Here is a 55165-nt window from a genome sequence, read left to right as displayed (position 1 = left end):
CGCTGGCTTGCTGGCACTCCGTGGCCCGGCGAGGTGTACTTCGCGCTCGACGCCCCCGAGAACGAGCCCAGCCGGTGGAACACGCTGCGAGCGCTCAGGGTGCTCCGCTGGTACGACGAGTCGCTCGTATAGGAGTGTCCACGAAGTCAGAGGTCTCGGAGGCCTGCGGCCGAGAGGGGTCGCTTCCGCGTAGGGTTCCTAGGCTTCGGCCGCGCCGACGTCGATGAGCACCTTGCCGATGATTCCGCCCTCCACCGCGTCATGCGCGGCAGCGGTCTCCTCCAGCCGGTAGCGGTGCAGTGGCAGCCCGGCGCTCTCGCCGACCGCGAGCGCCCCGTCCCGAGCGGCGGAGGTCACGTCTTCGCCGGCGGCGACCCACGCATCCGTTCCCATCGTGTAGATGAGCACGAACTGGTAGCGCAGGTTTGCCGCGATGGCCGGGCCGAAGTCGATGGTGACCGGCTTGTCGCCGTCGTTGCCGTAGCTCGCGATCGTGGAGAGCGGATGCGTGACCGCCTGGTCGAGTGAGGCGTTCGCGCCCAGCGCCACCTCGACGACCTGGTCGACGCCGTCGGGAACGATCGCGTGAATCTGGTCGACGACATCCGCGTCGCGATAGTTGATCACGTGATGGGCGCCGGCCGCCGTGGCGAGCGCCGCCTTGTCGGGACTGCTCACCGTGGCGATGACCGTGGCGCCCGCCCAGCGGGCCAGCTGGATGGCGGCATGGCCCACCGCACCCGCACCCCCCGAGACGAGAACGGTGCGCCCGTTGAGCGCCCCGGGATGCAAGCGTGTGGGGCCGCCTTCCGCGACGGTCAGCGCCCGATGGGCGGTGACGGCGGGGACTCCGAGGCTCGCTCCCACGTCGAAGCTCACGCCGTCGGGAAGGGGGAATGCGCGCTCGGCCAAGGTCACCGTGTACTCCTGCGCGGTGCCGGATGCCGGCCGGTCGCGCGCCGAGATGGCCAGCCACACGCGGTCGCCGACGGCGAACCCATCGACGCCGGGGCCCACGGCGTCGACCACGCCCGCTCCGTCCTGGTTGGGAACACTGGCCTGCGCGGGCTTCCCCGCCCCTGAGCTGCGACGGGCCTTCCAGTCGGTGGGGTTCACTCCCGAGACGACGACCCGAACCCTCAGCTCCCCTGGCCCGGGTTCGGCGACCTCTCGCTCGGTGGGCTCCAGCATTGACGAGTCACCGGGACGGTCGTACACGATCGCTCTCATGTCAGGTGCAACCGACTCCGGGCGCTCGGGATTCCGGATGCCACGCCCGAGTCCCGATTGCCGCCGTCGGCGGGCAGTGGCAGGGTGGCGTCATGGCGATCGAGGTGCGCCCCGCATCCGTCTTCGACGACGTGAAAGCACTGGTCGGTCCGAAGCGACCCGACGCGAACGTGTGCTGGTGCCTGAGTTACCGGCTCACGTCGTCGGCCGAGAGTCAGCGGCTGACCGGAATCGAGCGCGGAGAGCGCGTGCGTGAGCTCTGCGGGCAGACGCCGCCGCCGGGCGTCATCGCCTACGACTCGGGAGAGCCCGTGGGGTGGGCGGCCGTGCATCCCCGCGCGGACACGAGCTTCGCCCGCAACCGCAGGATCCCCCATCTCGACGACCTCGACGTGTGGTCGCTCTGGTGCATCCGGGTGCGGCCCGGACACCGGGGCGAGGGACTCTCGCACCACCTCGTCGAGGGCGCGGTCGCCTTCGCCCGGGATCACGGGGCGCCGGCGATCGAGGGCTACCCCGTCGACAACGGCACCGCGAAGGTCGACGCGACCATGGCCTACGTCGGCACGAGGAGGCTCTTCGAGCGGGCCGGCTTCTCGAAGGCCGCCGACACCACATCGGTCATCAACGGCTTCCCGCGCATCCTGATGCGGCTCCCGCTCAGCTGAAGCGCCCGCCGGCGCGACAGTTCGACACCAGGGGTTCTTCCGCTCGTCACTTCGCACCCCTAGTTTGGGGCACGAAGACCTCTCGCAACGTTGCACGAAGGAGACAGCATGCCCAGGCGTCCGTTCGTATTCGCCCTCGCAAGCGCCATCGTCGGTGTCATGCTGGCCGGGACCATCGGTGCGGCAGGTGCGTCGGCCGCGCCGGCTGCCGCGCCAAGGGATGTTGCGGCAGTGCGCAGCGCCTCCGCGGCCCTCTCTCCCGCCAAGAACATCCGTGTCGCGACCTTCAATCTCTCACTGAACCGCGCGTCGCAGGGCCAGCTCGAGGCAGACCTCGCCACAGGCGCCGACCCCCAGGCGCGCACGGTCGCCGAGATCATCCAACGCGCGAATCCCGACGTCGTGCTGCTGAACGAGTTCGACTACGTTCCCGACGGACGGGCCGCGGATGCCTTCCGCCACAACTACCTCCAGGTCGGTCAGGGCGGAGCCGAGCCGGTCACCTATCCCTACGCCTTCGTGGCACCGTCGAACACCGGCATCCCGAGCGGCTTCGACCTGAACAACGACGGCACGGTCGGCGGACCAGACGACGCGCTGGGCTTCGGCACCTTCGAGGGCCAGTACGGCATGGCGATCCTGTCGAAGTTCCCCATCGTCGCCGACAAGGTGCGCACCTTCCAGAAGTTCCTCTGGAAGGACATGCCGGGTGCGCTGCTGCCCGACGACCCCGCGACGCCCGCCGCGAACGACTGGTTCTCGCCCGAGGAGCTGAAGGTCGTGCGCCTCTCGAGCAAGTCGCACTGGGACGTGCCCGTGAGCGTCGGCAGTTCGACCATCCACATCCTCGCATCCCATCCCACGCCTCCCACGTTCGATGGGCCCGAAGACCGCAATGGGCGGCGCAACCACGACGAGATCCGCTTCTGGGCCGATTACCTCTCGCCGTTCACGAGCCGGTACATCACCGATGATGCCGGCAAGCGCGGCGGCCTCTCACTGCTCACGCCCTTCGTGATCCTCGGCGACCAGAACGCCGATCCGCTCGACGGAGACTCCGTGAAGGCGGCGGTGAACCAACTGCTCGATCACTGGCGCGTGACCGACCCTCGCGCGACCTCCGCCGGCGGTGTCGAGGCATCGGCACTGCAGGGCGGCGCGAACCTCGCCCACCAGGGGGATCCGAAGTACGACACCGCGGACTTCGCCGACACCGCTCCGGGCAACCTGCGAGCCGACTACGTTCTGCCGTCGCGGCTGCTGCTGCAGGTGCGGGATGCCGGGGTCTTCTGGCCGGTGCAGTCCGATCCCCTGTCGCGACTGACCGGCGTCTACCCGTTCCCGAGCAGCGACCACCGCCTCGTGTGGGCAGACCTGACCGTGCCGCGCTGGCTGGGGTGGATCAGTTGGGGGATGCATTCCCGCGCCGGTCTTTCTAGGATGCGGTGACGGGCACTGTCGCTCGCGCGGGGAATCGAAGGAGAACACCGTGTCGTTCCAGGCCTACCTCGACAACATCGAGGCGAAGACGGGCATCACGCCGCGTCAGTTCATCGCACTCGCTCGTGAACGCGGCTTCGACGAGACGACGAAGGCCAAGCCCATCGTCGAGTGGCTGAAGCAGGACTACGGCCTGGGCCAGGGGCACGCCATGGCGCTCGTGCACGTCATCACCAAGGGACCGCAGATCAGCACCAAGCACGTCGGCACCGATGGTGCTCACAGCGACCCGAGCGACACGCTCTGGCTCGACGGCGCCGCGAGCAACCCCAACCCGTGAACTGAACCGCGCCGACTTGCCACTTCTTGCAAGGTCGCGTGCGCCTGAACCCGCAAGAAGTGGAAAGTCGGTGCGAGAGGCTCAGGCTGCGCGGACCCGGCCCGTGTAGACGCCGGCTTCGAGGTCCTCGAGCAGCGTCGGATGCGTCGGCGTCCACTCGAGCAGCTGCTGCGTGATGGCGCTGGACGCCGGCATGTCGACGGAGAAGAACCGGCCGATCCATCCGAAGTGCTCATCGACATCCGCAGGCGAAACGGATGCGACGGGCACCTCGAGCTCGCGCCCGATCGCCTCGGCGATCGCCCGGGCGGTGATGCCCTGTTCCGCGACCCCGTGCACACGGGACCCGGCGGGTGCCTTCTCGAGGGCGAGACGGATCATCGCCGCGACATCGAGACGGTGTGCCGCCGGCCAGCGGTTCACTCCATCGCCGACGTACGCCGAGACCCTCTTCGTACGGGCGATCTCGACGAGCGTCGCGAGGAAGCCGTTGTCCCCTGCCCCATGAACCGTGGGCGCGAATCGAAGGCTCACCGTGCGAACACCGCGCTCGGCGTAGTCGAGGGCCAGCCCTTCCGCTCCGCCGCGCGGTGCATCCGGCCCGGTCAAGGGCGAGAGATCGTCCTCCGTCACGACACGACCCGGAGCCAGCAGAGCGACACCCGACGCGAATAGGAAGGCGCGATCGGATCCTTCCAATTCCCCGAGCATCGTCTCGACGGCGACGCGCTCCGTGCGGCCCGACTCGGCGAAATTGGAGAAGTCGTGCTTGAAGGCCAGGTGCACGACCGCATCGGCGTCGGCGGCTCCGGCTCGCAGACTGTCGAGGTCGTCGAGGCTTCCGTGATGTACCTGGGCGCCTGCTGCGACGACCGCATCCGCCGACTCGGCGTTCCGGGCCAGCCCCACGACCTCATGCCCTGCGGCAATCAGCTCGGGCACGACGGCCGATCCCACCCATCCGGATGCTCCTGTGACGAAAACGCGCATGTCTGGTACTCCTCAACTCCGACGCCGTCGGTAGCCATTGCCTGCCGCATCGCCAACCGCCTTCCGGTCCTGGTCGGTGATGTCAGCACCTGTCATCACTGACGTTACACCTCATGTCAGTATCTGTCATCAGTAGACTAGGCGCATGGGACGGTGGGAGGCGGACGCGCACGGCCGACTGCGCCTCGCCGCCCTCGAGCTGTTCGCTGAACGCGGGTTCGAGGGCACGACGGTTGCGCATATCTCCGAGCGGGCCGGCGTGACGGAGCGCACCTTCTTCCGGTACTTTCCCGACAAACGGGAGGTGCTCTTCGACGGCTCCGAGGCGCTCGTGCACGAAGTCGTCGGGGCGATCCTGGCCGCGCCCGCCGAGCGCAGCCCTTTCGAGTCGGCCTGTGCGGCGCTGGCTCAGGGCGGATCCCTGTTCGCAAGCCGCGAATTCTCTCGAAAGCGTTCCGCCGCCATTGCAGGCAACCCGGGCCTGCTCGAACGCGAGCTGCTGAAGATGGCCGCGCTCTCGACGGCGATCAGCGACGCCCTCCAGCAGCGCGGAGTCTCCGCCGACGAAGCGGCCCTGGCGGCCGAAGCCGCCGTGACCGTCTTCAAGCTCGCCTTCGAACGCTGGATCTCACTCGAGGGCGCGGGCGACTTCGCGCAGTGCTCGGCCGACGTGCTGGCTCGGTTCCGAACGCTGACCGCCCGCCCCTGAAACCTTCGCCGACTTGCCACTTTTTGCGGGTTCCTGCGCCGCTGAACCCGCAGAATGTGGCAAGTCGACCGGAATGGGGAGTCAGCGCAGGAGCGCCGGGCCGTGCCCCGGAAGGATGATGCGCGCATCCCGACGCATCAGGTCGTCGAAGGAGTCCGCGGCGAGATCCCTGTCGTGGTCGAACATTGCCGGCAGCAGCTGCGGCCCGCGTTCGGAGGACGTCGGGTGGCCGGTGACGAGGGCGTCCCCAGTCACGAGGATGCGCTCGGCGGGAAGCCAGTACGCCAGATGCCCCGGAGTGTGACCGGGCGCGAAGATCGGTATCACCTGGTGACCGCTGAACAGAGAGGGCTCATCGGGCCGGATGGCACGCGGCTCGGACACAGCGACCTCCGCGAGCCCGCCCGCCCGGACCGCACGCACCGCCCAGCCGAGAACCGAGGGGCGCCACAGATGTGGAAGCAGCTGACGGATGCCGATCTGGTGCGTGACCTCGCGGCGCACGTTCGGCAGCTCCTCGGCGGCCGCGAGAACCTCGACCCCGTCATCCTCAGCCAGGATGCCGCCCACCGCCCCCAGATGGTCGCTGTGCCCATGCGTGAGAAGGATCGTCGTGAGGTCGCCGCCGATCCTGTTCAGGATGCGCCGTACGCGGGGGAGGTCGCGCGGGTACCCGGCGTCGATGAGCGTGAGCGTGCCGTTGCCGGCGAGAACGGTCCAGTTCGCCAACTCCGTCTCGACGAAGTGCACGCCGGGTGCGACGAGGCGAACCGTTGCGCGCGCTATTCCGGCACCTCCGCTCGGGAGGCCTCGAGGCGGGCGACGCGTCGCCGGGCGTTCTCCTCGCTCGGCGAGACGGCACCGAGCACACGTGCGGCGAGCACGAGCAGCACGCGGGTCACCGTGATGGCCGGCCAGCGCGGACGACGCAGGCGCAGCAGCTCGCGGTACTGCGGAGCGAGCGACGCGACCGCCCCGGCGAACAGGATCGGGTACAGCGCCCCGGTGAGCCCGCGAAGTCCGGGCCGGCGCAGGAATCGCACGGCCTCGGCGACCCGCTCGTCCGGCTTCGCCTCTGCGAGGAACGCAGTCATCTCGGCGTGCAACTCCTCGACGGACGTGGGCGGATGCTGCACTCCCATCAGTCGCCCGGCCTGCGCCCACTCACGCACGTAGGCATCCGGACCGCCGGGGATGGCACCTCCCCACAACGCGTGCGCACCGAGGAACGCCTCTGTGAACGCGTCGTGCACCCAACGGAGCAGTACCTCGTCGTTCGCCGCATACGCGCGCTCGTCACCGCGCGCATCCGTGTACGTTCCACGAACCCGGTCGTGCAGGTGGGACACGAACGCCGACGCCGCGGTGGCGCTACGACGATCACCGAACGTCGTGACGGCGACCCAGCGCACGGTGCCGTCGAGCCGGCGAAGCGGGTCCGCACTGTAGGTCGACCAGTCGTGCACGCCCGCCATGGCGCCGGGGTGCAGCGTCTGAAGAAGCAGGGCACGGATGCCGGCGACGAGCGTCGGGAGCGCCCCGTTCACGGTCCAGACTGCACTGCCCGGTCCGAAGAAGCCCACGTCGTCGCCGTCGGCGAGCGCCTGCGTCCACGCCGGCGGCTGGCGCCGCTGACGCCAGGGTCGCCAGCCGGGGCCGTCGGCGCCCGCACGCTCCTCGGTTGCCATCTGCTCAGCCCTGGAAGTCCTCGGGGTCCACCTGGTCGAGAAAGCGCTTGAACTCGTCGAGCTTCTCCTCCTCGTCGCCGAAGTCGACCATGTCAGCCGGGATGCCGGCCTCGTCGATCACCTCATCCGCCACCCAGATGGGCGCATCCACCCGCACGGCGAGCGCGAGGGAGTCGGAGGGACGCGCGTCGAGCACGAGCGTGCCCGTGGGAGTGACCAGGGTGATCTCGGCGTAGAAGGTGCCGTCTTCGATGCGGGTCACGTCGACGCGCTCGATGCGGGAATGCAAGGTGTCGAGCAGCGTCGTCATCAGGTCGTGGGTGAGCGGCCGCGGGGCCTTCTCTCCCTCGACGGCGAGCAGGATCGACGTGGATTCCTGGGCGCCGATCCAGATGGGCAGCACCCGAGCCCCATCCGTGTCGCTGACGAGCGGCTTCAGCAGCACGATGTGCTGCTGGGCAGGGTCGAGTGCGACGCCGAGAATGCGAACCTGCACCATCTCTGCCTCCCGTGCCGATGGGCCGTGACACTGCCATGCTACGTCCGACTCGGGCACGGATGCGGTCCCCCTCAGCAGGGCCGACTTGCCACTCTTTGCGGGTTCAGACGGCCCTCAACCCACGAAAAGTGGCAGGTCGACGGGATCAGAGCGCGCCCGTTGCCGCCGTCTCGGTCACGTGCGGCGTCCCGTCGAAGACGAGCAGGCGGTCGGCGAGCTTGTCGACGAAGAACCGGTCGTGACTGACGACGAGAACCGCACCCGGGAAGTGGGTGAGGGCGCGTTCCATGACCTGGGTGCTCGTGATGTCGAGGTGGTTAGTCGGCTCGTCGAGCACGATGACCGCGGCACCCGAGAGCAGGCACTGCGCTATCGCGACGCGGGCGCGCTGGCCGCCCGACAGCGTGCCGATCTTCTGCTGCAGGTCGGCCTCTGAGAACTGCAGCATCGCGAGAAAGCGATTCACGCTCTTCTTCGTCGCCGTGAACGCGAGCGAATCGGGGTAGGCGTTGACGGCGTGCCCGACGCTGTCGGTCAGGTCGAGCTCGGCGTAGACCCGGTTGTACGAGACATAGCGCACGCCCTTCGCCCAGCGCACCTGGCCGGAGTCGGCATCCGTCTCTCCGGTGAGCACGTCGAGCAGTGTGGACTTTCCCGATCCGTTCGAACCGAGCACCGCCACGCGGTCGCCGCGGTGCAGGCTGAAGGAGAGCTTCTCGAACAACGGGGTGCCACCGAAGCTTTTGGTGAGGCCGATCACCTCGAGCAGGTCGTTGCTGACGCGCAGGCCGCCGTAGACATCCGTGATGATCTGGTCGATGGGCCGCGGAGCCTGGCGCTTCTTGATGTCGGCGAGCCGACGCGCGATGGCGTTGGCCGGGTTGCGGGCGGCCTCACGACGGGCGGCGCTGGCCGCCTGCTCGTAGGCGAGCAGTTCCTCCTCGTGTGCGAACTGGCGCTCGAGCATCTTCAACCGCGACTGCTTGGCGTGCACGTAGGCGGAGTAGTCGCCGTCGTACTCCTGCAGGCGGTAGTTCTCGATCTCGACGATGCGGGTGACGACCCCGTCGAGGAACTGGCGGTCGTGCGAGACCACGAGAACGGCCCCGGTGTAGCGGGCGAGCCAGTTCTCGATCCAGCGCACGCCGTCGAGGTCGAGGAAGTTCGTCGGCTCATCGAGCAGCAGCACGTCGGGATGCTGGATGAGGATCTGCGCGAGGGCCGCGCGGTTGCGCCATCCGCCCGAGAGGCGGTCGACGGGCAGGTGGCGGCGCTCCTCGTCGAATCCGAGACTCGTGAGCACGGTGTCGATGGCGTTCTCGTACGACCAGCCGTCGATCGCGTCCATGCGCTCGAACAGCTCGCCCTGCTCGGTGAGCAGCGCCGTCATGGCGTCGTGGTCGAGCGGATGCGCGAGCAGTTCGCCGATGGCATCCAGCCGCGCCTGCGTCTCGTGCACCGCCGCGAAGTGGGCGCTGAGGGTCTGCCAGGTGCTGAGCTCGCCGTCGAGTTCGGAGAACTGCGAGAAGTAGCCGACGGTCGTGCCGAGCGTCACGTCGACCGTGCCCGTCGTGGGCTGCAGGCGCCCCAGCATGAGCTCGAGGAAGGTCGTCTTGCCCGTGCCGTTCTTGCCGATGAGGCCGACGCGATCGCCGGCCCGCAACTTGAGGAACGCCTCACGGATGACCGGGCGCCCGTCGAACTCCATGGTGACGTCGTTCAGGCGGATGAGGCTCAGGAGGTGTCCTTCGTTCGGGAGAGGGATGGCCGACGGGCCGGGCCAAGACTACCGGCCGGCGCCCGCCGTTCCCTGAGCAGGCGTTCTCCGAGCCTGCGTTCCCTGAGCCACCGTTCCCTGAGCCACCGTCCCTGAGCCTGTCGAAGGGACGGCACCCGCAGGACTGCCGCACCACGCTTCGACAAGCTCAGCGAACAGCAACCAACGACGCCCGTCGACGCCCGGTCCCTGAACCGACGACGGCTCTACCTCCGCGCGGCCGGCTCTCCTACAGTGAAGCGATGATCCGTCATACCGTCGCCTTCCGCCTGCAGCACACATCCGATTCCGAGCAGGAGCGCTCCTTTCTTCACGACGCGCGCGCCCTCTCCCGCATCCCCGGCGTGCAGGCGTTCGAGCAGTTGCGCCAGGTGAGCGGCAAGAACGCATTCACCTTCGGCTTCTCGATGGAATTCGCCGACCAGGCGGCGTACGAGGCGTACAACACGCATCCCGACCACGTCGCCTTCGTGCGCGATCGATGGGTGCCCGAGGTCGCCGACTTCCTCGAGATCGACTACGTGCCCCTCGATGACTGAACCCTGCGTAACCCCGCGACGGATGTCACAATCCGAGCCTCTGCGGTGTCTTAACGGGTAGAGACACCGAGGAGGTTCCCATGCCGTCCGCCAGGAGTACGCGTCGATCGGCCAGCGATCGCCTGGCCGAACAGCTGGCTGCCACCCGATGGGGTGGCCGAGCCCAGCGCCTGCTGGCCGACCTGCGCCGGCGTACGGTTCCGAACCACTGGACGAGCATCTTCGGCGTCATCAGCGCCGCGAGCGTCGTCGTGCTCTTCGTCACGGGCATCGTGCTCATGTTCTTCTACACGCCATCGAGCCAGACCGTTCCCTATTCCGGCTCGTACGCCCCTCTGCGCAGGGCGGAGGTCTCCGAGGCGTTCGCCTCGACGATGCGGCTGAGCTTCGACATACCCGGCGGGCTGTTGCTGCGCCAGGCGCACCACTGGTCGGCATTGCTGCTGCCGGCATCCGTGGTTCTGCAGATGCTCACCACGTTCTTCACCGGCGGGTTCCGCCGCCCTCGTCGCGGCGCGTGGGTCGTGCTCTTCCTCGTGTTCGTCGCCGTGCTCATCGGCGGCTGGAGCGGCTACGCGCTTCCCGACGACCTGCTCTCGGGCACCGGCCTGCGCATCGTGGAAGGCATCGCCCTCGGCATCCCTTTCATCGGCACACAAGCCGTGCAGGTGCTCTTCGGTGGCGAGTTCCCGGGCAGCGCGCTCGCGACCCTCTATCCCGTGCACCTCGCAGTGTCGGTCACCCTGCTCGGGCTGCTGTTCGTGCGGGCGCGCCTGTGGTACCGCCAGCGAGCACCGCGCTTTCCCGACCCCAGTCGAGACCCGTCGCGGCCGGCCGAGATTCCGTTCCGCGTCGCTGCACGGCGCAACGTGGGCCTCGCATTCGTCGTGAGCGCCGTGCTCGTGCTCATCTCCGCCACGGTCACCGTCGGCCCCATCTGGCTCTACGGTCCATCCTCGCCGTCGGATGCCGGAGCGGGCAGCCAGCCGGACTGGTACACCGGCTTTCTCGACGGCGCCCTGCGACTCGTGCCTCCCGGGTGGGAATTCGAGTGGCTCGATCGCACCGTCACCCTGGCGGTGCTCGTGCCGCTGGCCGCGATCACGCTCGCGCTGGCGATCGTGGCCGTGTATCCGTTCATCGAGGAGTGGATCGCCGATGACCACAGCGACCATCACACGCTCGACCGGCCGCGCGACACCCGCACGCGCACCGGCATCGGCGTTGCCGGCCTCGTCTTCTTCGGCGTGCTCTGGCTCGCGGGCAGCGCCGACCTGGTGGCGGTCACCTTCTCGCTCAGCATCGAGGGCGTGATCGCCGCTCTGCAGGTGGCCATCCTGCTCGGCCCGGTGGGCGCGTTCGAGCTCACGCGTCGCATCTGCTTCGGACTGCAGCGCAAAGACCGCGAACTCGTGCTGCACGGCTACGAGACCGGCCGCATCGTGCGCTTGCCGGGCGGTGAATACGTCGAGGTGCATCCCCCCATCGGCGACGCCGAGCGGGCGCGGCTCACCGCCGTCACCGATCGGCAGCCGGTCGTGTTGCGCCCGGATGCCCGTGGGCGGCTTCCGCTGGCTCGCCGCGCGCGTGCGGCGCTGTCCCGTCTCTTCTTCGAGGATCGCATCGCCCGACCCGAGATCGCAGACCTCGAGGGTCCCGCCACTGCCGTGTCACCGCATCCGCCCGCAGAGGTCGAGGTGTTGCCAGAGAGAGCATCCGTGTAAGTGGGTGGTCGCTGCCAGACTCGGAACATGACGTCGAGCATCGGCACGCCGGGCGGTACGCCGGAGCGGCCCGCGCTGTTCTTCGCGGGTCCGGAGGAGTTCCGCGCCTGGCTCGAGGCGCACCACGACACAGAGACCGAACTGTGGATGGGCCTCTACAAGAAGCACGTGCCCGACCGCGGACTCACCTGGGAGCAGGCAGTGCCCGAGGCCCTCTGCTTCGGCTGGATCGACTCCGTAGGGCAGCGTATCGACGCGCATGCGACACGCCAGCGATGGACGCCGCGCAAGCCCTCGAGCATCTGGTCGCGCGTGAACATCGACCTCGTCGCGAAGCTCAGGGCCGAGGGTCGCATGCATCCCGCCGGGCTCGCGGCCTTCGAGCGTCGCCGTGAGGACCGTTCGGCCGTCTACTCGCACGAGAACCCCAACGTCGAACTGCCGCCGCAGTTCGCCGCGCAGCTCGAGGCGGATGCTGCCGCGACGGCGTTCCTCGCCGCGGCCACCGAGACCTATCGCCATCAGGTCACCCATTGGGTGGTCTCGGCGAAGCAGGAGGCGACCCGCCAACGACGCTTGGCTCAGCTGATCGACGACAGCGCTGCGGGGCGGTTGGTTCCGTTCCAGCGCTACGGTGTGGTGCCGAAGTGGGTCGAGCGCGCGGCCGCTGCCGCGCAGGCTGCGGCAGCATCCGGTTCGGCGGCACTCCCATCGGAGGCTGCACCCGACCCGGAGTGACGCTCGGCTCAGCGGATGCGGTTACCCATGATCAGCGAGGCGGCGCAACAACCGAACGAGCGTGGCCTGTTCCTCTCGGCTGAGCCCCTGCAGCTCGTCGGATTCCCGCTCGGCGAGCCGGCGCATGGCGTCATCGACGTGTGAGGCGCCATCGGCGGTGAGACGCACGAGCACGCTGCGACCGTCACGTGGGTTGGGCCGGCGGTCGATCAGGCCTCGGCGCGAGAGGTTCTCGAGCCGGTTCGTCATCGCCGCGCTGCCGATCATCGTGGCCTCGATGAGCTGAGCCGGGCTGAGCTCGTGTGGCGGCTGCGCGCGGGCGAGAGCGGCGAGAACGTCGAATTCCCAGGTGGCCAGGCCGGCACCGCTGAACGCGTCAGCCCTCAACCGTGCGAGCCTGCTCGACACCCGCCGCAGCCGCGACATCACGTCGAGCGGCGTCAGGTCGACGTCGGGGAGCCGACGTGACCAGGCATCGATGATCAGGTCGACTTCATCATCGCTCTCGCTCACCCCTTTGAGCCTACCGTCGAGGCCGCGGGCCGCGTGGCGGCGTCGCGTCGCGCTACCTATCCAGGGCGCCCGCCGCGAGGAACTCCACCCCGGCCTGTCGAAAGGCGCGCGATCCCGGCGCGTTGAAGTGGTGGCGGCCGGCGAGCTCGACGAACGTGCCCGTCGGCGTGAGGTCGGCGAGGGCGCGCGAACGCTCGAGGATCGCATCCTCGCTGCCCGTCGCGAACAGGATGGGCTGGGTCGGCGGATGCGCCGGGTCGGGGTCTGCGTCGCCGAGCCGCATGCCCTCCGCAAGCGCGATGAGTGCCCGCAGGTCGTTGCCGGCGACGCGCTCGGTGAGGGCGACATAGTTCTGGGTCACCCGGTCTTCGACGGGCGTGCCGGCCTCGACGTAGGCTCGCGCCTGCTCGATCTGCAGTCGGGCGAGCGGACGGCCGTCGGGGATGCCGCCCAGCACCGCTCGCTCGACGGCATCCGGCGCCTGTACCGCGAGCTGCCAGCCCACGCGCGCGCCGAGCGAGTACCCGACGTAGAGAACGGAGTCGAGCAGGTAGGTCTGCAGCACCGTGACGAGATCCTCGACGAGGGCGTCCATGCCGTAGGCGGTTGCGTCGTGCGGCTTGTCGCTGGCCCCGTGACCGCGCTGGTCGACGCCGAGCACACGGAACCCGGCGCGCGTGAGGTCGCGTACCCATCCCGTGTTCGCCCAGTTGTCGCGGCAGCTGGATGCGAAGCCGTGCACGCAGAGCACCGTCGGTGCGTCGTCGTCGCCCCAGAGATAGGTGGCGAGGCGAAGGCCGTCGGCCGACATCACGTACTGCGGCGACGGCATCTCGGTCAGCATCGGAAAGGCGGCGCTCATGGTGCCCATTCTGTCGGTCGAGGCGCCGCTTTCGGCGCCGTTGTCGTCGAGCGGCATCGCAGGCCGATCAGCACGCGGCGTCAGCGGACCGCATCCTCGAGCACCGCGTGCGCGGCGTTGTGGCCGCCGATGCCGCTCACAGCACCGCCGCGCACGGCACCCGACCCGCAGAGCAGGATGCGTTCATGCCGCGTCGCGACACCCCACCGCCGAGCCGGGGTGTCGCGCGGGTGGTCGTCATCGAGGAACGGCCACGAGAGCTCGCCATGGAAGATGTTGCCGCCTGGCATGTTCAGCGCGGCTTCGATGTCGCGAGTGGTCTTGGTCTCGATGCAGGGGCGCCCATTCTCATCGCGCAGGATGAGGTCTTCGATGGGCTCGGCGAGAACGGAATTCAGTGAGGCGAGCACGGCTCGCTGCAGTCGTTCGCGCTGCTGCTCGTTGTTCTCGGGGGTGATCAGGCGGTCGGGAACGTGCAGGCCGAAGACCGTGAGCGTCTGCGCGCCGCTCGCGGCGAGTTCGGCGCCGAGGATCGACGGATCGGTGAGCGAGTGGCAGTAGATCTCGCAGGGCAGAGGCAGCGGAATCTCGCCGGCTTCGGCCTGCCCGTGGGCTGCCTCGAGTTGGGTGTACGTCTCGTTGATGTGGAACGTGCCTCCGAAGGCGGCCTCCGGTGCAACGCTGCTGTCGCGGAGCTTCGGGAGCCGCTTCAGCAGCAGATTGACCTTTACCTGCGCTCCCTCCGGCTGGATCCCCGCGGCACCATCCGTGCCGAGAAGTCGTTCCAGCACGGCGGGCGCGACGTTGGCGAGCACATGCCCTCCGGTCACCGAGCGCTGCATGCCGTCGACGGCATACGTCACCGTTCCATCGGGATCGATCGCGGTGACGTCCGCCCCGGTCAGGATCTTCGCGCCCGCCTCCACCGCTGCTCGCGCGAGTTCGGCGGTCACCGCCCCCATGCCGCCGATCGGCACATCCCAATCGCCCGTGCCTCCGCCGATGACGTGGTAGAGGAAACAGGTGTTCTGCTGCAGGCTCACGTCGTGCGCGCCCGCGAACGTGCCGATGAGCGCATCCGTCAACGCGACGCCCCGCACCACGTCGTTCTCGAGCCGGTCCTCGATGAACGCGCCGAGGGGGCGCTCGAACAACGCCGCCCACAGCTCGTCGTCATTGAGCAGTGCCCGAGCCTGGCTGCGCGTGGGGAGCGGACCCGTCATCGTGGGCCAGAGCGCCTGGGCGACCCGGGTGGTGTCGTCGTAGAAGCGGTCGAAGGCTGCGGCATCGGCCGCGGCGCTGATGCGCGCGAACGACGCTCTCGTGGCATCAGCATCCGCGCGGTCGACCAGCAGACCGGCGCCCTCGGCGGAACCCGGCACCGGCGTGTACGACGAATAGCGGCGGCGAGCGAGCCGGATGTCGAGCCCCAGATCGTCGATGATCGCCTGCGGCAGCAGGCTCACGAGATAGGAGTACCGGGAGAGTCGGGCGTCGACGCCCTCGAAAGCGACGGCGCTGACCGCGGCACCGCCTGTGATGGCGAGCCGTTCGAGCACGAGCACCGTGAGCCCGGCGCGGGCGAGGTAGGCCGCCGCGGTGAGGCCGTTGTGGCCGCCTCCGACGATGACGACATCGTGATGGGGAGTCGGCTCGGGCGACGATGCATCTGACACGCACCCACTCTTCCAGACACGCACTTCTCCGCGAGCTGCACTTGGGATGAGACGACGAGAAGAAGAACGAAAGAAAGTACTTGCATCTATGGCAAGTAGGTCCTACGCTCGCCCCATGACCGATCACCTTTCATCACCCAGCGACGTCGACGGTTCCCGGCCCAGCGCCGAGGAAGCGAGCGCTCAGCTCGCCCGGGCGGCATCGGCGCAGCGCGCCGTCGCCGCGGAGAGTTCCGCACCCGCGGCAGCGTGGCTGTCGGGCTTGGGTGTCGCATCCGCTCTCTATGTCGCAAGCCTCGGCTGGATCTGGCCGGCGGCGGGCGAGGCCGGGGTCGTGGGCATCTCGGTGATCTTCGCGCTCAGCCTCGCCGCCCTCGCGCTCACCCAGCTGCGCGGGCTCAGGGCGAAGAGCACGCACTTCTCCCGGCGTTTCGGCGGCGCGATGGCGGCCTGGGCCGTGCTGTTCGCCGCTGCGCTGGTGATCGGCCTGCTCTTCTTCGAAGGCGCACCCGCATTCTTCGTTGCAGCCGCCGTTCTCGTCGCGGTGCCGCCCTTCTGGGCGTCGAACGTGGAACGGAATCGCGATGGCCGCATCCGCTGAGCGCGCCCACGCGCGGCACCGGCTCGATCCCCTCCTGCAGCGGCCCATCCCGTTCTCCATCGTGGCCGTGTTGGCGGCATCCGAAGAGGCCGAGTTCGCGTTCGTGCGCGACACCGTCGAGATCAGCGACCCCACGCTCAGCAAGCAGGCGGCGGCGCTCGAGGATGCCGGGTACATCCGCATCCGCAAGGGGTACGTCGGCAAGTTCCCGCGTACCTGGCTCTCGGTGACGGAGGCCGGGCGCTCGGCCTTTGCCGCCCACGTGGCGGCCCTGCGGGAGATCGTGCAGTAACTTCCGCCGACCTGTCGCGTAACCCACGGTGAAGCCTGCGTCAAGTGCCGGGCGCAGGGCGACGCGCTCGGGAACAATGGGCGGAATGCAGCCATGTGTTCCTTCCCTGCCCCGGCATCCGTCCCGATCGGGCGCTTCCCGTGGCTGACGCTTCGACGACGGCCGCGACGACCGCAAGCACCGGCGAGTCCGACACGCGCCTGCGCCGCTCCATCACCGGCCCGCTCCTCTTCCTCTTCGTGCTCGGCGACGTTCTCGGCGCCGGCATCTACGCGCTCATGGGCGTGCTATCGAAGCAGGTCGGCGGCGCGTTGTGGCTTCCCTTGCTTCTCGCGCTCGTGATGGCGCTGTTCACCGCTTCGTCCTACGCCGAGTTGGTAACGAAGTACCCGAAGGCCGGCGGCTCGTCCGTCTACGCCGACCGCGCGTTCAAGCGCCCCGTCATCTCGTTCCTCGTCGGATTCTGCATGCTCTCCGCCGGAGTCGTGAGCGCAGCCGGCCTGTCGCTCGCCTTCGCGGGCGACTACCTCGCCACCTTTCTCGACGTGCCGGCCGTGCCTGCGGCGCTCGTCTTCCTCGCCGTGGTCGCGGCGCTGAACGCCCGCGGCATCCGCGAGTCCATGGCGAGCAACGTGGTGATGACCATCATCGAGCTCAGCGGCCTGCTGATCGTGATCGTGGCGGGAGCCGTCGTGCTCGGCTCGGGCAGCGGCGAGCCTGCGCGGGTGCTCGAGTTCCGCGACGGGGTATCGCCCTGGGCCGCCGTACTCGGCGCCACCATCATCGCCTTCTACTCCTTCGTGGGATTCGAGACCTCGGCGAACGTGGCGGAGGAGCTCCGCACCCCGCGCAACTATCCCAAGGCGCTCTTCGGCGCGCTGGCCGTGGCAGGAGCCGTCTATGTGCTCGTGGCGCTGGCCAGCTCGATCACGCTCTCGCCGGGCCAGCTCGGAAAGTCGAGCGGTCCGCTGCTCGCCGTCGTGTCGGCATCCGGTATCGGCGTGCCCGAGTGGCTGTTCAGCGTGATCGCGCTGATAGCCGTGGCCAACGGCGCTCTCCTCACCATGATCATGGCGAGCCGCATGACGTACGGCATGGCGGAGCAGGGGCTCCTCCCCCGCGTGTTCGGCCGCGTGCTGCCGAACCGCCGCACGCCGTGGGTGGCCATCGTCGCCACGACGCTCATCGCCATGGCCCTCACGCTGCTCGGCGACCTGTCGATTCTCGCCGAGACGGTCGTGTTCCTGCTGCTGTTCGTGTTCGGCAGCACCAACATCGCCGTGCTCGTGCTGCGTCGCGACAAGGTGGACCACCCGCACTTCCGCGCATGGACGGTGCTTCCTATCCTGGGCGTCGCGTCGTGCGTGCTGCTGCTCACCCAGCAGCAGCCGAAGGTGTGGCTTTTCGGTGCGATCGTGCTCGTCGTCGGCGCGGTGGTCTTCCTCGTGGCGCGCCGGGTGTCGGGTGTACGCGGTTCGGCCGCCGTCCGTGAGACCGCATCGCCGGATGAGGATTCCGCACCGTCCCGCTAGGTTCCGGGCTGCGGATGCGGGGCTCGCCAGGATCGGCGGCCGTCACCGCGTCGCTTCCTCAGACGGATGCTGGCGGCCAGACGTAGGGCAGGTCGGCCGGCACATCCGGCGCCAACTCGGCGTAGAACTCCGGATCCTTCCGCAGAAGGTTCGACCGGTGCGATCGGTGCAGCTGTTCGTCGCCGAGCCACGGCGGTAGGGGGAAGGTGCTGGCGCGGTAGGCGGTCGCATCCTCGGGCACGAGGTCGAGGTCTGCGAGTGTCTTCGCCCGGCAGGTGTCCGCGTGCCCGCGCGACTCCCACTCGTCGCAGATGGCGTCTTGGTAGGCCATGAGGGCCGGCCGATAGCCGCGCCACATGCGCACGACCGGATGGTGCTGCCATCCGTAGCCCGGCAGGGTGAGGGCGCGCATCACCTGCAGCGTCTCAACGCGCTGCTTTCCGAGCCGGCTCGCGTCGAGCGCCGCGGCGCTTCGCGCAAAATCCGCATAGGGAAGAAAGGTCTGCATCAGGCTCTCGCTGCTGTCGCCGATGTGTCGTCGCCGTGCCCGCTACTGCTAGAGGACGCGGAGTGCGGACCCCTTGTGGGCGGCGCGGGCGCCGGTCTTCTCGCTCTCGACGATGAATGTCGGCTCATCCTCGCTGGCGGTGAAGTGCTGTCCCTCGAAGGTGAAATCCGAGGTGCGCCGCTCCACGACCTGACCGCGCGTGCGGCCTTGCGACGTGTTCCAGCTCACCCGGTCGTTCACGGCTACCATTCGCGTCTCCTCGGTCGGTGACTCATCCGGTCTGCTCAGCAGGCTACGTTCTGCGATGCGGACGCCCAAGGCCTTGACCGCGGGCGGGGCGCGTGCACGTCGCCCCGGGGTTCTTCAAGCAGGACGGCTGCATCGAGGAGGCGGGCTGCTTCGAGCAGGAGGACTCGCCTGGCTCCGAGAGTGGCTCCCCTAGGATGAGCAAATGCCCCTGTTCGATCACCTCGGCATCACCGTCGACGACCTGCCCCGGTCCATCGCGCAGTTCGACCCGGTTCTGCAGGCCCTCGGATTCAGCCGGCACGACGCCGACGGATCGGTCGCGTGGGAGTCGCCCGATGAGGCCGAACTCATCCTCTTCCCCGCCCGCGAGAGGGGAACTGGACCGCATCGGCACGGCGAGGTCGGATGGCAGCACCTCGCCTTCGCCGTCGATTCGCGCGCCGAGGTCGATCGCCTGCACGCGATCGCCATGGATGCAGGCTGGACTGCCGTGCGCGAACCCAAGGTGTACACCCGGTTCTCGGACCGCTATTACGCCTCGTTCGTGGAGGACGACAACGGCATCCGCTTCGAGTTCATGTACAACCCGCCCCGCGAGGCACCTGCAGCAGAGTAGGCGACGGGCCGGCCCGGTCGACGTCGGTGCTGTCAGGATGCCGCACGCACGAGCGGACCACCCACCCACGCCTCCACCTCACGTGGCGAGCGCAGGCGAACGATCGGCAGGTCGGGATGCGCCGACTCGAGCGCCGGAATCTGCTCGGCGAACTTCGCCCTCGTCGTGAACGACCAGCGCACGATGTGCTCGGGGTCGGTGAAGATCGTATGCAGCGGCGGCTCGATGTTGCCGTTCCACAGTCTTTCCCGTCGCAGGCGTCGTCGCAGGGTGCGCCTCACCACGCGCGGCAGTGTGACCGTCGCGAACGGCGGATCGAGCCATACGACAAGGTCGGCCCGCTCGGCCAGAAGCGGCTTCACGGCGTTGTACTGCCACTCCGTCGTCCATGATTCGCCGGCGACCAGCGACCGTACGTCGTCGAGGAACTCCTCCCGGGGAACCCAGCCGGGACCGTGGAACAGGGCGTCGATCTCGACGTGGGGCGCGTCGACGAGCGCAGCAATCCGCTTGGCCAGGCTGGTCTTGCCCGATCCCGAAACCCCGGCGACCAGCACCCGGCGGGGCCGGCCCGGCAGGGGATCGTCGAAGCGCAACACGTCATCATCGTAGGCACTGCTCGCGGGCCGCGGTCGCGCGCGGGCTGCCGCCCACAGGTCGGCTGCGACATCCCTTCCCGTTCACTCCTGCTCGGGAAGCACCGGCGTCGACGGACAGCCGCGGCGATGACGCGGCCGCGATCCGGGTGCATCATCCGGCCGTCGAGTGCGCCTTCGTCTGGACAGAATTGGCGTCGCGGCTCAAGTAACACTCGGCGTACTCGTGCGCATCGTTGATGATGAGCGCCACCCTCTCGGGAGCCGCCTGCAGCGTACCGTTGACCACACCGAGTGTCGGGATGACGCCGCGGCGCACCGGCAGCCGCCAGGCCGCGACATACCCGGCCTCGTGGACGCCGGACGAGTGGAAAGCTGGATCGCCCAGGCACACGTGGCCGAACGACCGGTTGCTTCTTGTGAACAGCTCCTCGTCGGGCAGGTCGTGATACACCGGCACCGTGTCGTGATGCCCGGTCTGCACGAGCGGCGTGATCGACGAGATCGCGTCGTACCAGGCCTCGCCCGCGACCAAGTGCCCCGGCACGGCCTCTCGAAGCTCCCGCGCCAAGCTGCGCAGCCCCTCCGTGCTGTCGCCATTGGGGTCGTTGGAGTACATCGCCGTGATGTCGAGGAACGTGGCGTCGAAGCCGAACCTCTCCTGTAGTCGTGCGATCTGTGCGACGAGATGACGCCGCCACGGCTCATACGCGAGATTTATCAGCGCACCGCCGCCGTAGTCGTAGTGCCGCGAACCGTCCCAGTCAACAGAGCCGGCATCACTGAGGCCGCTCGCTCTCCGCAGGATGCCCGGCTCTGCCCACCGCTCGAAACCTGGCACGTCTCGGGAGGCGATGTTCGCGCCGAACATCGGCATCACGTGCACGCCAAGTTCGTGAGCGCCGTCGACGAGTCGCTGGAAACCAGCATCACCCCCCATCGTCGGCTCAGCCCGGTACGAACCGTAGTTGCGGTAGTACCGTCCTTCCCACCCCGGTAAGTAGGCCAGCACACGACGGCCATCGATCTCACGTGCGATCGTGCGCAGCGCCTCAAGCATCGCCTCATAGTCGAGGAAGGTCTTGCCCGTGAAGTGCTGCCCGTGCAGGGTGGCAACCAAGCTCACCTCCCGCATCCAGTCGGGCACATCGTCCCGGGTCTCCCAGGGATCCGCGGGATGGGAGGAATGCACGTGTGAACGATGCTCGACGGCGCTTTGGAGCTTCGCATCTGCGCCGCGCAGCACGACCCAGGCGGGCGCGGCGAAGTCGGGCGCAGGACGAGAGGCGTCAGCCTCGATGATGAGCTCAATGTCGACGAGTGTCACATCGTCGAAATGGGGGATGACCGCGAACGTCTGCGGGTGCATATGCTCCGCCAGCGAGCGAATGGCGAGCGTCTGTTCAGGGTCGGATCCGACATGAGCGAGACTCGGGCTGGCCAGGTCGAACCAGCCGTTCGGATAGCGGATGATCCGGCCGCCGTCCGGTACGTCGAGTCGACCCTCCCTGACTCCCTCCACGACGCCCCTGGGAACGTCGTGGAGGGTGATGGCAAGTGAGCGAATACCGTCCGCGTGGAAGCCCGATATCTGAATCCGGCTTCCTCCTTTCGTGGGCGACACGACGACATCAACGCTCCCCGCGGCCGCCTGTTCGCCGCCGGCCCATCGCAGCGCGGGCGAGGCGATCCGAACGGAGCCGTCGCCATCCGTGGTCTCGGTCGTGAAGTCGGGGTCCATCCCGTACACGTTGTCGAAGGTGTGCAGTCGGGCGCTGATGACCCCGACTGGGGTGGCGAATCGGGGATGCGGCCAGCGGAAGCTGAGGTCCATCATTCGGTGGGTCTCCTGTAGGTCAGTGGTAGTGGATCACTCGGTCAGTTGCCGAGTCGCTCATCCCATGCGGATTGCGTGGACTTGATCGCATCCGCGCCCTGCCCATCGAAGACCCAGGAACGGATCGTCTGGAGGAACGGTCCCGTGGCGTCGATGAAGAGGGAGTTGTACTTGGCCGTGTTGGGCACCTGAGCCGTCGCGATCAGCTCGTTCGCCGTTTGACGGCGGGAATCCGAAGCTGTGACGGCATTGTCGACGAGGTCGGAGCGCACGACGAGGGATCCCGCCTTCGCGACGATGTCGGTCTGCTGCGGCTCCTCCATGCTCCATTCGATGAAGTCCCACGCCGTCTTCGGGCTCTTGGCCTTCACCGATACTCCGGCAACGTCGCCACCGAGGAACGCACCCGTTCCCCCGTCATCGCCCGGGATAGGTGTGACACCGAAGTCCGGGCCACCATCGGATCCGTAGAGGCCGATTCCAAAGGAACCCAGGGCGAGCATACCGATCTTGCCGGACTGGAAGCTCGTCACCCACGTGGCTCCGGTATCGTCCTTCGCCGACGCTGGGATCAGCTTCTCGTCCCACATCGTCTTGAAGAGATCGAACGTCTTCGCAACCGCGGGGTCATCGAGGGTCGCCTCCGTGCCGGCTGTGTTCATGACATCGCCGCCGTTCGCCCAGATGAAGGGAAGAGTGGCGTAGGCATTGCAGCCAGCGCAGTTGCCCGCGAAGTAGAAGCCGTACGTGTCATCACCCAACGCCGTGATCTTGCGGGCCGCGTCGAGAACGTCAGCCGACGTCTTGGGAGGCGAGGCCGGGTCGAGCCCGGCCTTCTCGAAGAGCGTCGGGTTGTAGTAGAGCAATGAGACGTCGAGCTGGTGGGGAACGCCATAGATCTTGCCGCCATCGCTCGCGATGTCGATAGCTCCCGGGGCTAGCTGGTCGGCATAATCGAGAGCCTTCACTTTGGAGGTGACGTCGGCCAGCAGACCCTCCGTGACGAGCGCCTGGGCGTTCGCGATATCGACCACCGCGATATCGGGGGCATCTCCGGAGCGCACGCCCTGCACGTACTTCTGGACGTATTGAGCATCCGGGATGGCGACCATGGTGATCTTGCGCTTCGGGTTCTCTTTATTCCAGGCGGCCACGAGCGACTTGTCGAGGGGAGCGTCAGCTGCTCGCACCCAAAGGGTCGCGGGCCCATCGCCGCCCGATGAGGCGGCTCCTGAGTTCGATGTACACGCGGTGGCTGTCAGGGCCATGCCTGCAGCGACGGCGATGGACGTGATCCGCAGCGCTGTGCGGGTGGTTCCTCTCATGGGTGTTGCCTTTCTCTCGTGCTCGTCATCGAGCGTGGTGAGGATCTCAATGGATGGTTTCGCTCAGCCCTTGACGGCACCGGCCGTGAGGCCTGCCACGTAGTAGCGCTGAAGAATGAGGAAGACGATGACGCACGGCACTGCGGAGATGATCGCGCCAGCTTCGAGCACTCCCCAGTTGAGCGTTCCGAACGCCCCGGACTGCAGGCTGGCCAGCGCCACGGGAAGAGTGAACGACTCCTGTCTCGTGGTGAAGATGAGGGCAGCCAGGAACTCGTTCCACGCGTTGAAGAACGCATAGATCGCAACCGTCGCGATGCCAGGAACGACCATCGGCGCCATGATGCGCGTGAGCGTGGTGATGACCGAGGCGCCGTCCATGATGGCGGCCTCCTCGATGCCGAGCGGTATGGACTGGAAAGCCGCTCGCATCGTGAACACGCCGAATGGCAACACGAAGCTGGTGTAGACGAGCACGAGTCCGAGGATCGAGTTCGTCAGACCGACGGAGTCCAGGATGGTGTACATAGCCGGGATGATCGACTGGAACGGGATCATCAACGTCGACAGCAACACGATGAACAGAACCCCGGCGCCGCGAAACCGGAACCGCGCGAAGCCGTAGCCCGCCAGCACGCTCAGCAGGGTCGCGAGCAGAACAGTGCCTGCCGATGCCATCACGCTGTTGCCCGCATAAGCCCACATGCCGGCATCCGTCAGCAGCGCGAAATTCTCAATGCTCGGATGCTGCGGAACGTAGGTCGGCGGAACCTGCGCGAATTCCGCTGAGGTCTTGAACGACGAGACCACCAGCCAGAGCAGCGGCGAGGCGAACAGCAGCGCAATGATCGAAGCGCTGGTGTAGAAGGCCGCTGAGGTGAAGAACCCGCGCTGCCCTGGGTGGCGTCTGTACGCGGGCGCCTGCCGGATGGGCATGCGCGGCTCGTCGTCGGTTGCCGGACGGATCAGCGTGGCGCTCATCGATCCTCCCCTCTCCGTAGGACTCGGAATTGCACGACGGTGAGCAGCAGGAGTATCACCATGAGGATCACCGACAACGCTGCCGCGTAGCCCAGATCGAAGTCGATGAACCCTGCTCGGTAGATCAGATACACGATGGTCACGGTCGAGCTGTCGGGGCCGCCCTGGGTGAGGATGAAAAACTGGTCGAAGGCCAGGTAGCTGCTGATCACCGTGAGAATGAGGACGAGCGCGATGGTCGGTTTCAGCAGCGGGAGAGTGATCGACGACGTGCGCCGCCACCACCCGGCTCCGTCGAGCTGCGCTGCTTCGTACAAGTCCTCGCTGATGGCATTCATGCCGGACATGAGAAGGAGCATGGTCAGTCCGACCGTCTTCCACACCACGAGGATGATCACCACGGTGAACGCGGTTGCGAAGTTGCCGAACCAGGAGATCGACTCATCGATGACGCCGAGGTCGCCAAGAGCGGCGTTCACGACGCCGATGCGCCCGTCAAGGATCCAGAGCGTGATATAGCTGGCCGTCGCAAATCCAATGACCACCGGCAGCACATAGATGGTGCGGAAGAAGGCGACACCCCGCCGCCGCGCAGAAACGAGGAGGGCGAGCCCGAAGCCGGCCACGAACAGCACCACCGTGACGACGACGGTGTACAAGGTCGTGAAGGCTATGGCTCGCCACATGCCGGCGTCTCCTATGGCCCGCGCGTAGTTGTCCAGCCCGATGAATGTGAGGTCGCCCAAGAGCGAGTACTTGAAAAAGGAGATGACCACCGTCCAGAGTGTCGGTGCCACGAACAACACGACAACCAAGGCGAGGGCGGGTGCCACGAACAGCAGCCCCGCGCGCTGACGGCGTCGAAGCGGATTCACTCCCCTACCGCTGCGGCGCTTACGACGGGCCAGTGCTGGCACGAAAGGCGTCATTGCCATGATGTCCTTCTCGGTTTTCTCTCGCTTACGAAATCGTTTCCGCGATCGGGATAAAGTAATCACGAAATCGATATCGTGTCAACTGCCGATCTGGCTATGCTCGACATGACGAACCGGAGAGGCAGCGATGACGACCGAGCAGGGCACCGCTCACCGGCGCGTGACACTCAAAGACGTCGCGGCGCGCGCCGGAGTGGCAACCTCGACGGTATCCAAGGTCATGAACGGTCGCCACGATGTGGGTCCCGAAGTGCGCCAGCGAGTCTTGGACACGGTACAGGAACTGGGTTTCCATCCCAATTCCGTGGCTCGCGGACTTCGGATGCAACGCAGTGACACCATCGCGATCATCACTGACGATCTCGAAGGGATCTTCACGAATGCGATGATGCGGGGCGTTGAGGATGCGGCGTCGGATGCAGGCGTCGGAGTGCTCTTGTGCAACAGTTACGGCGATGCGCAGCGAGAGAGCCTGCAACTGCAACGGCTGCTCGACAAGCAGGTCGACGCGCTCATCTTCATGTCCGGCAACCGTGTTGGCGAGCGGCCTGAACCTGCGCTCCCGCCCTCATCGCAGGTTCCGTACGTCTATCTCTACGAGTACGGTCTGTCAGATGTACCGTCGGTGCTGCCTGATGACGCCGGCGGCGCCGCCGCCGCAGCGCGCCACCTCGTCGACTCCGGCGCGGGTCGCATCGCCTTTCTCAATGGCCCGCTCGGCTGGGAGGCCACGGAGGACAGGTACGCCGGTTTCACGACCGAGCTCACCCGCCTCGGGCGAGAGCTCGATCCCGACCTCTACGCTCGAACGGGGTCGTGGAACCCTGAGGACGGCTACTCCATGATGAAGAGCTTCCTCGGCCGGCGGCCCGACATCGACGCCGTCTTCTGTGGCAGCGACGATCTCGCCACCGGCGTGATGGCGGCAGTGTATGACGCCGGCAGATCCATCCCCAGTGACGTACAGGTCGTGGGCTTTGACGACAGGTCACTGGCCATTCATCAACGACCGCCGCTCACGACAGTCGCCCTGCCCCTCGCCGAGATGGGGCGCATCGCAGGCAAGGCCGCGCTCGACCTGGTGCTCGGAGAGGACCCCGGGTTCTCTCGGCTTCGCGTGCCTTGCACCCTCGTTGCCCGAGGCACCACGCACTCCTGATATCGGCTCGGCGGCAAGCGACCTGTTCGTGTCAATCTCGCGCCGATGGCGCCTCGGGCTACCCCTTCCCGCTCACTCCTGCTCGGGAAGTACCGGTGTCGACCAGCCGGGATCGTGCCCGAGATGAACGGCCCGGGCGACGGATGCCGCGCCGAAGCGATCACGGACGGCGTCGAGCACCGTGTCGAGCCGGGCTCCCTCGGACCAGTCGATCGGAAGCTCCGGCTGGAGTTCATCGACACGGCCCAGCTGGGACAGCGAGAGGCCGATGAGGGTGATCCCCCGCTCGGCGATCTCGGGCTGAGCGGCGGCGAGCAGCCCCCGAGCGACCATGAGCAGCACCGCGGTGCGGTCCGTCGCCGAGCCGACCGTCTGTGATCGAGTCGCCCTGGCGAAGTCGCCGAAGCGCAGCCGCAGCACGACGGTGCGGCAGACCCGATCGCCGTCGCGGAGTCGCCGGGCGAGGCGATCCACGATCTGGGTGAGCATCACGTCGAGCTCTTCCATGGTGCGCGGCCGAGAACCGAGGGCTCGTTGAGAGCCGACGGATCCGCGTCGTCGCGTGGTGTCGACCGGTCGCGGGTCCCGCAGTCGGGCCAGCGCATGCACATGCGCGCCGGTCGCCTTGCCCAGCAGTTGCTGGGCGGTCGCGGCCTCGAGTTCGGCCAGCTGACCCACCGTGCGGATGCCGAGGCGATGAAGCTTCTCGGCCGTCACGGCGCCGACGCCCCACATCCGTTCGACCGGCAGCGGCAGGAGAAACTCCTGCTCGCGCTCCGGCTCCACCAGGAGCAACCCATCGGGCTTGCTGACGCCGCTGGCGACCTTCGCGAGGAACTTGGTGCGGGCGATCCCGACCGAGATCGCCAATCCGACCTCCGCGCGCACCCGCTCCCGCAATCGCACGGCCACCGCCTCGGGCGAGCCGGCGATGCGACGGAGGCCGCCGACCTCGAGGAACGCCTCGTCGATCGAGAGTCCCTCGACGAGCGGTGTCGTGTCGCGGAAGATCGCGAACACATCGCGGCTGGCCGCGGAGTAGGCATCCATTCGGGGCGGCACGATGACCGCATCGGGGCAGAGCTCCCGTGCCTGCCGGCCGCCCATCGCCGTGCGCACGCCGCGCGCCTTCGCCTCGTAGCTCGCCGCGAGCACGACCCCGCCGCCGACGATGACCGGGCGGCCGCGCAACTGCGGCGCATCCCGCTGCTCGACGGATGCGTAGAACGCGTCAAGGTCGGCGTGCAGCACGGTCGCCTCGCCCCGCATCCTGCCTCCCGCCGTTCGCACTTTCGTGCCAGATCGTCGCATCCACCACCGACACGAATCCATGGGCGGCCACGCTGACGATCGCTACCCTGTAGTCATGCGCCCGCTCCGGTACTCGATCAACATCACTCTCGATGGATGCGTCGACCATCGAGTGGGCATCGTCGATGAGGAGCTGCATCGCTATTCGGCCGAAATCCTCGCCCGGGCTGACGCCCTCATCTTCGGCCGAGTGACCTACGGCATGATGGAGTCCGCGTGGCGGCTGCCCCTGAGCGACGAGATGCCCGAGTGGACGCATCCATTCGCCGAGACCATCGACGCCGCGAAGAAGTACGTGGTCTCGAGCACACTCGACAGCGTCGACTGGAATGCGGAACTCATCCGCGGCGATCTGGGCGAAGCGGTCGCCCGACTGAAGCAGGAGCCGGGCCGCGGACTCTACGTGGGCGGCGTGACGCTCCCCCTCGCGCTGGCCGATCTCGGCCTCATCGACGAGTACGAGTTCATCGTGCATCCGCGCATCGTGGGCCATGGCCCGACACTCTTCGCGGGGCTCCCGGATGTCGTCGACCTGCGCCTGGTGGAGCGGCGGGAGTTCAGTTCCGGCGCGATCGCCCTGCGCTACGAGCCGAAGCGCTAGCGAAGCCACCACCCACGCTTTGCGAGCGCCCGGCGCCTACGCCGTGCGAATCCTGACCTCACGCTCCATGCGCTTCTCGTGGCGCTGCCTGCCCTTGATCGCCTCGACCTCGCGCGACTTCGGCGGCGCGTTCGTCACCAGGTCGTCGAGCATCCGTCGGGCTGCTGCGGCGATCTCGTCGATCGCGCGCTCGAACGGCTCGGCATTCGCGCGCGATGGTCGCGTCGACCCGCTGATCTTGCGCACGAACTGCAGGGCGGCCTCGCGCACCTCGTCGTCAGTGGTGGGCGGCTCGAAATTGTGAAGGCAGCGGATGTTGCGGCACATGCCTCGACGATACGCGGATCACCGCGGAACGGCATCCGTGCGCCGAAAACGGTCGATCAGTGTCGAAGCGCGTCAGCGCGTCAGTTCCTCCTGCTCGAACAAGCGTCGACGACCCGGGAGACGACGCCGTTCCTCAGGGCGGATGCCCAAGCATCCGCCCCCCTTGGAACCTGCGGCACTCGACCTAGAAGTCCCAGTCCTCGTCCTCGGTCGACACGGCCTTGCCGATCACGTACGAGGAGCCGGAGCCCGAGAAGAAGTCGTGGTTCTCGTCGGCGTTCGGCGAGAGGGCCGAGAGGATGGCGGGGTTCACATCCGTCACCGTCTTCGGGAACATCGGCTCGTAGCCCAGGTTCATGAGGGCCTTGTTGGCGTTGTAGTGCAGGAACTTCTTCACGTCTTCGGTGAGGCCGACGCCGTCGTAGAGGTCTTGCGTGTACTGCACCTCGTTGTCGTAGAGCTCGTACATGAGGCTGAAGGTGTAGTCCTTGATGTCGTCGCGCTCGGCCTGGCTGACGAGCTCGAGTCCCTTCTGGAACTTGTAGCCGATGTAGTAGCCGTGAACGGCCTCGTCACGGATGATGAGGCGCACAAGGTCGGCCGTGTTGGTGAGCTTCGCGCGGCTCGACCAGTACATCGGCAGGTAGAAGCCCGAGTAGAACAGGAACGACTCGAGCAGCGTGGATGCGACCTTGCGCTTCAGGGGCGAGTCGCCCTGGTAGTACTCCATGACGATGGAGGCCTTCTTCTGCAGGTTCGGGTTCTCCACGCTCCAGCGGAACGCCTCGTCGATCTCCTTGGTGGAGCACAGCGTCGAGAAGATCGAGGAATAGCTCTTCGCGTGCACCGACTCCATGAACGCGATGTTCGTGTAGACGGCCTCCTCGTGCGGGGTGATCGCATCGGGGATCAGCGAGACGGCGCCGACCGTGCCCTGGATCGTGTCGAGCAGGGTGAGGCCGGTGAACACGCGCATCGTCAGCGTCTGCTCCTCGGGGGTGAGCGTGTTCCACGACTGGATGTCGTTCGACAGCGGCACCTTCTCGGGCAGCCAGAAGTTGTTCACGAGGCGGTTCCAGACCTCGAGGTCCTTGTCATCCTGGATCTTGTTCCAGTTGATGGCCTGCACCTGGGAGACGAGCTTCAGCTTGTCGGGGGTCATTCTGCTTCTCTTTCTTGGGCGGCGTCTTCGACGCAGTGGATGCACGTCTCCTTCAAGACGCCCTTGTTCGTGTGATGCCTACAGCGCGCAGCTGACGCACATTTCCAGCTCGGTGCCCTCGAGAGCCATCTGCCGCAGACGGATGTAGTAGATCGTCTTGATGCCCTTCTTCCATGCGTAGATCTGCGCACGGTTGATGTCGCGGGTCGTGGCCGAGTCCTTGAAGAACAGCGTGAGGGAGAGACCCTGATCGACGTGCTGGGTGGCAGCGGCGTAGGTGTCGATGACCTTCTCGTAGCCGATCTCGTAGGCGTCCTGGTAGTAGTCCAGGTTGTCGTTCGTCATGAACGCCGCCGGGTAGTAGACGCGGCCGAGCTTGCCTTCCTTGCGGATCTCGATCTTCGAGGCGATCGGGTGGATCGAGGCCGTCGAGTTGTTGATGTACGAGATGGAGCCGGTCGGGGGCACCGCCTGCAGGTTCTGGTTGTAGATGCCGTACTGCTGAACGGATGCCTTCAGCGCGAGCCAGTCCTCCTGGGTCGGGATGTGCACGCCGGCGTTGTCGAACAGCTCCTGCACGCGCGCTGTCGAGGGCAGCCACGCGGCATCCGTGTACTTGTCGAAGAACTCGCCCGACGCGTACTTGCTGTCCGCGAATCCCTCGAAGGCCTGCTGACGCTCGATGGCGATGCGGTTCGAGGCCCGCAGCGCGTGGAAGAGCACCGTGTAGAAGTAGATATTCGTGAAGTCGATGCCTTCTTCGCTGCCGTAGAAGATGCGCTCGCGAGCGAGGTATCCGTGCAGGTTCATCTGGCCGAGGCCGATGGCGTGCGACTTGTCGTTGCCGTCTTCGATCGAGCGCACCGAGCTGATGTGGCTCATGTTCGACACCGCGGTCAGGCCGCGGATGGCCGTCTCGACGGTCTTGCCGAAGTCGGGCGAGTCCATGGTCAGGGCGATGTTCAGCGAACCGAGGTTGCAGCTGATGTCTTTGCCGATCTCCTTGTACGAGAGGTCCTCGTTGTAGGTGGTCGGCGTGTTCACCTGCAGGATCTCGCTGCAGAGGTTCGACATGTTGATGCGGCCCTTGATGGGGTTCGCCTTGTTCACCGTGTCTTCGAACACGATGTACGGGTAGCCGCTCTCGAACTGGATCTCGGCGATCGTCTGGAAGAACTCGCGCGCGTTGATCTTGGTCTTCTTGATGCGCGGGTCATCCACCATCTCGCGGTACTTCTCGGTGATCGAGATGTCGCCGAACGGCTGGCCGTACACACGCTCGACGTCGTACGGCGAGAACAGGTACATGTCCTCGCCCTTCTTGGCGAGCTCGAACGTGATGTCGGGAACCACGACGCCGAGGCTCAGCGTCTTGATGCGGATCTTCTCGTCGGCGTTCTCGCGCTTGGTGTCGAGGAAACGCAGGATGTCGGGGTGGTGCGCGTTGAGGTACACCGCGCCGGCACCCTGGCGGGCACCGAGCTGGTTGGCGTAGCTGAAGCTGTCTTCGAGCAGCTTCATCACGGGGATGATGCCGCTGGACTGGTTCTCGATCTGCTTGATCGGGGCGCCGGCCTCACGGATGTTGCTGAGCGAGAGCGCGACGCCACCGCCGCGCTTGGAGAGCTGCAGGGCGGAGTTGATGCCGCGGGCGATCGACTCCATGTTGTCTTCGATGCGCAGCAGGAAGCAGGAGACGAGCTCACCGCGCTGGGCCTTGCCCGTGTTGAGGAAGGTGGGCGTCGCCGGCTGGAAGCGGCCGCCGATGATCTCCTCCACGAGGTTCACGGCGAGGGTCTCATCGCCCTGCGCGAGACCGAGGGCGGTCATGACCACGCGGTCCTCGAAGCGCTCGAGGTAGCGCTTGCCGTCGAAGGTCTTCAGCGTGTAGCTCGTGTAGTACTTGAACGCGCCCAGGAAGGTCTCGAAGCGGAACTTCTTCGAGTAGGCCAGGTCGTTGAGCTTGGTGATGAACTCGAACGAGTACTGGTCGAGCACCGCCTTCTCGTAGTACTCCTTCTCGACGAGGTAGTCGAGCCGCTCCTTGAGGGAGTGGAAGAAGACCGTGTTCTGGTTGACGTGCTGCAGGAAGTACTCGCGCGCGGCCTCGCGATCCTTCTCGAACTGGATCTGCCCATCCGGCCCGTAGAGGTTGAGCATCGCGTTGAGCGAGTGGTAGTCCATCGCCTGACGCGGTGCGTCGATCACGGCTACGCCGCTGCTGAGTTCTGTGCTGACCAAAATGCGTCCAATCCCTCGTTGACGGTGCGTACATCGTCAGGTGTTCCGAATACTTCGAAGCGATACAGGTGCGGCACAGAGCATTTGGCCGCGATGATGTCACCGGCGAGGCAGTAGCCCTCGCCGAAGTTGGTGTTTCCGGCGCCGATGACGCCGCGGATCAGTGACCGGTTGTTCTCGTCGTTGAGGAACCGGATGACCTGCTTGGGCACCGCTCCGTTGCCGTCTCCCCCGCCGTAGGTGGGGAGTACGAGCACGTACGGCTCGGTCGCCTGCAGCGGCGCATCCTTTGGAAGGAGCGGAATGCGGGCCGCCGGGCGACCGAGCTTCTCGATGAAGCGGTGGGTGTTTCCCGAGATGCTCGAGAAGTAGATCAGATTGACCACGAGCACCTCCTGTGTTCTTCGGCCTGGTTCCGTGATGCTGTGCCTGAAGAACGGATGCGTCTCAGGCCAGTCGGGCGGCCAGTTCTTCGATCTTGTCAGGACGGAATCCCGACCAGTGACCCTCGTCGGTGATCACGACGGGAGCCTGCAGGTAGCCGAGCTCCTTGACCGCGGCCAGGGCGCTCTCATCGGCCGAGACATCGAGCGTCTCGTACGTGATTCCCTTGCTGTCGAGGGCGCGGTAGGTCGCCGTGCACTGCACGCACGAAGGCTTGGTGTAGACGGTGACCGTCATTGATAGACCCCTTCTTCTTGGCGGTTTTTCAGGCCGCGGCATCCCCTGACTGGCTGTTCTTCAATACTACATCTAGTGCTCCGCGAAAGGAACGCCCACTACATGCAGTAGTTACATTTGTGTAGTTATCCACGTGTTATCCACCGGTTTTCAACAGCTGAAGCGGATGACATCGGCGTAATTCCGCCTTCCGCCGCTGAGTTATTCACAGCCCCCATTTCGGGATTTCCACGTCTGTGCAGTTCTGACCGGCGTGTCGCGGATGTCGGTTGCGCCGGCATCCGCACCCCTATATGTGGTGCTGTGGTGATCACGATGCCACTACCCGCCGACACTGCTGGCGCGCCCGTATGGGCCGCTCGGGGCCGGCCGGGCGCCACCTACCGTTGCGCCAGTTCGGCGGCGCTTGCGCCAGTTCTTCTGGCGCAACGGCCGGCGAAGTGGCGCAACGCGAGCGGAGGCGCTCATCGGAATCCGGGGCGCGGATGTCGGTGGACCTGCGTAGCGTGAGGGTATCGGCAGCGGCGCCGGCAGCATCCGTCGCCCGCCGGGAGTATTCGAGCCAGCGAGAGGAACACGCCATGGACTGGAAGATCGAGCTCATCTTCGTCCCCGTCAGCGACATCGACCGGGCGAAGGAGTTCTACGTGAACAAGGTCGGCTTCCACGACGACTGGGATGTGCGCGTGGACGAAACGACGCGGTTCGTACAGCTGACCCCGCCCGGATCCGCGTGTTCCATAGCGTTCGGTGAGGGGCTCGGCATCCGTATGAAGCCGGGCGAGCAGAACAGCATTCAGGTCGTCGTTGCCGACGCGGATGCCGCGCGGGCGCACCTCATCGAGAACGGGGTCGATGCTAGCGAGGTGAACGACCTCGACTGGGGCCGTTTCGTGAGCTTCGCCGATCCCGATGGCAACACCTGGACCCTGCAGCAGCTGCCGAAGCGCGACTGACTCGGCTCCTCCGCCCGCCAGCCCCCTGGCACCGGGCACCCGGCACCCGGCACCCGGCGGAGGATCCGTACCTCGGCGGATGCTGCACCCTCCGCCCGCGCACCAACACTCCGCCCAACCGCGGACCCCATGGCACCCGGCGGAGGATCGGTACCACGGCGGATGCAGCACCCTCCGCCCGCGCACCAACACTCCGCCCGGTACGCAGCGCATGCAAGCCGGCGGAGGATCGGTACCTCGGCGGATGCTGCACCCTCCGCCCACGCACCTACACTCCGCCCGGTGCCGCAGCGCGTAGCGTCATGCGCTCGCTCGGTACGCCCCGCCACCGCGCACCTCCGGCATGCCTCGCTCGAGAAGAAAGCGGCGGAAGCCCGCGAGGGGCAACACCATGTCCCACGTCCAGCGGTCGACGCTGTCGACTGAGGTCTGGCCGCGGAGCGCGTCTTCACGGAGCTTCTCCTGCCAGACGATCTCCCCCGGGTCGTCGCCCTCTTTCACGATGGCTCCGCGCGTGTACTTGAGTTTGCCGTCGAACTCCTGCACCCTGCGGATGCCCTCCAGGTAGAAATCCACATCGGCGAAACCCCCGAGGATGTTCGGGAATCTCACCTGCAGATCGGGGATGACGAATCGTGCCTGACGCATTCGAACACGACTCAACGACTCCCCGGGGCTGCCGGCACGGGAGTCCGCGAAGGCGATCACCGATTCGGCGCGCGACCGGTGGAACGGCGGCGCTACGTGGTCGAGCATCTCGAGCAGCACCTCGGTCGTCAGCGGAGGCAACACGGCCGGAGCGCCGGCGGAGTGCCGGGCCTTGGCTTCGTTTCGGTACCGTTCCTGGTCGCGCCGAAGCGCGGCATCGATCGCGGCGACTGCCCTCTCCGGCGATTCGGTGATGGCCACATCGACGAGGGCTCGTTCGAGTGAGACCACTCGCACGCCGTCGATGATGACCGTCTCGGCCGGTGGGCCGCCCCGGTGGGAGGTGATGTGAGCAGCCTTGCTACCGCCCGAGGCGCCCGCGTCGAAGGTATGCACGGTCGTCGGCCAGGCACCGATCGTGGGCAGCCGATGCATCGCGACGGCGGAGAGGTGTGACACCGTCAGTGCGCGCGGCGAGCTCGCGTCGGTTGCTCGCGCCATGAAGCGGTGCCGCTCGTCGCGCCCGGCCGCCGCCCACGCGGCACCGGACACGTACCAGCCCCGTCGAACCCGCACGATCTCGCCCAGACCGATCAGACGATCGACTCCGCGTGGTCCCACTCCGCATTGCCGCAGCAGATCCGTGCTGATCAGGCCGCCGTCGACCGACGACAGGAACTCGAGATCGACGGACATCTCTTCATGTTGTCTGTCCGGATGCAGCTGAACGGGCGCTCGCGTGCGTCTGGGGAACGATCGGAGCGGTATGGCGGGGTGTGCAGGACGGGTGGAGAGAGCTGTAAGGAGGAGGTGACGCCGAGAGAGGAGGTCGGAAGGATCCTCCGCCCAGCGGCTCCGGCGGAGTGTCGGTGACTCGGCGGATGCAGGAGCGCCCGCCCCTGCATCGATACTCCGCCGAATCGCTGGGACGGGCGCGGCGGATGCGGCGGCCGGCGCGGGCGGCGGCGCGGGCGGCAGGCGGCGGCAGGCGGCGGCAGGCGGCGGGCGGCGGCAGGCGGCGGGCGGCGCGCAGGCGGCGGCTACGCCGCCGGGGGCGGCGCGGCGCTGCCGCGCCGCACCAGGGTGGGCACCCGGGCACGGTGGTCGGGGGCCTGCTCGTCGCGCAGCACGTCGAGCACCGTGGACATGATGTCGCGGCCCAGGCCGTCGAAGTCCTGCCGCATGGTGGTGAGCGGCGGCGCGAAGAACTCCGCCTCGGGGATGTCGTCGAAGCCCACAACGCTCACGTCGCCGGGCACACGCAGCCCGGCCGCGTTCAGGGCTGCGATGAGCCCGAGGGCCATCTGGTCGTTGGCGGCGAACACGGCGGTGAAGCCGCCCTCGGCGGCGAGCGCGGCTCCGAGACGGAACCCGCTCGCCGGCTGCCAGTCCCCCACGACGGGCTCCCGGGCGACGAGTCCGTGGTCGGCGAGCGCGTCGCGCCATCCGCGCAGCCGCTCCGCGGCCTCGGTCGAGCTCGCCGGCCCGCCGAGGTGGCGGATCTCGCGGTGGCCGAGGGCGATGAGGTGCTCGACCGCCGCGCGCGCCCCCGCGTACTGGTCGAGCGCCACACGGTGTCCACGGCCGTCGGGAATGGCCGCGACGGCGATCAGCGGCACGCCGAGCTCGAGCGACTGCAGCGCCTCGATCGCCTGGCGCTCGGGCGAGATGAGCACGAGCGCCTCCACGTTCTGGCGCAGCAGCATGTCGGCCGCGGAGCGCAGTGTGGTCGCATCCGTCTGCAGCATGCTCGCCATGCTCACCGCGTAGCGCGCCTCGCGTGCGGCCTCATTGAAGTTGAGCGCGGCGCTCGATGGTCCGTAGTCGGGATGCCCTGCCATGATGAGGCCGATGGTGCGCGAGCGCCTCGTCACGAGGGCACGGGCGGCGGGCGAGGGAACGTAGCGCAGCTGACGGATGGCCTGCTCGACGCGCTGCCGCGTCGCCGGGCGCACGTTCGGCAGGTCGTTGAGCACCCGCGAGACGGTCTGGTGCGAGACTCCGGCCAGCCGTGCGACATCGAAGATGTTCGCGACGCGCGCTTTGTCGTCGTCCCTGCTCACCGGTTTCGTCGGCTCCCATCCGGCGCTCGTCACGCGTGGCGCTGTCCGCTCATTATCGTGCCAATCCCTCCCGGCCCCTGACGCCTAGCGGCGCCGCGCGGTGAGCACTTTCTGAAGGATGATGAACACGAGCAGGAGCGCGCCGATGAAGATGCGGGTCCACCACGACGAGAGCGTGCCCTCGAACGTGATGATCGTCTGGATGACGCCGAGCACGAGGACGCCGAGCACGGAGCCCAACACGAAGCCGTAGCCGCCGGAGAGCAGCGTTCCACCGATCACGACGGCCGCGATGGCGTCGAGCTCGGTTCCGACGCCCGTCAGCGAGTACCCCGAGAGCGTATAGAAGGAGTAGAGCACTCCCGCCAGGCCCGAGCAGAAGCCGCTGATGACGTAGACCAGCACCTTCGTGCGCGCCACGGGCAGGCCCATGAGCGTGCCCGACTGCTCGCTGCCTCCGATCGCATAGACGGTGCGGCCCAGCCGGGAGTAGTGCAGCGCGATGAACGCGACGATCACCACGAGAATCGCGATCACGACGCTCGGCGACATCGCGACCCGTCCTCCGAGGGGGATCTGGGTCTGAGCCAGTGCGGTGAACACCGGATCGTTGATGGCGATCGCATCCTTGCTGATCACGTAGCAGAGCCCTCGCGCCAGGAACATCGCCGCAAGTGTGGCGATGAAGGGCTGCACCTTGAAGACGTGGATCATGAGGCCGACGAGCAGGCCGAGGAAGGAGGTGAGCACGAGGATGAGCGGGATGACGACGCCGGGTTCCCAGCCCTCGCGCAGCAGAGTCGCCGCGATGATGCCCGAGAGCGCGAGCACGGCGCCCACCGAGAGGTCGATGCCGCCGGTCAGGATGACGAACGTCATGCCGACGGCGAGCACGATGAGATACGCGTTGTCGACGAACAGGTTCACGATCACCTGGGGCGAGACGAACCCGCGGTAGCGGGAACCGCCGATCACGAACACGAGAAGAAGCAGCAACGCCGTCACGAGCACCGGCCCGTACTTGGGGCTGCGGAAGGTCTCGCGCACGGCGTGCACCGATTGCGCGAGCATTCCGCCGGCGGAACGCGGCACCGGGCCCGGCGCGGATGCGGGGGTCGAGCTCATGAGGTGACCGTTTCCTTTCCGGCGCGCACGGCGAGGCGTCGTCGCCACGAGCCGAAGGCGGCGTTCGTCGTCGGGGATTGGAGAAGGCAGACGGCGGTCACGACGGCCGCCTTGAAGACCATCGTCGCGATGGGCGGGATGCCGACGGTGTAGACCGTCGTGACGAGCGTCTGGATCACCAGCGCGCCGACCAGCGTGCCGGTGAGCGAGTAGCGGCCGCCGGCGAGCGAGGTGCCGCCGATCACGACCGCGAGGATCGCATCCAGTTCGATGAAGAGCCCGGTGCTGTTCGCATCCGCCGCCGTCTGGTTCGAGGTGAGGATGAGGCCCGCAACGCCCGCCGAGACGGCGCAGAACGTGTACACCGTGAACAGCAGTCCGCGCGCCCGAACGCCCGCCTGCCGACTGGCCTCTGGATTGATGCCCACCGACTCGATGAGCATGCCGAGGGCGGTGCGCCGCGTGATGATGGCCGCGAAGGCGAACAGCACGGCCGCGATCACGGTCGCGATCGGCAGGCCGAGCACGAACCCCGATCCGAGCTCTTTGAAGGGCGGAGAGTTCACCGTGATGATCTGGCCCTCGGTGATGAGCATGGCGATGCCGCGCCCGGCCGTCATGAGGATGAGCGTGGCGATGATGGGCTGGATGCCGAGCACCGCCACGAGGAAGCCGTTCCAGACCCCGAGCACGAGGCAGACGGCGAGCGCCACCACGACGGCCAGGATGACGACGCCCACGTTGCCGGGCTCCGGCGATCCGAGGATGATCGCCGAGGCGATGGCCCCCGCGATCGCGCACACGGCACCCACCGAGAGGTCGATGCCGCGGGTGGCGATCACGAGCGTCATGCCGACGGCGATGATGAGGGTCGGCGATCCGTTGCGGACGATGTCGATGAGGCTGCCGAACAGGTGGCCGTTGGTGATCGTGATGGCGAAGAAGCCGGGGAATGCGATGAGGTTGATCACGAACAGCACGATCAGCAGCACGACCGGCCAGAACAGCCTGCTGGCGGCGAAGCGGGCGAGGGCGCTCATGCGACGTCTCCTTCGATGGTCGAGCCCTCGGCGATGAGGGCGAGCAGCGAGTCGACGGTGAGGTCGTCGTTCTCGAGGTCGGCGACCATGCGGCGGTCGCGCATCACGGCGATGCGGTGACTCAGCCGCAGCACCTCCTCGAGCTCGGCCGAGATGAAGACGACCGAGAGACCGTTCTCGGCCAGGTTCACCACGAGCTTCTGGATCTCGGCCTTGGCCCCCACGTCGATGCCGCGGGTCGGCTCATCGAGCACGAGCAGCCGGGGGGCGACGGCCAGCCAGCGGGCGAGCAGCACCTTCTGCTGGTTGCCGCCCGAGAGGTTGCGCACGAGCGCATCGGGGTTGGCCGGGCGGATGTTGAACGCCTGGATGTAGCTCTGGGCCAGCTCATCCTGCCGCTTCTTCGGAATGGGCCGAGCCCAGCCGCGGTCGGCCTGCAAGGCGAGCACGATGTTGTCGCGCACCGTCAACTCGTCGACGACGCCCTCCGCTCGGCGGTTCTCCGACGAGTAGGCCACGCGCCGCGAGAGCGCCTGCCGCGGGGTCCGAAAGCGCTGCCGGTGTCCCGCCACGCGCAGTTCGCCGGCGTCCGGCCGGTCGATGCCGGTCAGGATGCGGGCGAGCTCGGTGCGCCCCGAGCCGAGCAGGCCGGCGAGCCCGACGACCTCGCCCTCGTAGACCTTGAGGTCGATCGGCTCGATGGCGCCCTTGCGGCCGAGGCCGATCGCCTCGATGAACGGCTCCTCGTCGGTGGCACCCGTCGTCGCTTCCCGCGCCTTGGTCTCCAGGGCGTCGAGGGCGACGAGCTCCTTGCCGATCATCTTCTGCACGAGTTCGATGCGCAGGATCTCATCCGTCAGGTACTCCCCCACGAGCGCGCCGTTGCGCAGCACGGTCAGGCGATCGCTGATCTCGTAGACCTGGTCGAGGAAGTGCGATACGAACAGGATCGCGACCCCCTCCTCTTTCAGGGAGCGGATCACCCGGAAGAGCTCCGCGACCTCGTCGGCATCAAGGCTCGAGGTCGGTTCGTCGAGGATGAGCACCTTCGCGTCGATGTTGATGGCCCGTCCGATGGCGACGAGCTGCTGCACGGCGAGCGAATGCGAGCCGAGCAGGGAGCCGGGCTCGATGTCGAGGTTCAGGCCGGCGAGCACCTTGGCCGCCTGACGGCGGGTGGCCCGCCAGTCGATGGCGCCGAAGCGCCGCGGCTCGCGCCCGAGCATGATGTTCTCGGCCACCGTGAGGTTCGTCAGCAGGTTCACCTCTTGGTAGACCGTGCTGATTCCGGCATCCTGCGCCTGCGCCGGGCTCGTGAAGGCGACCTGCTCGCCTGCCACGGAGATGGTGCCGGAGTCCAGGCTGTAGACACCGGTGAGCGCCTTGATCAGCGTCGACTTGCCGGCGCCGTTCTCGCCCATGAGCGAGTGCACCTCGCCGGGGAACATGCGGAAGTTCACGTCTTCGAGCGCCTTGACGCCGGGGAACGAGATGGAGATGTCGCTCATCTGGACGACGGGTACGGACTCGGGCATTCTCGGCTCTCTTCGGTGAGGCGGGCGCAGGTCGTGGGAGAGGGACGGGTGCTCCCCGTTCCCTGAAGTGTGACGGGTGCGCGGCGCGGTCGCCGTGCACCCGCCCCGGGTGTCGCCGCGGCCCACCCCCGTGGGCCGCGGCGACGGCTCGGATCAGTACTTGCGGTCGGGCAGGGCTGCCTTCGCCTGTTCCTGCGTGAAGGTGGTCTCCTCGGTGATGATGCGCTTCTCCGGGGTGTCACCATTGTTGATCTGCTTCACGATGTCGATCAGCTGCTTTCCGAGCAGCGGCGAGCACTCGACGATGAAGTTGATCTTGCCGTCGACGAGGGCCTGCATGCCGTCGTGCACCGCGTCGACGGTGACGATCTTGATGTCCTTGCCGGGCACCTTGCCCGCGGCCTCGATGGCCTCGATGGCGCCGAGGCCCATGTCGTCGTTCTGGGCGAAGATCATGTTGACATCGGGGTTGGACTTCAGCAGCGCCTCGGTCACCTGCTTGCCTCCGGCACGGGTGAAGTCACCGGTCTGGGATGCCACGACCTTGAGGTTGGGATTCGCCTTGATGGTGTCGGCGAAGCCCTCTCCACGGTCGATCGCCGGAGCGGCACCGGTCGTACCCTCGAGCTGGATGATGTTGACCGGGCCTGTGGCGTCCTTGTACTCCTGCAGCGCCCAGTCACCGGCCTTCTTGCCCTCTTCGACGAAGTCCGATCCGAGGAACGAGACGTAGAGCGAGTCGTCCTTCGAGTCGACGGCACGGTCGGTCAGCACGACCGGGATGCCGGCGTCCTTCGCCTCTTTGAGCACCGCATCCCAGCCCGTCTCGACGACCGGCGAGAATGCGATCACGTCGACGCCCTGCTGGATGTAGGAGCGGATCGCCTTGATCTGGTTCTCCTGCTTCTGCTGGGCGTCGGAGAACTTCAGCTGGATGCCCGCGTCCTTGAACGACTGCTGGATGTCCTTCGTGTTCGCGGTGCGCCACCCGCTCTCGGCGCCGACCTGGGCGAAGCCGACGACGAGCTGGTCGAGCGGCTTCGGTCCGTCGCTGGCCGAGTCTCCCCCGCCCGACGCGCATCCGGCGAGGGCCAGGAGCATCGCTCCGGCCGCCGCCACTGAAATGAGCTTCTTCATTACCAAACCTCCTTGTTCAGCATCCCGGCGGCGAACCCACTGCGATAGCCAACAGGTGCCGGGTGGTCAGTTCGTTCTGACCATGTCTGGATGTTAGCGATAACATGTGAGGGTTCACAAAGATGGATATCAATCCGTTATAAAGCTCTTGCAGAGGCTGTGCGACCGCGGGAGGCGCCGGATTGTGAGCGCTCATATCCGCCCGTTGTGAGCGCTCATCCGGGTCGTTCGGCCGACGGATGCGCCCGACCGATGGCTGCGCGCGCCCGAGGTGGGCGTCGCACCCGCGCGCGCGTAGGCTCGTGGCATGTCGGATTTCGCTCGCCACCTGCCGCTGAGCCAGCGCGGCCGGCAGGACGAGTCCGGTGTCTCCGCCCACTGGGGTCACGACATGGCGCGCATGCTCGACGCGCTCGGAGCGCGCCTGGCCGAGGGCGACGACGACGCCTGGCAGGCGGCGTCGCTGCGCACCGGCTGCACCGTGCACGAGAGCGTGGCCTACCTCGTCACGAGGCTGAGCACGTCACGACGCCAGCGTCTGGGATCCATATCGCTCGGCCTGCTCGAGAACCTGTTCAGCCTGCGCGCGACCGAGGCGGGCATCGCACGCCGTGCAGGAGCAGCGCTCTCGCGCACCGACCTCCTCGAGCAGCTGCGATCCCTTGCCACGGCAGCCGGGGCTGGAACCGGCCATGCGGGCATCCGCGAGCTCGAGACCGTGGTCGTGGGCACGCTCGACGTGAGCATCCCGCTCGGACTCGACGTGCCGATTCCTCCGGCCGCCTCGGGAGCGGTGGCCCTGCGCCGGGCCCTGACAGCTCCGACGGAGATCAAGGCGGTTGTGCGCGGCCGCAGCCTGGCGGCGACGGATGCCGGCTGGAGCTTCGGGCACGGGCCGGAACTGGTCGACACCGCGGCCGGCCTGCTGCTCTTCCTCTACGGCCGCAGCAACACCGCGCCGCATCCGCGCACCGAGGCGGAGCGCCCGCCGTCCGACGCACACTGAGCACCGAGCCGCTGAGCGCGGTCGCCGAGCCGTGGGTTCCTGAACGCTCAGGAGGTTCGTGACGGTGCCGTGCTCTCGCGCACGACGAGCTCCGCCACCCGGCGGGTGCGGTCGATCGCCCCCTGCTCGTCGGCGAGCACGTCGAGAACCTCGGCCATGATGTCGTGCCCGAGCCCGTCGAAGTCCTGGCGCATGGTGGTCAGCGGCGGCCAGAAGTGGGCCGCCTCGGGGATGTCGTCGAAGCCGATCACGCTGACGTCCGCCGGCACCGACAACCCGCCATCGCGCAGGGCATGCAGCACCCCGAGCGCCATCTGGTCGTTCGCGGCGAACACCGCAGAGGGCGGCTCGAGCGCGAGTGAACCGCCGAGGCGATAACCGCTCTCGGAACCCCAGTCGCCGACGAGCGGCTGGCGCGCCCTCAGCCCGTGGGCGGCGAGGGTGTCACGCCACGCCCGCACGCGTTCCGAGGCGTCCATGGAGTCCTCGGGGCCCGCGAGGTGCGCGATGTCGCGGTGCCCGAGGCCGATGAGGTGCTCGACGGCGGCCCGCGCACCGGCGTACTGGTCCATTCCCACCCGGTGCATGCCCTCCACCGCTTCGGAGGCGACGGTGACGAGGGGAACAGTGAGTTCGATCTCGCGGATGATCTGGGTCGCCGCCCGCTCACCGGCGATGAGCACGATGGCGGCCGCGTTCTGGCGCACCATCATGTGCACCGCCTCGCGCAGGGATGCCGGATCCAGTTGCTGCATGCTGGCCTGGCTCACCGTGTAGTCCGCCGCGCGAGCGGCCTCGTTGAATCGCATCGCCGCGTTGGAGGGACCATAGTCGGGACGACCGCCCTGGATGAGCCCGATCGTGCGCGACCGACGGCTGGCGAGCGTGCGAGCCGCTGGCGACGGCACGTAGTTCAACTGGGCGATCGCGTGCTCGACCTTGATGCGCGTGGTCGCCTTGACGCCGGGCAGATCGTTCAGCACGCGCGACACCGTCTGGTGCGAGACCCCCGCCAGCCTGGCCACGTCGAACATCGTCACGGCTCGCCCACGCAGGTCGTCGACGGCCTGCTCTGTACCGGTCATCGCATCCTCCCCCCGTTCATGATGGCAGCATCCGAACATGGCGGTCCGTGGCGACCGGGCACGAGGCCCGGCCGCCACCCCTCCACCACCACGGAGGCCTTGGTCCGGTCGGTTACGCCCCGCCCGACCGGCGCTTGTTGTAGACGTCGAAGGCCACGGCGAGCAGCAGCACGAGGCCCTTCACGGCCTGCTGCCACTCGATGCCGATGCCCATGATCGACATGCCGTTGTTGAGCACGCCGATGATGAGGCCACCGATGATGGCGCCGCCGATGGTTCCGACACCGCCCTGCACCGCCGCGCCGCCGATGAACGCCGCCGAGATCGCCTCGAGCTCGAAGCCGTCACCGGCCTTCGGGCCGGCCAGGTTCAGGCGCGCCGTGAAGATGAGTCCGGCCAGCGCTGCCAGCGTTCCCATGTTCACGAACAGCCAGAAGTCCACCCGGCGGGTCTTGATGCCCGAGAGCTCGGCCGCGTGGCGGTTGCCGCCGATCGCGTAGATGTGCCGGCCGAACACCGTGCGGTTCATGACCACCCCGTAGATGAGCACGAGCACGGCGAGCACGATGAGCGTGATCGGGATGCCCTTGTACGAGGCGAGCGCGTAGGCGAAGAAGGCGATGGCGGCCGAGATGAGCACGAGCTTGGTGATGAACCACGCGATCGGCTCGACTTCCTGGTCGTACTTCTGGCGTCCGCGACGCGTGCGCACCTGCTGCACGACGAGCGCGATGATCGCCAGCACGGCAACGCCGAGGGTGAGCGGGTCGAGCTCGAAGTCGCCGAAGACGTCGTTGAGGAAGCCGTTGCCGAGGGCACGGTACTCGGCCGGGAACGAGCCGATGTTGGCGTTGCCCAGCACCACGAGCGCGAGCCCGCGGAAGATGAGCATGCCGGCCAGCGTCACGATGAACGCGGGTATTCCGACGAACGCGATCCAGAAGCCCTGCCAGACGCCGACGAGGGCGCCGATGGCGAGCGAGAGCACGATCGAGAGCCACCAGGGCAGGCCCCACTGCACGGCGAAGACACCGGAGCAGGCGCCCACGAAGGCGGCGACCGAGCCGACCGAGAGGTCGATGTGGCCGGCGATGATGACCATCACCATGCCGATCGCCAGAACGAGGATGTAGCCGTTCTGCACGATGAGGTTGGAGATGTTCTGCGGACGCAGCAGGATGCCGTCCGTCAGGAACGAGAACAGCACGACCACCACGATGAGCGCGATGAAGATGCCGTTGCGGCCGAGGTCGGACAGGATGATGCCCAGCCGCGCCGTGAACTTGTTCTCGATGGGGTTGATGTTGCCGCCGACGGCTTGGCTCTCCGTCGACTGCGTGGTGGTGGGTTCGGACATGAGGTTCTCCTTCGAAGAATCCGCTGGCGCCGGCGCTAGCGGGGCTTCTCCATGGTCATGAGCTTCAGGACGGATTCGGGCGTCGCCTCTTCGATGGGCAACTCTCCGGTGATGCGGCCCTCGGAGAGGGCATAGATGCGGTCGCAGATGCCGAGCAGCTCGGGCAGCTCGGAGGAGATGACGATGACGCCCTTCCCCGCGGCGGCCAGCCGGTTGATGATCGTGTAGATCTCGTACTTGGCACCGACGTCGATGCCACGCGTCGGCTCATCGAGGATGAGCACGTCGGGATCCGAGTAGATCCACTTCGAGAGCACGACCTTCTGCTGGTTGCCGCCCGAGAGCTTGCCGGTCTTCACGAGCACGTTCGGAGCCTTGATGTTCATCGACTTGCGATAGTCGTTGGCCACCTTGTACTCCTCGTTGTCGTGCACGAGGCCGAACCGCTCGAGCTTCTTCAGCGAGGCCATCGAGATGTTGCGCTTGATGTCCTCGATGAGGTTGAGGCCGTAGGTCTTGCGGTCTTCCGTGGCATAGGCGACGCCGTTCTCGATCGCCTCTGCGACCGAGCGCATCCGGATCTCCTTGCCGCGCTTGAAGACCCGGCCGCTGATGCGCGAGCCGTAGGACTGGCCGAACAGGCTCATCGCGAACTCGGTTCGCCCGGCGCCCATGAGCCCGGCGATGCCGACGATCTCGCCCGCCCGCACGTTGATGCTGACGTTGTCGACCATCACGCGCGAGGCATCCTGCGGGTGGTGAGCCGTCCAGTCCTCCACGCGCAGCAGTTCCTCGCCGATGTTCGGCGTGTGCTCCGGGTAGCGGTGCTCGAGGTCGCGGCCGACCATGTCCTTGATGATGCGGTCCTCGGTCACGTCGGCCTTGGCGATCGTCTCGATCGTCTTGCCGTCCCGGATCACGGTGACCGAGTCGGCCACCTTCCTGATCTCGTTGAGCTTGTGGCTGATGATGATCGAGGTGATGCCCTGCTCCTTCAGGTGAAGGATGAGGTCGAGCAGGTGGTCGGAGTCCTCGTCGTTCAGCGCGGCGGTCGGCTCATCGAGGATGAGCAGCTTCACCCGCTTCGAGAGGGCCTTGGCGATCTCGACGAGCTGCTGCTTGCCGACGCCGATGTTCATGATCTTGGTGGTGGGGTTGTCGTTCAGGCCGACCCGGGCGAGCAGCTTCTGCGCCTCGTGGTTGGTCTTGTTCCAGTCGATCAAGCCGCGGCTCTTGACCTCGTTGTTGAGGAAGATGTTCTCGGCGATCGAGAGGAAGGGGCTCAGCGCGAGCTCCTGGTGGATGATCACGATGCCCTTGGCCTCGCTGTCGGTGATGTTCGAGAACTGCACCACCTCGTCCTCGAAGACGATGTCGCCCTCGTAGGTTCCGTGACCGTAGACGCCGCTCAGCACCTTCATCAGGGTCGACTTGCCGGCCCCGTTCTCCCCGCAGATCGCGTGCACTTCGCCGCGCGCGACCTCGAGGCTCACGTCGGAAAGCGCCTTCACACCCGGGAAGGTCTTCGTGATGCCACGCATCTCGAGAATGTTCGTCGTCATCTCTACCCTGCTTCCTTGCCGGGATGCCGCCGGCCGGGGCCCGCTCGCAGAATACTGTCCGCGAGCCCCGACCGGCGTCACCACACGGTGTTATCAGCCGTTGATCTCGGCTTCGGTCCAGTAGCCGCTCTTGACCAGGACGTCGTTGACGTTGTCCTTCACGACGATCTGGGACTCGAGCAGGTACGACGGCACGACCTTCTTGCCGTTGTCGTAGTCCTTGGTGTTGTTCACCTCGGGCTTGTCACCCTTCAGGAGGGCCTCCGCCATGCTGATGGCCACGTCGGCCAGCTTGCGGGTGTCCTTGAAGATGGTGGCGTACTGCTCACCGGAGTTGATGGCCTTGACCGAGTCGAGCTCGGCGTCCTGGCCCGAGATGACCGGCCAGGCGTCACCGGTCGTGTAACCGGCATCCGTCAGCGCCGAGATGATTCCGCGCGAGAGGCCGTCGTAGGGCGAGAGCACCGCGTTGACCTTCGAGCCGTCGGAGTAGCTCTTGGTGAGGATGTCCTCCATGCGGCTCTGCGCCACCTCGCCGTCCCAGCGCAGCGTCGCCGCCTGCTGGAAGTCGGTCTGGCCGCTCTTGACCACGAGGGTCTTGGCGTCGAGGTACGGCTTCAGCGTGTCCATCGCGCCGTTCCAGAAGAACGTGGCGTTGTTGTCGTCGGGCGAACCGGCGAACAGCTCGATGTTGAACGGGCCCGCGGGGGCGTCGCTCTTCTTGGTGCCGTCGAGGTCGACCAGTCCGAGCCCGTTGAGCACGGAGTTGGCCTGCTGAACGCCGACCTTGTAGTTGTCGAACGAGGCGTAGTAGTCCACGTTCTTGCTGTCGCGGATGAGGCGGTCGTAGGCGATCACGGGGATCTTGGCGTCAGCGGCATCCTGCAGCACCTGGGTGAGCGTCGTTCCGTCGATCGAGGCGATGATCAGGGCCTCTGCACCCTTGGTGATCATGTTCTCGAGCTGGGAGACCTGGGTGGGGATGTCGTCTTCCGCGTACTGGAGGTCGACCTTGTACCCGGCCTTCTCGAGGCCTTCCTTGACCGAGTTGCCATCGTTGATCCAGCGCTCGGAGCTCTTGGTGGGCATGGCGACGCCGATGAGGCCGCCGTCTCCATCACCCGAACCGCTGCCGCCGCCGGAGTTGCCTGCACACGCGGAGAGCGCGAGCATCGAACCCACGACCATCGTGGCGAGAAGAACCTTCTTGGTCTTCACTGTGTTTCCTTCCACTGTTTGGACTTCGTTGTCTACTTGGTGAGGTTCGACGGCGTCCATGAACGTCGAACCCATCTCATCCGAGGGAGCGGACGAGATGTGGTGGTGCTGCTACAGGCCTCCTGCCAAGCGGTAGTAGGCCTGGTTCCAGCGCACTTCGCGGGCGAAGTCCCGCTGGGTGGTGGTCTCATCGATCACGAGAAGCTCGGTGCGAGCGATCTCGGCGAAATCCCGGAAAACGTCCACGCCGACCGAGGTCGACATGACGGTGTGGTGGGCCGCGCCGGCGGTGAGCCAGCAGGCGGCGCTCGTGGCGAAGTCGGGGGCGGGTCGCCAGACCGCGCGGCCGACGGGCAGGTTCGGCAGATCGGGAGCGGTGATGTTCTCGACCACGTTGGCCACCAGCCGGAAGCGATCGCGCATGTCGGAGAGGGCGACGACGACGGCGGGTCCCGGGTCGGCCGTGAACACCAGACGCACGGGGTCTTCCCGGTCGCCGATGCCGAGGGGGTGGATCTCCAGGCTCGCCTTCGCGCTGGAGAGGGCCGGGTTGACCTCGAGCATGTGGGCGCCGAGGATCTTCTCATCGCCCGGCACGAGGTCGTAGGTGTAGTCCTCCATGAGGCTCGCGCCGCCGGGGAGGCCGGCGCCCATCACGTTCGCCACGCGCACGAGGATGGCGGTCTTCCAGTCGCCCTCGGCGCCGAAGCCATAGCCCTCGGCCATGAGGCGCTGCACGGCGAGGCCCGGAAGCTGGCGCAGTGCGCCGAGGTCTTCGAACGTCGTCGTGAAGGCGCCGAAGCCGCCCTCTTCGAGGAAGGAGCGCAGTCCCACCTCGATCGCGGCGCCGTAGCGCAGGCTCTCGTGGCGTTCTCCGCCGCGGCGCAACTCGGGAACGACGTCGTAGAGCTCCTCGTACTCGGCCACGAGCGCGTCGATGGCTTCATCGGATGCGCCGGCCACGGCATCCGCGAGTTCGTTGACGCCCCAGGTGTTCACCTGCACGCCGAACCGCAGCTCCGCCTCGGTCTTGTCGCCCTCGGTGACGGCGACGTAGCGCATGTTGTCGCCGAAGCGCGCGAGCTTGAGGCTGCGCGCCGCCGCCCAGCCGGCCGCTGCGCGCTGCCAGGTCTCGACCTGCGCCGCGACGTCGGGGTTCGAAACGTGGCCGACCACCGTCTTGCGGGCCACGGCCAGGCGGGTCTGGATGTACCCGAACTCCCGGTCGCCGTGCGCGGCCTGGTTCAGGTTCATGAAATCGAAGTCGATCTCGCCCCACGGCAGCTCGACGTTGGCCTGGGTGTGAAGGTGCAGCAGCGGCTTCGCCAGCGCGTCGAGGCCGGCGATCCACATCTTGGCCGGGCTGAAGGTGTGCATCCAGGCGATGACGCCGATGACGTTGTCGGCGGCGTTCACCTCGAGGGCGAGACGACGGATGGCATCCGCCCCGGTGAGCACGGGCTTCCACACGACCTTCACGGGAACCTGCGCGCCGAGCTCGTCGGCGATGGCCCGCGACTGCTCCGCCACCTGGCGCAGGGTCTCCTCGCCGTACAGGAGCTGGCTGCCGGTGAGGAACCAGACCTCGTACTGCTCGAGCGAGGTGGAGAGGGGGGTGCGGGTCATGTGCTGGTCTCCGTGGGTGGTGATGTGTCTGTCATGGCGATCCGGTGCTCTCAGAGCGCCTGAACGGCGGCGGACTCTGCAGCGAGCCCGGCGCGGTATCGGTCGAGGAAGGCGGCGAAGCCGGCCACGTCGGCAGGGTCGGGATCCACGGTGTCGAAGCGGGCGTCGCGGAACACATGCTTCTCGAGGTATGTCTTCAGGTCGAGCGCGGATGCCGCCCGGCTGCCGTCCGCTGCCGCCGTCGCGGCGGCGGCGGCGAAGGAGGCGAGCACCGCGATGCCCCACGCCCCACCCTCCGAGGCCGTCTCCCCCACCGCGACGGGAGCGTCGAGAGCGCCCGCGAGCAGCCGCTGCGCGACCCCGGCGGTGCGGAAGATGCCACCGTGGGCGAACAGCCGATCGAGCGAGACGCCCTCCGCCGCGAGAACGCGCATGCCGAGGCTGAGGGTGCCGTAGACGCCGTAGACCTGGGCGCGCATGAAGTTCGCGAGCGTGAGACGGCTGTCGGGTGTGCGCACGACGAGCGGGCGACCCTCGGCCAGGCCCGCGATCGGCTCCCCTGCGAGATGGTTGTAGGCGATGATGCCGCCCGCATCCGCCTCGCCATCGAGGGCCTCGCGCAGCAGCACGCCGAACGCCGCGTCGGGGTCCACGGGGGTTCCGGATGCCGCGGCGAACCGCGAGAACAGGCTCACCCAGCCGGCGAGCTCACTGGCACCGTTGTTGCAGTGCACCATGGCGACGGGGTCGCCGGCGGGCGTCGTGACGAGGTCGAGCTCATGGTGCACGTGCTCGAGGGCGCGCTCGAGCACAACCATGGCGAAGATGCTGGTGCCGGCACTGACGTTTCCGGTGCGCGGGGCGACCGAGTTGGTCGCCACCATTCCGGTGCCGGCGTCGCCCTCGGGAGGACAGAGCAGCGCGCCGGCCCGTAGTGCGCCGGTGGGGTCGAGGTAGGCGGCGCCCTCGGGGGTGAGCGTTCCCGCATCCGCGCCGGCCGGAAGCACCGCGGGGAGCAGGTCGGCGACGCCGGCGACGGGGAGCTTGTCGGCCGCGAGCCCGTCGTACGCCGCGATGAGTCGCGCGTCGTAGTCCAGGGTGCTCGAGTCGATCGGGAACATTCCGGATGCGTCGCCCACGCCGAGAACCCGGCGCCCCGTCAGCCGCCAGTGCACGTAGCCCGCGAGGGTCGTCACGAACCGAACCTCACTCAGATGCGGTTCGCCGTCGAGCACTGCCTGGTGCAGGTGCGCGATCGACCAGCGCAGAGGGATGTTGACCCCGAACCTCTCGCTGAGCTCGGCCGCTGCCGGACCGGTCGACGTGTTGCGCCAGGTGCGGAACGGCACAAGCAGGGCGTCGTCCGCGTCGAAGGCGAGGTAGCCGTGCATCATCGCCGAGACCCCGATGGCGCCGAAGGTCGTCGGCGCCACTCCGTGACGAGCGACCGCGTCGGCGACGAGCGCGGCGTAGGCGGCCTGGAGCCCGGCTTCGACGGCGTCGAGCGAGTAGGTCCAGCGACGGTCGACGAACTCGTTCTCCCAGTCGTGGGTGCCCACTGCGAGCACCTCGGTGGGGTTCTCGCCGACGAGGCAGGCCTTGATGCGCGTGGAGCCGAACTCGATTCCGAGCGCGGTGCGGCCCTCGCGGATGAGGGCGGCCGCATCCGTCGTGGTGCTCGTTCCCATATCGGTACTCATCGGCGCGCGTCCCCGCTCTGGCCGTAGACGTTCTGGTAGCGGTCGTAGAGGCGGTCGATGGCGTCCTGGGGAATGGGGATGAGGTCGCCGGCTTGGCGTGCGTAGTGCACGGTGCGGGCGACGTCTTCGACCATGACGGCGGCCTTCACGGCATCCTTGGCGTCGGTGCCGATCGTGAAGGGACCGTGGTTCTGCATGAGGACGGCGCGCGAGCGGTGGCCTGAGAGGGTCTCCACGATGCCGCGGCCGATGGAGTCGTCGCCGATGATCGCGAAGGGCCCCACGGGGATGGGCCCGCCGAACTCGTCGGCCATCGCCGTGATGACGCAGGGGATCTCCTCGCCGCGCGCGGCCCAGGCCACGGCGAAGGTGGAGTGGGTGTGGACGACGCCGCCCACCTCGGGCATGTTGCGGTACACGTAGGCGTGCGCGGCCGTGTCGCTCGACGGGCTGCGGTCCGAGCCCGGGGTGCCGGGCACGACGAGGCCGTCGAGGTCGCAGAGGATCATGTTCTCGGGGGCGAGCTCCCCATACGAGACGCCGGACGGCTTGATCACGAAGAGGTCGGCTCCGGGTACCCGGCCCGAGACGTTGCCGCCGGTCCAGACGATGAGTCCGTAGCGCGTGAGCTCAGAGTGCAGAGCGGCCACGTCGTCGCGAACGGTGGCGATGGCGGCTGCGATCTCGGCGCTGAAGACGGGAGGCTGGGTGCCCTCCGGGCCGGATGCCGATGCCACCGTTACAACTCCTTTGTCGTCGTGTCTTCGTTTCAGCGTGCGGGCGGCGAGGCCGTCCCGATGCAAGCTGTTAGCGCTAACAGGTCGTCACTATGTTAGCGCTAACGAACGGGCTTGGCGCAACCCCCGTGACCAGATTGTGATCGCCCGTCCGTCCCAGCGGCGTTGCGCCACTTCCCCGGCCCGTGCGCCAGAACATCTGGCGCAACCGACCCCGAAGTGGCGCAACGGGGACGGATGCGGGGGCCGGGGCGGCCTGGGCGGTTAACAGGGAAGGTCCCCACTCCGAGGAGTGGGGACCTTCCGATCCGATGTGGATGCTGCTCAGGAAGCGGCCTTCACGATCGCGAGGAGGTTGGGGTTGTTCTTGTACGCCTCGGCTGCGTTGTCCTTGGTCACGATGACCGGGTCGAGCAGGTAAGCGGGAACGACCTTCACGCCGTTGTCGTACTGCTTGGTGTCGTTCACCTCGGCCTTGTCGCCCTTCTGGAGCTGGCCGACCATCTTGATGGCCTGCGCGACGAGGAGGTTGGTGTCCTTGTTGATGGTCGAGTACTGCTCGCCCGCCATGATCGACTTGATCGACTCGACCTCGGAGTCCTGACCCGTGACGACCGGCACCGGCTTGCCCTGGCTCTTCACCGAGGTGATGATGGCGCGGGCGAGGGTGTCGTTCGGCGAGAGGACGCCGTCGATGGTGGCGGTGGAGTAGTTCGCGGTCAGCAGCGAGTCCATACGGCTCTGGGCGTTCTCAGCCTTCCAGCCCTGGGTCGCGGTCTGCTTGATGTCGGTCTGACCCGAGACGACCTTGAGCGTGCCGTCGTCGATCTTCGGCTTGAGCACCTTCATCGCGCCGTTGAAGAACACGGCGGAGTTGGCGTCGTCGGGCGAGCCCGAGAACAGCTCGACGTTGTACGGCTTGTCGTGGCCGGCACGTGCCTTCAGACCATCGAGCAGGGCCTGGCCCTGCAGCTCGCCGACCTTGAAGTTGTCGAACGCGACGTAGTAGTCGACGTTCTTCGTGTTCTCGATCAGGCGGTCGTAGGCGATGACCTTCACGCCGGCGTCAGCGGCCTGCTGCAGCTGGGTACCCAGCTGCTTGCCGTCCTTCGCACCGATGATGATGACCTTGGCGCCGTTGGTGACCATGGCCGAGATCTGGTTCTGCTGCTCCGCAACGGTGTTGCTGGCGGGCGCGTACTGCACGTCGGCCTTGAAGCCGGCATCCTTGAGGCCGTCCTCGAACAGCTGACCGGCGAGAACCCAGTTCTCGGAGGTCTTGTCGGGAAGGGCGACGCCGATGCTGGAATCGGCCGCGAAGCCCTTCGCCGTGCTGTCGGAGCCGCTGTCCGAGCGTCCGCTCGAGGAGCAGCCCGAGAGGGCCAGCGCTGCAGCAGCCGCTACCGCGGTCGCCGCCAAAGCGATTTTCTTCATTGATTCACTCTCTGTTGTTTATGTGGTGGTGGTGCAGGGGTTGGAACGTTTGTGGGGTGCCTAGCTGCGAACGACGTCGCTGGGCTCGGCGGTCTCGGGCGTGCCCGCCGTGGGCGTGGGCAGAACGGAGGGCTGCTCGGTGACTTCCGACGCCCGCTCCTTCTTGTTGCCGCGGAACAGGTTGCCGATGAGCGAGGGACGACCCTGGCTCTTGCTCCAGACGTCGATGCCGACGGCGGCCAGAAGCACGAGGCCCTTGATGATCTGCACGAGGTCGCTTCCGACGCCGAGCAGCTGCAGGCCGTTGTTCAGGAAGGCCATGACGAGACCACCGACGATGGAGCCGATGACCGTGCCGATACCGCCCGAGACGGCCGCGCCACCGATGAAGACGGCCGCGATCGCGTCGAGCTCCCAGCCCACGCCATCCTGGGGTCCGGATGCGGTGGAACGGGCCACGAAGATCATGCCGGCCAGCGAGGCGAGCACCGACATGTTCATCATCACGAAGAAGTTGACCCGTCGGGAGTTGACGCCCGAGAGCTCAGCGGCGAGCTTGTTGCCGCCGACCGCGTAGATGTGACGGCCGCCGATGGTGGAGCGGGTGATGAAGGAGTACAGGATGACGAGGGCGACGAGGATGATGCCCGAGATCGGGAAGCTCGTGCCGGCGCGGCCGTTCGCGAACAGCCATGCGGCCCAGAGCAGCACACCCGCGAGGAGCACGACCTTGACCACGCTCACCCAGAGGGGCGCGACGGCCGAGCCCATCTTGCGCTGCACGCGGCGGGTGTTCCACTCGTTGTAGACGATCCAGAGCGCTCCGAGGATGCCGAGGATCATCGTGCCTGCGCTGAAGGCGAAGGGGCCGAAGTCGGGGATGTAGCCCGCCCCGATGAAGGTGAAGGCCTCGGGCACCGGGGTGGTGGTCGCGTTGCCGATGAACTGGTTGCCACCGCGGAAGATGAGCATGCCCGCGAGGGTCACGATGAACGCCGGCACGCCGATGTAGGCGACCCAGAACCCCTGCCAGGCGCCGATGAGCGCTCCGACCACGAGGCCGAGCACCACGGCGAGCGGCCAAGGCAGGTTCCAGTCCTGCATCGCGAGTGCGACGACGATGCCGGTGAAGGCGGCGACCGAACCGACCGAGAGGTCGATGTGGCCGGCGATGATCACCATGACCATGCCGATCGAGAGGATCAGGATGTAGGAGTACTGGTTGACGACGTTGATGAGGTTCGCCGGCTCGAGCGTCTTGCCGCCCGTGAGCCATTCGAACAGCAGCACGATGACGATGAGGCTGCCGAGGATGCCGAACTGTCGCAGGTTGGACTGGCCGCCCCCGAAGATCTTCTTGATGTCGGACAGACCGCCCTTCTTGGCGGTCGTCGTCGAGGTCGTCTCGGTGCTCATGAGGTCTGGACTCTCTTCCTCGCGGAGGTCATGCTTTTCATCAGGGTTTCGGGGTTGGCATCCGTCACCGGGATGTCGTCGGTGATCTGTCCTTCGAAGACGGTGTAGATGCGATCGGCGATGCCGAGCAGCTCGGGCAGCTCACTCGAGATGAGGATGATGCCCTTGCCCTGAGCGGCGAGCGCCTGGATGATCGTGTAGATCTCGTACTTCGCGCCCACGTCGATGCCGCGGGTGGGCTCGTCGAGGATGAGCAGGTCGGGGTCGGTGAACATCCACTTCGCCAGCACGACCTTCTGCTGGTTTCCGCCCGAGAGCTTCGAGACGCCCATGTCGACGGTCGGCGACTTGATGCGCAGCGACTTGCGGTACTCCTCGGCGACGGCGTACTCCTTCTCGTCGTCGACGACCCCGCCGCGGGCGATCTTCTTGAGCTTCGCCGAGACGATGGAGGCCTTGATGTCGTCGAGCAGGTTGAGACCGAGCACCTTGCGGTCCTCGCTCACGTAGGCCAGGCCGGCGTCGATGGCCTCGGAGACGTCGCGCAGCACGATCTTCTCGCCGTCCTTGACGATGGTGCCCGAGAGGTAGTTGCCGTAGGAGCGGCCGAACAGGCTCATCGCGAGCTCTGTGCGGCCCGCGCCCATGAGGCCGGCGATGCCGACGATCTCGCCGCGACGCACGTAGAGGTTCGAGCCCTTGGCCACGAGGCGCTCGGGAACCTGCGGATGCTGCACCGTCCAGTCCTTGACCTCGAAGAACACCTCGCCGATGTTCGGCGTGCGGTCGGGGAAGCGGCTCTCGAGGCTGCGGCCGACCATGCCGCGGATGATGCGGTCCTCGTTGATCTCGCCCTGGGCCACGTTGAGCGTCTCGATGGTCTTGCCGTCACGGATGATCGTGATGGAGTCGGCGACCTGCTCGATCTCGTTGAGCTTGTGGGAGATCATGATCGACGCGATGCCCTTGCCCTTGAGACCGCGGATGAGGTCGAGCAGGTGCTGCGAGTCGTTCTCGTTCAGCGCCGCAGTCGGCTCGTCGAGGATGAGGAGCTTGACGTTCTTGTTGAGCGCCTTCGCGATCTCGACGAGCTGCTGCTTGCCGACGCCGATGTTCTTCACCAGGCGGTCGGGGTCCTCGTCGAGGCCGACGCGGGCGAGGAGCTCAATGGCG

Annotated in this window: 54 protein-coding genes (2 of these 54 running past the window's edge); 16 read left to right on the top strand and 38 right to left on the bottom strand. The window is 67.2% G+C overall.

The features are described from left to right. Positions 1-132: the final stretch of a hypothetical protein gene (locus tag WDJ51_RS12930; RefSeq protein WP_337852861.1), read on the top strand. The gene continues 792 nt to the left of window position 1, outside the view; 132 of the gene's 924 nt are visible here — the last part of the coding sequence; its start codon lies off the left edge, out of view; the stop codon is at positions 130-132. Positions 133-198: 66 nt separating this feature from the next. On the opposite strand, the gene WDJ51_RS12925 is transcribed toward WDJ51_RS12930, so the two are convergent. Next, positions 199-1230, bottom strand: coding sequence for an NADPH:quinone reductase (locus WDJ51_RS12925; protein WP_337852860.1), 1032 nt, complete (start codon positions 1228-1230; stop codon positions 199-201). Between the two features lie 92 nt (positions 1231-1322). On the opposite strand from WDJ51_RS12925, the gene WDJ51_RS12920 reads away from it, so the two are divergent. From WDJ51_RS12920 to WDJ51_RS12910, 3 genes are all read left to right on the top strand, one after another. Next, positions 1323-1898 carry a GNAT family N-acetyltransferase gene (locus WDJ51_RS12920; protein WP_337852859.1) on the top strand — a complete coding sequence of 192 codons (576 nt, stop codon included), beginning with the start codon at positions 1323-1325 and terminating at the stop codon, positions 1896-1898. A 108-nt stretch (positions 1899-2006) separates the two neighbouring features. After that, positions 2007-3347 carry an endonuclease/exonuclease/phosphatase family protein gene (locus WDJ51_RS12915; RefSeq protein ID WP_337852858.1) on the top strand — a complete coding sequence of 447 codons (1341 nt, stop codon included), beginning with the start codon at positions 2007-2009 and terminating at the stop codon, positions 3345-3347. A 40-nt stretch (positions 3348-3387) separates the two neighbouring features. Then, positions 3388-3678 (top strand): DUF4287 domain-containing protein, encoded by a 291-nt coding sequence (locus WDJ51_RS12910; RefSeq protein ID WP_337852857.1) that lies wholly within the window; start codon positions 3388-3390, stop codon positions 3676-3678. Positions 3679-3759: 81 nt separating this feature from the next. Here the strand turns inward: WDJ51_RS12910 and WDJ51_RS12905 are convergent, their stop codons facing one another. Next, on the bottom strand, positions 3760-4668 hold the full coding sequence (locus tag WDJ51_RS12905) for an SDR family oxidoreductase (RefSeq protein WP_337852856.1): 909 nt from the start codon (positions 4666-4668) through the stop codon (positions 3760-3762). Between the two features lie 145 nt (positions 4669-4813). On the opposite strand from WDJ51_RS12905, the gene WDJ51_RS12900 reads away from it, so the two are divergent. Beyond that, on the top strand, positions 4814-5377 hold the full coding sequence (locus tag WDJ51_RS12900) for a TetR family transcriptional regulator (RefSeq protein WP_337852855.1): 564 nt from the start codon (positions 4814-4816) through the stop codon (positions 5375-5377). 81 nt (positions 5378-5458) lie between these two features. Here WDJ51_RS12900 and WDJ51_RS12895 read toward each other — a convergent pair whose 3' ends face one another. The 4 genes from WDJ51_RS12895 to WDJ51_RS12880 form a co-directional block, all read right to left on the bottom strand. Continuing rightward, positions 5459-6127 carry an MBL fold metallo-hydrolase gene (locus WDJ51_RS12895; protein ID WP_337852854.1) on the bottom strand — a complete coding sequence of 223 codons (669 nt, stop codon included), beginning with the start codon at positions 6125-6127 and terminating at the stop codon, positions 5459-5461. Between the two features lie 32 nt (positions 6128-6159). Then, positions 6160-7065, bottom strand: a complete 906-nt coding sequence (locus WDJ51_RS12890) for an oxygenase MpaB family protein (RefSeq protein WP_337852853.1) — start codon at positions 7063-7065, stop codon at positions 6160-6162. 4 nt (positions 7066-7069) lie between these two features. After that, the gene (locus WDJ51_RS12885; protein WP_337852852.1) at positions 7070-7564 is read right to left on the bottom strand and encodes a bifunctional nuclease family protein; all 495 of its coding nucleotides are present in this window, start codon (positions 7562-7564) and stop codon (positions 7070-7072) included. A 145-nt stretch (positions 7565-7709) separates the two neighbouring features. Beyond that, positions 7710-9272, bottom strand: coding sequence for an ABC-F family ATP-binding cassette domain-containing protein (locus WDJ51_RS12880; protein WP_337852851.1), 1563 nt, complete (start codon positions 9270-9272; stop codon positions 7710-7712). A 311-nt stretch (positions 9273-9583) separates the two neighbouring features. On the opposite strand from WDJ51_RS12880, the gene WDJ51_RS12875 reads away from it, so the two are divergent. From WDJ51_RS12875 to WDJ51_RS12865, 3 genes are all read left to right on the top strand, one after another. Continuing rightward, a complete protein-coding gene (locus WDJ51_RS12875; protein WP_337852850.1) occupies positions 9584-9880 on the top strand; it encodes a Dabb family protein in 297 nt (98 codons plus the stop codon). A gap of 80 nt (positions 9881-9960) precedes the next feature. Continuing rightward, on the top strand, positions 9961-11604 hold the full coding sequence (locus WDJ51_RS12870; protein WP_337852849.1) for a cytochrome b: 1644 nt from the start codon (positions 9961-9963) through the stop codon (positions 11602-11604). 27 nt (positions 11605-11631) lie between these two features. Continuing rightward, positions 11632-12342: a YdeI/OmpD-associated family protein gene (locus tag WDJ51_RS12865; protein WP_337852848.1), complete on the top strand. Its 711-nt coding sequence runs from the start codon at positions 11632-11634 to the stop codon at positions 12340-12342. Positions 12343-12363: 21 nt separating this feature from the next. Here WDJ51_RS12865 and WDJ51_RS12860 read toward each other — a convergent pair whose 3' ends face one another. The 3 genes from WDJ51_RS12860 to WDJ51_RS12850 form a co-directional block, all read right to left on the bottom strand. Next, positions 12364-12855 carry a MarR family winged helix-turn-helix transcriptional regulator gene (locus tag WDJ51_RS12860; protein ID WP_337852847.1) on the bottom strand — a complete coding sequence of 164 codons (492 nt, stop codon included), beginning with the start codon at positions 12853-12855 and terminating at the stop codon, positions 12364-12366. Positions 12856-12907: 52 nt separating this feature from the next. Next, entirely contained in the window at positions 12908-13717 is an 810-nt protein-coding gene (locus WDJ51_RS12855; RefSeq protein ID WP_337852846.1) for an alpha/beta fold hydrolase, read from the bottom strand. Between the two features lie 80 nt (positions 13718-13797). After that, on the bottom strand, positions 13798-15393 hold the full coding sequence (locus WDJ51_RS12850) for a phytoene desaturase family protein (RefSeq protein WP_337852845.1): 1596 nt from the start codon (positions 15391-15393) through the stop codon (positions 13798-13800). A 115-nt stretch (positions 15394-15508) separates the two neighbouring features. Between WDJ51_RS12850 and WDJ51_RS12845 the strand changes: the two genes are divergently transcribed. The 3 genes from WDJ51_RS12845 to WDJ51_RS12835 all read left to right on the top strand — a co-directional run bounded on the left by WDJ51_RS12845 (position 15509) and on the right by WDJ51_RS12835 (position 17818). After that, positions 15509-15994, top strand: a complete 486-nt coding sequence (locus WDJ51_RS12845) for a hypothetical protein (protein ID WP_337852844.1) — start codon at positions 15509-15511, stop codon at positions 15992-15994. Next, positions 15978-16286, top strand: coding sequence for a winged helix-turn-helix domain-containing protein (locus tag WDJ51_RS12840; RefSeq protein ID WP_337852843.1), 309 nt, complete (start codon positions 15978-15980; stop codon positions 16284-16286). The genes WDJ51_RS12845 and WDJ51_RS12840 overlap by 17 nt, the downstream gene beginning before the upstream one ends. A gap of 140 nt (positions 16287-16426) precedes the next feature. Next, the gene (locus tag WDJ51_RS12835; protein WP_337852842.1) at positions 16427-17818 is read left to right on the top strand and encodes an APC family permease; all 1392 of its coding nucleotides are present in this window, start codon (positions 16427-16429) and stop codon (positions 17816-17818) included. 58 nt (positions 17819-17876) lie between these two features. On the opposite strand, the gene WDJ51_RS12830 is transcribed toward WDJ51_RS12835, so the two are convergent. Together WDJ51_RS12830 and WDJ51_RS12825 are read right to left on the bottom strand one after the other, a co-directional pair. Next, complete coding sequence (locus WDJ51_RS12830; RefSeq protein ID WP_337852841.1) at positions 17877-18326, bottom strand: MSMEG_6728 family protein; 450 nt, start codon at positions 18324-18326, stop codon at positions 17877-17879. Between the two features lie 48 nt (positions 18327-18374). Then, on the bottom strand, positions 18375-18575 hold the full coding sequence (locus tag WDJ51_RS12825; protein ID WP_337852840.1) for a DUF2945 domain-containing protein: 201 nt from the start codon (positions 18573-18575) through the stop codon (positions 18375-18377). A gap of 202 nt (positions 18576-18777) precedes the next feature. Here WDJ51_RS12825 and WDJ51_RS12820 point away from each other — a divergent pair, with 202 nt between their 5' ends. Then, a complete protein-coding gene (locus WDJ51_RS12820) occupies positions 18778-19191 on the top strand; it encodes a VOC family protein (RefSeq protein ID WP_337852839.1) in 414 nt (137 codons plus the stop codon). A gap of 32 nt (positions 19192-19223) precedes the next feature. Here WDJ51_RS12820 and WDJ51_RS12815 read toward each other — a convergent pair whose 3' ends face one another. From WDJ51_RS12815 to WDJ51_RS12795, 5 genes are all read right to left on the bottom strand, one after another. Further along, positions 19224-19790, bottom strand: a complete 567-nt coding sequence (locus WDJ51_RS12815) for an AAA family ATPase (RefSeq protein ID WP_337852838.1) — start codon at positions 19788-19790, stop codon at positions 19224-19226. A gap of 151 nt (positions 19791-19941) precedes the next feature. After that, entirely contained in the window at positions 19942-21624 is a 1683-nt protein-coding gene (locus tag WDJ51_RS12810; protein ID WP_337852837.1) for a hypothetical protein, read from the bottom strand. A 41-nt stretch (positions 21625-21665) separates the two neighbouring features. Beyond that, positions 21666-22814 (bottom strand): ABC transporter substrate-binding protein, encoded by a 1149-nt coding sequence (locus WDJ51_RS12805; protein ID WP_337852836.1) that lies wholly within the window; start codon positions 22812-22814, stop codon positions 21666-21668. Positions 22815-23012: 198 nt separating this feature from the next. After that, complete coding sequence (locus WDJ51_RS12800) at positions 23013-23930, bottom strand: carbohydrate ABC transporter permease (protein WP_337852835.1); 918 nt, start codon at positions 23928-23930, stop codon at positions 23013-23015. Further along, entirely contained in the window at positions 23927-24865 is a 939-nt protein-coding gene (locus WDJ51_RS12795; protein ID WP_337852834.1) for a carbohydrate ABC transporter permease, read from the bottom strand. Before WDJ51_RS12795 ends, WDJ51_RS12800 begins: the two co-directional genes overlap by 4 nt. A 127-nt stretch (positions 24866-24992) precedes the next feature. On the opposite strand from WDJ51_RS12795, the gene WDJ51_RS12790 reads away from it, so the two are divergent. Beyond that, on the top strand, positions 24993-26024 hold the full coding sequence (locus WDJ51_RS12790; protein WP_337852833.1) for a LacI family DNA-binding transcriptional regulator: 1032 nt from the start codon (positions 24993-24995) through the stop codon (positions 26022-26024). A gap of 72 nt (positions 26025-26096) precedes the next feature. Here WDJ51_RS12790 and dinB read toward each other — a convergent pair whose 3' ends face one another. Continuing rightward, positions 26097-27293: a DNA polymerase IV gene (gene dinB / locus WDJ51_RS12785; protein WP_337852897.1), complete on the bottom strand. Its 1197-nt coding sequence runs from the start codon at positions 27291-27293 to the stop codon at positions 26097-26099. A gap of 97 nt (positions 27294-27390) precedes the next feature. On the opposite strand from dinB, the gene WDJ51_RS12780 reads away from it, so the two are divergent. Then, positions 27391-27936: a dihydrofolate reductase family protein gene (locus WDJ51_RS12780; RefSeq protein ID WP_337852832.1), complete on the top strand. Its 546-nt coding sequence runs from the start codon at positions 27391-27393 to the stop codon at positions 27934-27936. A gap of 36 nt (positions 27937-27972) precedes the next feature. Here the strand turns inward: WDJ51_RS12780 and WDJ51_RS12775 are convergent, their stop codons facing one another. The 5 genes from WDJ51_RS12775 to nrdH all read right to left on the bottom strand — a co-directional run bounded on the left by WDJ51_RS12775 (position 27973) and on the right by nrdH (position 32347). After that, positions 27973-28263 carry a DUF2277 domain-containing protein gene (locus WDJ51_RS12775; RefSeq protein WP_337852831.1) on the bottom strand — a complete coding sequence of 97 codons (291 nt, stop codon included), beginning with the start codon at positions 28261-28263 and terminating at the stop codon, positions 27973-27975. Between the two features lie 184 nt (positions 28264-28447). Beyond that, the gene (gene nrdF / locus WDJ51_RS12770) at positions 28448-29425 is read right to left on the bottom strand and encodes a class 1b ribonucleoside-diphosphate reductase subunit beta (RefSeq protein ID WP_337852830.1); all 978 of its coding nucleotides are present in this window, start codon (positions 29423-29425) and stop codon (positions 28448-28450) included. 78 nt (positions 29426-29503) lie between these two features. Beyond that, positions 29504-31609, bottom strand: a complete 2106-nt coding sequence (gene nrdE, locus WDJ51_RS12765) for a class 1b ribonucleoside-diphosphate reductase subunit alpha (protein ID WP_337852896.1) — start codon at positions 31607-31609, stop codon at positions 29504-29506. Positions 31610-31635: 26 nt separating this feature from the next. Continuing rightward, positions 31636-32052, bottom strand: coding sequence for a class Ib ribonucleoside-diphosphate reductase assembly flavoprotein NrdI (nrdI, locus tag WDJ51_RS12760; protein WP_337852829.1), 417 nt, complete (start codon positions 32050-32052; stop codon positions 31636-31638). Positions 32053-32113: 61 nt separating this feature from the next. Then, entirely contained in the window at positions 32114-32347 is a 234-nt protein-coding gene (nrdH, locus tag WDJ51_RS12755) for a glutaredoxin-like protein NrdH (protein ID WP_337852828.1), read from the bottom strand. A gap of 581 nt (positions 32348-32928) precedes the next feature. Here nrdH and WDJ51_RS12750 point away from each other — a divergent pair. Continuing rightward, entirely contained in the window at positions 32929-33303 is a 375-nt protein-coding gene (locus WDJ51_RS12750; protein ID WP_337852827.1) for a VOC family protein, read from the top strand. A 300-nt stretch (positions 33304-33603) separates the two neighbouring features. Here the strand turns inward: WDJ51_RS12750 and WDJ51_RS12745 are convergent, their stop codons facing one another. The 6 genes from WDJ51_RS12745 to WDJ51_RS12720 form a co-directional block, all read right to left on the bottom strand. Beyond that, on the bottom strand, positions 33604-34647 hold the full coding sequence (locus tag WDJ51_RS12745; RefSeq protein ID WP_337852826.1) for a hypothetical protein: 1044 nt from the start codon (positions 34645-34647) through the stop codon (positions 33604-33606). A gap of 344 nt (positions 34648-34991) precedes the next feature. Beyond that, the gene (locus tag WDJ51_RS12740; protein ID WP_337852825.1) at positions 34992-36014 is read right to left on the bottom strand and encodes a LacI family DNA-binding transcriptional regulator; all 1023 of its coding nucleotides are present in this window, start codon (positions 36012-36014) and stop codon (positions 34992-34994) included. 84 nt (positions 36015-36098) lie between these two features. After that, positions 36099-37139: a galactofuranose ABC transporter, permease protein YjfF gene (gene yjfF / locus WDJ51_RS12735; RefSeq protein ID WP_337852824.1), complete on the bottom strand. Its 1041-nt coding sequence runs from the start codon at positions 37137-37139 to the stop codon at positions 36099-36101. Beyond that, positions 37136-38179 (bottom strand): ABC transporter permease, encoded by a 1044-nt coding sequence (locus tag WDJ51_RS12730; protein ID WP_337852823.1) that lies wholly within the window; start codon positions 38177-38179, stop codon positions 37136-37138. Before WDJ51_RS12730 ends, yjfF begins: the two co-directional genes overlap by 4 nt. Next, a complete protein-coding gene (locus WDJ51_RS12725) occupies positions 38176-39714 on the bottom strand; it encodes a sugar ABC transporter ATP-binding protein (RefSeq protein WP_337852822.1) in 1539 nt (512 codons plus the stop codon). The genes WDJ51_RS12730 and WDJ51_RS12725 overlap by 4 nt, the downstream gene beginning before the upstream one ends. Positions 39715-39867: 153 nt before the next feature. Then, positions 39868-40851 (bottom strand): ABC transporter substrate-binding protein, encoded by a 984-nt coding sequence (locus WDJ51_RS12720; RefSeq protein WP_337852821.1) that lies wholly within the window; start codon positions 40849-40851, stop codon positions 39868-39870. A gap of 307 nt (positions 40852-41158) precedes the next feature. Here WDJ51_RS12720 and WDJ51_RS12715 point away from each other — a divergent pair, with 307 nt between their 5' ends. Next, on the top strand, positions 41159-41857 hold the full coding sequence (locus tag WDJ51_RS12715; RefSeq protein WP_337852820.1) for a hypothetical protein: 699 nt from the start codon (positions 41159-41161) through the stop codon (positions 41855-41857). A gap of 47 nt (positions 41858-41904) precedes the next feature. Here WDJ51_RS12715 and WDJ51_RS12710 read toward each other — a convergent pair whose 3' ends face one another. From WDJ51_RS12710 to mmsA (WDJ51_RS12665), 10 genes are all read right to left on the bottom strand, one after another. Next, positions 41905-42942: a LacI family DNA-binding transcriptional regulator gene (locus WDJ51_RS12710; RefSeq protein WP_337852819.1), complete on the bottom strand. Its 1038-nt coding sequence runs from the start codon at positions 42940-42942 to the stop codon at positions 41905-41907. Positions 42943-43054: 112 nt separating this feature from the next. Next, the gene (gene mmsB / locus WDJ51_RS12705; RefSeq protein WP_337852818.1) at positions 43055-44299 is read right to left on the bottom strand and encodes a multiple monosaccharide ABC transporter permease; all 1245 of its coding nucleotides are present in this window, start codon (positions 44297-44299) and stop codon (positions 43055-43057) included. 35 nt (positions 44300-44334) lie between these two features. Then, positions 44335-45861 (bottom strand): multiple monosaccharide ABC transporter ATP-binding protein, encoded by a 1527-nt coding sequence (gene mmsA / locus WDJ51_RS12700; protein ID WP_337852817.1) that lies wholly within the window; start codon positions 45859-45861, stop codon positions 44335-44337. A 93-nt stretch (positions 45862-45954) separates the two neighbouring features. Further along, positions 45955-47079, bottom strand: coding sequence for a multiple monosaccharide ABC transporter substrate-binding protein (gene chvE / locus WDJ51_RS12695; protein WP_337852816.1), 1125 nt, complete (start codon positions 47077-47079; stop codon positions 45955-45957). Positions 47080-47190: 111 nt separating this feature from the next. Further along, positions 47191-48705, bottom strand: a complete 1515-nt coding sequence (gene araA / locus WDJ51_RS12690; protein WP_337852815.1) for an L-arabinose isomerase — start codon at positions 48703-48705, stop codon at positions 47191-47193. 50 nt (positions 48706-48755) lie between these two features. Further along, positions 48756-50405, bottom strand: coding sequence for a xylulokinase (locus WDJ51_RS12685; protein ID WP_337852814.1), 1650 nt, complete (start codon positions 50403-50405; stop codon positions 48756-48758). Next, positions 50402-51088, bottom strand: a complete 687-nt coding sequence (locus WDJ51_RS12680; RefSeq protein ID WP_337852895.1) for an L-ribulose-5-phosphate 4-epimerase — start codon at positions 51086-51088, stop codon at positions 50402-50404. The genes WDJ51_RS12685 and WDJ51_RS12680 overlap by 4 nt, the downstream gene beginning before the upstream one ends. A gap of 378 nt (positions 51089-51466) precedes the next feature. Then, positions 51467-52576 carry a sugar-binding protein gene (locus tag WDJ51_RS12675; RefSeq protein WP_337852813.1) on the bottom strand — a complete coding sequence of 370 codons (1110 nt, stop codon included), beginning with the start codon at positions 52574-52576 and terminating at the stop codon, positions 51467-51469. A 60-nt stretch (positions 52577-52636) separates the two neighbouring features. Then, complete coding sequence (mmsB, locus tag WDJ51_RS12670) at positions 52637-53992, bottom strand: multiple monosaccharide ABC transporter permease (RefSeq protein ID WP_337852812.1); 1356 nt, start codon at positions 53990-53992, stop codon at positions 52637-52639. Next, a protein-coding gene (mmsA, locus tag WDJ51_RS12665; protein WP_337852811.1) for a multiple monosaccharide ABC transporter ATP-binding protein crosses the window boundary here: on the bottom strand, positions 53989-55165 show its 3' portion. 377 nt of this gene lie beyond the right edge of the window; the window shows 1177 of its 1554 coding nt (coding positions 378-1554); its start codon lies beyond the right edge, outside the window — the gene reads right to left on this strand; it ends in the stop codon at positions 53989-53991. Before mmsA (WDJ51_RS12665) ends, mmsB (WDJ51_RS12670) begins: the two co-directional genes overlap by 4 nt.

It is taken from the genome of Rathayibacter sp. YIM 133350 (assembly GCF_037404875.1).
Taxonomy (GTDB): domain Bacteria; phylum Actinomycetota; class Actinomycetes; order Actinomycetales; family Microbacteriaceae; genus Orlajensenia.
This window is presented reverse-complemented; position numbering and strand designations above follow the sequence as displayed.

Excerpts from the sequence above, each read along its gene's own strand:
- WDJ51_RS12925 (WP_337852860.1), bottom strand. The coding sequence starts at position 1,230 with ATGAGAGCGATCGTGTACGACCGTCCCGGTGACTCGTCAATGCTGGAG.
- WDJ51_RS12920 (WP_337852859.1), top strand. The coding sequence starts at position 1,323 with ATGGCGATCGAGGTGCGCCCCGCATCCGTCTTCGACGACGTGAAAGCA.
- WDJ51_RS12915 (WP_337852858.1), top strand. The coding sequence starts at position 2,007 with ATGCCCAGGCGTCCGTTCGTATTCGCCCTCGCAAGCGCCATCGTCGGT.
- WDJ51_RS12905 (WP_337852856.1), bottom strand. The coding sequence starts at position 4,668 with ATGCGCGTTTTCGTCACAGGAGCATCCGGATGGGTGGGATCGGCCGTC.
- WDJ51_RS12900 (WP_337852855.1), top strand. The coding sequence starts at position 4,814 with ATGGGACGGTGGGAGGCGGACGCGCACGGCCGACTGCGCCTCGCCGCC.
- WDJ51_RS12890 (WP_337852853.1), bottom strand. The coding sequence starts at position 7,065 with ATGGCAACCGAGGAGCGTGCGGGCGCCGACGGCCCCGGCTGGCGACCC.
- WDJ51_RS12885 (WP_337852852.1), bottom strand. The coding sequence starts at position 7,564 with ATGGTGCAGGTTCGCATTCTCGGCGTCGCACTCGACCCTGCCCAGCAG.
- WDJ51_RS12880 (WP_337852851.1), bottom strand. The coding sequence starts at position 9,272 with ATGGAGTTCGACGGGCGCCCGGTCATCCGTGAGGCGTTCCTCAAGTTG.
- WDJ51_RS12875 (WP_337852850.1), top strand. The coding sequence starts at position 9,584 with ATGATCCGTCATACCGTCGCCTTCCGCCTGCAGCACACATCCGATTCC.
- WDJ51_RS12870 (WP_337852849.1), top strand. The coding sequence starts at position 9,961 with ATGCCGTCCGCCAGGAGTACGCGTCGATCGGCCAGCGATCGCCTGGCC.
- WDJ51_RS12865 (WP_337852848.1), top strand. The coding sequence starts at position 11,632 with ATGACGTCGAGCATCGGCACGCCGGGCGGTACGCCGGAGCGGCCCGCG.
- WDJ51_RS12855 (WP_337852846.1), bottom strand. The coding sequence starts at position 13,717 with ATGAGCGCCGCCTTTCCGATGCTGACCGAGATGCCGTCGCCGCAGTAC.
- WDJ51_RS12845 (WP_337852844.1), top strand. The coding sequence starts at position 15,509 with ATGACCGATCACCTTTCATCACCCAGCGACGTCGACGGTTCCCGGCCC.
- WDJ51_RS12840 (WP_337852843.1), top strand. The coding sequence starts at position 15,978 with ATGGCCGCATCCGCTGAGCGCGCCCACGCGCGGCACCGGCTCGATCCC.
- WDJ51_RS12830 (WP_337852841.1), bottom strand. The coding sequence starts at position 18,326 with ATGCAGACCTTTCTTCCCTATGCGGATTTTGCGCGAAGCGCCGCGGCG.
- WDJ51_RS12825 (WP_337852840.1), bottom strand. The coding sequence starts at position 18,575 with ATGGTAGCCGTGAACGACCGGGTGAGCTGGAACACGTCGCAAGGCCGC.
- WDJ51_RS12820 (WP_337852839.1), top strand. The coding sequence starts at position 18,778 with ATGCCCCTGTTCGATCACCTCGGCATCACCGTCGACGACCTGCCCCGG.
- WDJ51_RS12810 (WP_337852837.1), bottom strand. The coding sequence starts at position 21,624 with ATGATGGACCTCAGCTTCCGCTGGCCGCATCCCCGATTCGCCACCCCA.
- WDJ51_RS12800 (WP_337852835.1), bottom strand. The coding sequence starts at position 23,930 with ATGAGCGCCACGCTGATCCGTCCGGCAACCGACGACGAGCCGCGCATG.
- WDJ51_RS12795 (WP_337852834.1), bottom strand. The coding sequence starts at position 24,865 with ATGGCAATGACGCCTTTCGTGCCAGCACTGGCCCGTCGTAAGCGCCGC.
- WDJ51_RS12790 (WP_337852833.1), top strand. The coding sequence starts at position 24,993 with ATGACGACCGAGCAGGGCACCGCTCACCGGCGCGTGACACTCAAAGAC.
- dinB (WP_337852897.1), bottom strand. The coding sequence starts at position 27,293 with ATGCGGGGCGAGGCGACCGTGCTGCACGCCGACCTTGACGCGTTCTAC.
- WDJ51_RS12780 (WP_337852832.1), top strand. The coding sequence starts at position 27,391 with ATGCGCCCGCTCCGGTACTCGATCAACATCACTCTCGATGGATGCGTC.
- WDJ51_RS12775 (WP_337852831.1), bottom strand. The coding sequence starts at position 28,263 with ATGTGCCGCAACATCCGCTGCCTTCACAATTTCGAGCCGCCCACCACT.
- nrdF (WP_337852830.1), bottom strand. The coding sequence starts at position 29,425 with ATGACCCCCGACAAGCTGAAGCTCGTCTCCCAGGTGCAGGCCATCAAC.
- nrdE (WP_337852896.1), bottom strand. The coding sequence starts at position 31,609 with ATGGACTACCACTCGCTCAACGCGATGCTCAACCTCTACGGGCCGGAT.
- nrdH (WP_337852828.1), bottom strand. The coding sequence starts at position 32,347 with ATGACGGTCACCGTCTACACCAAGCCTTCGTGCGTGCAGTGCACGGCG.
- WDJ51_RS12750 (WP_337852827.1), top strand. The coding sequence starts at position 32,929 with ATGGACTGGAAGATCGAGCTCATCTTCGTCCCCGTCAGCGACATCGAC.
- WDJ51_RS12745 (WP_337852826.1), bottom strand. The coding sequence starts at position 34,647 with ATGTCCGTCGATCTCGAGTTCCTGTCGTCGGTCGACGGCGGCCTGATC.
- yjfF (WP_337852824.1), bottom strand. The coding sequence starts at position 37,139 with ATGAGCTCGACCCCCGCATCCGCGCCGGGCCCGGTGCCGCGTTCCGCC.
- WDJ51_RS12730 (WP_337852823.1), bottom strand. The coding sequence starts at position 38,179 with ATGAGCGCCCTCGCCCGCTTCGCCGCCAGCAGGCTGTTCTGGCCGGTC.
- WDJ51_RS12725 (WP_337852822.1), bottom strand. The coding sequence starts at position 39,714 with ATGCCCGAGTCCGTACCCGTCGTCCAGATGAGCGACATCTCCATCTCG.
- WDJ51_RS12720 (WP_337852821.1), bottom strand. The coding sequence starts at position 40,851 with ATGAAGAAGCTCATTTCAGTGGCGGCGGCCGGAGCGATGCTCCTGGCC.
- WDJ51_RS12715 (WP_337852820.1), top strand. The coding sequence starts at position 41,159 with ATGTCGGATTTCGCTCGCCACCTGCCGCTGAGCCAGCGCGGCCGGCAG.
- WDJ51_RS12710 (WP_337852819.1), bottom strand. The coding sequence starts at position 42,942 with ATGACCGGTACAGAGCAGGCCGTCGACGACCTGCGTGGGCGAGCCGTG.
- mmsB (WP_337852818.1), bottom strand. The coding sequence starts at position 44,299 with ATGTCCGAACCCACCACCACGCAGTCGACGGAGAGCCAAGCCGTCGGC.
- mmsA (WP_337852817.1), bottom strand. The coding sequence starts at position 45,861 with ATGACGACGAACATTCTCGAGATGCGTGGCATCACGAAGACCTTCCCG.
- araA (WP_337852815.1), bottom strand. The coding sequence starts at position 48,705 with ATGACCCGCACCCCCCTCTCCACCTCGCTCGAGCAGTACGAGGTCTGG.
- WDJ51_RS12685 (WP_337852814.1), bottom strand. The coding sequence starts at position 50,405 with ATGAGTACCGATATGGGAACGAGCACCACGACGGATGCGGCCGCCCTC.
- WDJ51_RS12675 (WP_337852813.1), bottom strand. The coding sequence starts at position 52,576 with ATGAAGAAAATCGCTTTGGCGGCGACCGCGGTAGCGGCTGCTGCAGCG.
- mmsB (WP_337852812.1), bottom strand. The coding sequence starts at position 53,992 with ATGAGCACCGAGACGACCTCGACGACGACCGCCAAGAAGGGCGGTCTG.